Origin of the sequence: Paenibacillus polygoni, assembly GCF_030263935.1 — a bacterium.
GTDB lineage: Bacteria > Bacillota > Bacilli > Paenibacillales > Paenibacillaceae > Paenibacillus > Paenibacillus polygoni.
The window spans coordinates 4891372-4939088 of the sequence record NZ_CP127162.1; the positions used below are offsets into that span (position 1 = coordinate 4891372).

A 47717-nucleotide genomic window follows, 5' to 3' on the forward strand; every position below is an offset into this window, starting at 1 on the left:
CATAATAGGTCTGCCCGCCTTCGAGCACAAATCTCCACGCAGGGGCTGCCACTTGGCTGTCCGAGTTAAACTCCTCACCATAATATCCAAGCGTGATATCCTGTACGACCGCTTCATTTGGTAAAAAAAGCTCGACCAGCGTACCAAGCGCCTTGGAAGCCGGAAGCACTTGTTGTTCTTCTTCAAATGTTGACATCTCAATCGGTGATTGCCGGTAAGCTGTAATCTTTTGATTTGAATAATATAACTCTAAATTCACATGAAAAAGAGGCCATTTCTGCTCCGCAAGCGGATGTAAAATAAATCGGTCTGAAGCATCCAGATTCGCAAGCGGGTCCAGTTTATACTGATTAATATCTGGAATTGTCTTTTTCAGCGCAGCTGCCATTTCTTTTTCAGAAAACACAAGTTTACTATCAATAGGCTGATCAAGCTGTACGATCCCCGCTGCCTTGTCTCCATTAAGATATCGATAGGTCAGCTTTGGCATAACAGGCGTGTCGCTTGGAATGGGCGCAAGAATCTGAATCCCCTTCTCCTCCATCAGTCGCTGTGTACTGTCCCCAAGAGAAGTATAGTCAAGATTTGAGCCGGCCGATTCCCGTGCATCCACCCACAACTGATAACCCAGAACCAGGTTCAGCAGCAGAAAAGCATATATTAATACATTCTTGGCACGGCCAAAGTCCATCTTTTCACCTCATTTCATTATAGACCACCTGTACAGGCCAGTCCAAGGGGTAACCACTTTTTACTTCTCCTCGAGCGTCCTTACTTCCCCTGTACTCAGTTTAACAGTCCACACAGGGATGAGTTTCATTCCTGCCTCTGTCGGCAGTGGATGATAAGCGGGGTATACACTAACCACTTCTGTATCTCCAGCGACTTCTTCGATCTGCTGTTCCAGTTCTTCCCCGTAAGGAAGCTGTACCATCTGCTTATCGATTTCTTCTCCCTCTCTTAAATAGAGCAGGGAACGTTCGTAGGTAGCAACAGACTCTTTCTGCACATCAAGATACATATGTTCAAATCCATACTGCGGCAGATCGAGGATCTGATAGCTGTCATAATAGGGAAGTAAATTAATCTCCGTACTTTGATTCTCCGTATTCATGGTAAGCTGGTAGGTTCCGTTAAAACCGCCATACTGATTCACAAAATCAACCGCTGCAAGCACGTCCTTCGTCCGGTCGACTTCACTTGTCAGCACAGCTGCCGGGTCATTATAACTAATCCAGCGCTGGTTATATTTCACCTGCAAGCTTCGCTTGCTGTCTGTATAAATTTCTGATCCATCTTTCTCCTGAATATTTCGCGTCATACTCGGGTCAAAGAATAGACTGCGCTGCATTTGTTCTACCGTATACTGACCTGCCTTAATCTCTACTTGAAGTACTTCAAGCGGTTCTTCTGGAATATAGTATCCGTCATCAGTCAGCTGATAAGGAGTCCAGCCCGTCCCAAAATCCACATGCTGCAGCACATCCTGCACTGTTAAGTCCACATCTGAAGCCTCATAAACGACATCCCCCCGAGCGCTGAAGAACAGAGCGTGTACCTTGGGGTCTTTATCGGTAGTATAGATCCATATCTTATGAATCGTTTCTCCCTGAAAAAGAGGGTCTGGATCAAGCTGCATAACCCGCTGCAACAGCGATACAGGAATACCCCCGTCAAATGACAGCTCCATGCCCGGATGCTTCTTCTTCAGTTCCTCCCAATCCGCAGAATCTACACTCTGCCTTTCAAAATCACCGAAATTTCGGCCTTGAAGCCGTGAATAGATGAGCTGATAAAAGGTGGATTCCGGATAAAAAATCGTATGCTTATCCTTTCCCATATGAATGATCATCTGATCAGGAAATAATAGATTCTCTACTCGCTGTTCCTGCCCCATATTCTCGGTCTTGATGTAGTTAGATTCACTATTCACGATGGAGTAACTTCCGGGCAGACGGTAAATAAGAAAATAACTCTGAACAAGACTGGCTGTGATCAGCAGTACTAATACCGTGTTTTTCAGACCTTCCTTCATGAATAGCCCCTCTCTTCCTGTACAAGAGGCAGAATGAACGTAACTCTTGTTCCTTTTCCAAACTCAGACTCAAGTTCAATGTCGCCGCCATGTGCTTTGACGATTTCCCGGGCAATCGATAAACCAAGCCCCGTACCGCCCATACTGCGAGCTCTTCCTTTTTCCACACGATAGAATCGTTCGAAGATGCGTTCAATGTCCTTTTTAGGAATGCCGATCCCGGTATCTTCAACCGATATGGCTACCCCTTTTTCTACAAGGGAAGCAGCCAAGGTGACACTCCCCCCCTCATTCGAATACTTGAGCGCATTAGATACTAGATTATCGAGAAGCTGATCGATCTGATCCCGATCCATGGGTACTTCCGGAACTCCCCGCTCTACAATGACCGCAATACTCATGTGTTTCTGCTGCATCTGGAATGAGAAGCGATCAGCCACCTCTTCCAGCACATCAATGATCGGAGTAAGCTGCTTACGAAGCGGGGCTTCACTAGAGTCAAGCCGTGACAGATGAAGGAGATCGGTAACCAGTCTGATCATCCGCTCCGTTTCATTTTGGATCACCCCAACAAAACGTCCTCCTAGTTCAGGGTCTTCAATTGCTCCATCATCGAGTGCTTCTGCATAGCTTTTGATCGTTGTCAGCGGAGTTCTCAGCTCATGGGACACATTAGCCACAAACTCACGCCGTGATGCCTCAAGCTCCTCCTGTTCCGTCACATCCTGAAGCACGATAATAGTACCTGTTCCGCCATGCCCTCGCCGGTGGACAGGGGTAAATGTAACCCGAATCACGAGTGATCCATCCTGACCTTGGGGGTGAATTTGTAAAAGCGTAGAAGCAGTAATGCCGCTCAGCATCGTCTCCGCTTCCTCCACATCAAGTCCGAGCAGGACAGCAAAATGCCTTCCGGTCATTGCAGATTCGTCGGCACCCAGCATGAGACTGGCACGTTTATTCACGAGAATAATACGTCCAAGCTCGTCCGTAGCGACAACGCCGTCACTCATATTCGCAAGGATCGAGGACAGCTTTTCTTTTTCCTCTTCGTTCTCGGATAGTGCCGTTCGTAAACGGCTTGTCATATAATTAAAAGCTTTGCTGAGCTGCCCGATCTCATCGGTCCCATGCACTGGCATTTTAGTGCGAAAATCGCCTTCCGCAACAGCATTTGCCTTTCGTGTTAGTTCCTTGATCGGGGCTGTAATGGTATGGGATAGAATGACACCGAGCACAGCAGTCAGACCAAGCGCGATCATGACTCCGGATATAAAAATATTATTGATCCGCTCCATTGTTGTGTATAATTCGTTCATCGATGCCGCAATATAGACAGCACCGACGATTTTTCCTCCCGAGGAGACCGGCTTGGCTACTACTTTTTTACGTACATTATCTTCATCAATCACATTTTCTTCATTATCCCGAATTCCTTGCAGTGCCCGGCTGACCACGGTTTGTGTGTTTTTACGGCCTATGTAATTGTTGTGCGAGCTAAGGGTTGTTGTCAGCACACGACCGCTTGCATCAAGCACCTGAATCTCTGCACCGCTAATATTAAAAAGATTATTTACCAGTGTCCCTAGACTCTCGGTTCGATCTTCCCCAGCATCCCCGTCTCCGGTTACGAGGGTTTCTGCTACAAGTACAGACAGCATTTCAGCACGTGCGTGTAAGTCTTCTGTAAAGTTGCTGGTCAGCGACGTTTTCATCGCACTAACAAAGTAGACACCGATCAGCTGCATTGCTACCAGAATGAGAAGCACATATACAATAATCAGTTTGGCCTGGACAGTACGAAAAAAAGAAGTCCATTTCATCTACAAAACTCCGCTCTTGGAACCTCGAATCAAATAACCAAGTCCCCTGCGTGTCACAATCGTTTCCGGTTTACTTGGATTTTCTTCAATCTTCTCTCTCAGACGCCGAATCGTCACATCCACTGTTCTCACATCACCAAAATATTCAAACCCCCATACTGCCTGCAGCAAATGTTCTCTCGTCATCACTTTGCCTGCATTCTTGGCCATATAATAGAGCAGTTCATATTCGCGGTGGGTCAGATCAAGTGCTGCTCCGCCTTTATAAGCCGTATACATATCGGTATCAAAATAAAGGTCATGTAATTTCAGCCCCTGCTGTTCTTCTGCCGAAGAGGAAGTATCCACTTGAATCTGTGGTTTTTGTTGTCTTCGCATTTGTGCTTTTACCCGGGCCAGCAGCTCTCTTGTACTAAATGGTTTCGTGACATAATCGTCCGCTCCGAGTTCAAGTCCTAACACCTTATCAATCTCTGAATCTTTAGCCGTCAGCATAATAATGCGGGTCTCAAGCTGTGCTCTTACCTCCCGGCAGACATCCATTCCGTCCTTACCTGGGAGCATTAAATCCAGCAAAATTAGATCCGGTTGTTCAGACAATGCAAGTTCCACGGCCTGTATGCCGTCAAAGGCACAAGTAACCTGATATCCCTCTTTCTCCAGGTTAAATTTAAGGATATCTGCGATTGGTTGTTCATCATCTACTACGAGAATCTTTCCTTGCATACAATCGCTCCGCTCCAACGTTTATTTTGTGAAAAAGACCTCGGTCTTATTTATCTGCTTAATACGATCTATTTTAACACACCTAAACCGGCAGATTCACTAGGTGAAAAGGTCTCCTTTCTCACACAAAAAAGCATGATCTGTCTCTATACAGACCATGCTTCAGATTGTAGACAAAAGGCATTCGGAATGTATTCATTCTGAGTGCCTTTTGTCATTTCTACTTCTTTTCATGAATAAATCAGGTGGAAACCCGCCTGATTTACGCTGGAATTGGTCTGTTCCACGACCATCTGGCGATTTTCTTCAAATTCATGGCAGCAAACGTAAGCATCGCCTGCATGGACAATTTTTTTAGCCCTCGCAGGGTTGTCCATCGCATGCCATGCTTTTCTTTTGCATCTGCAAATACCCGTTCCACCGTTTCTTTTCGTTTTGCATAGATTTGTTTTACATGCTGGTGGTGTCTTAGATGCTCTACTTCTTCTAAGTGGTTTTGCCATACATGTCGCGTCACTACTTTTTGGTGGTTCTTGCTCCCTGTACACATGGATAAATAATGACACGATTTACAAATTTCTTTTGGAGATTTGTATTCTCGGTACCCCTCTTTATTGGTGGTCGAGTAAGGTAATACCACGTTAGCAGGACATAAATAGGCGTCAAAATATTCATCATACACGTAGTCATCTTTTCGAAAACCTTCTTTTTGAGAACGCGGACGTGTATAAGGCAGCGCCGGAGTAACCCCTTGCTCCAACAAATATTTGCTAATCCAAGGTGTTTTGTAGGCAGCATCGGCTGCCACTGCTACAGGTTTCCCAATCTTTTCTTTTACCATTTCTACGAGGGGTGCAAGCAAGTGGCTGTCATGTTCATTTCCGGGAGTGACGATGTTACCGAGTACAAATCCGTTTCGGTCTACTGCTGCGTGAAACGAATAAGCAAATTGTTTGGTCCGTTCATCTTTGACATAGTAGCCGCTATCGGGATCTGTAGTGCTTTGTTTAATTTCCTTTTCTTCTTCTTTTTTAAAAGAGTCCGGAGGAAACGGCTTTTTATCATGGTCGTCCCGATCTTGGTTAATTTCCTCTTCCAGTTTGCGTTGATATGCTCTTGTTTCTTTGCGTACAACCTTCTTTTCGAATTTCCGTTTATTCGCACTCGCTTTTACGTGTGTAGAATCGATGAAAACATGCTCCGCGCTGAGTAAATGTTTCTCAGCTGCAGTCCGCAAAATACGGTAGAAAATCTGTTCGAATAGATCTGTATCTTTAAAACGACGTTCGTAGTTCTTTCCAAAGGTAGAGAAATGCGGAACTTTATCATAAAATCCATAGCCCAGAAACCAACGATACGCCATGTTGGTTTGAACTTCTTCGATCGTTTTTCGCATGGAACGAATACCAAAGGTATATTGAATAAGAGGTAATTTAATTAAGATGACCGGATCGATGCTAGGTCGTCCAATTTCCGAATAATGATCCTGAACCAAGTCGTAGATGAAAGAAAAGTCGATCGCCGATTCGATTTTGCGAACCAAATGATCTTCTGGAACGAGTTGATCTAGAGCAACCATTTCAAGTTGGTCACGTTGAGTGGAGGATTGTTTCGTTAGCAAGATTGTCACCTCAAATAAAATAGTTGCTTCTATTGTAAAATAAAAAAGACTGCAGGCAAACTAGTTTAAGCTAGTTTGTCTACAGTCTGAAGCATGATCTGTCTCTATACAGACCATGCTTTCCTATTTTACGGCAGATATTTCATTGGATTCTGCGCAACGCTGTCTTTTTTAATCTCAAAATGAAGATGTGTCCCTGTCGAGCGACCGGTATTACCCATCACACCGATGGCTTCGCCTTTCTCAACAATCTGGCCTACCTTCACATCGATACTCTTTAAGTGTCCATACACCGTTTCGTAGCCATTACGGTGATTAATAATAATGACGTTTCCATACCCGCTTTGCTGCCCGGCAAAAGTAACGACTCCTTCGTCTGATGCTTTAATCGAACGTTCTCCGACAAGGTCAATTCCTTTGTGCTGTCTGCCCCATCGCTGTCCAAAGCTGCTGCTGATGACCGCATTCGATACGGGCCAGGTAAACACGCCGCTGCCCTCCCCGGTTACTTTCGTTCCCTGTATTACAATCTCACTTACCGAAGCTTCCAATACTTCTTGTCCAAGCCATTCTTCCTTAACGACTTCGCCATTCTCTTTGGTAATCCGGTAGCTCATTTGTTTTCGTCCTGTTTTCCCTTCACGAACTACTTTGGTTACTCCTGATTTAAGCTCGTCGCTTTTACGAACTTCTACCTGTGGTTCGGTAATGACTTCTTCAACCACATGTTCTACCGTTGTTACCGTAAGTGCTGGTTTCAGTGCAAGAACAGTAATCTGCTGTCCCACCTTAATGAAATCATTTTTGATGTCTGGATTTAGGGAACGAATTTCAGCGAGTTTCATTTGATGAGCCTTAGCTATAGAGGATAAGGTGTCCCCTTCTTTGACCTGATAAGAAAACTCTTCTTGAGTACCTTCGGTTAAAAGCTGAATTGCTTCCTCGTCTGTTAACACTTTATTCGGGTCAGCTGCCACTTCTCTTACTGCTACTTCTTCCTTAAGCTTTATAGAAGCGAGAGTAACCTGCTCTTCTTTAGCCTTAGATGTTTCCTCTTCTGACGAAGTAAAAGCAGCGACCGCTTTCACTTTTAGGCCAGCATCTGAAGACTCCGTCTTTGCCTCGGCCGGAATATACATATCTTTTACGCGCTCCAGAATCTGCTCTGCTGTTTCTTGATCTTTTACAATCGCGACCACTTTGTCTCCTACTTTAAGTTCAGCGCCTTCCGCATAAGCCGTAATCATTCCATCCAGCTTGGACAGCGTTTCTTCCGTAGTAATGCTTGCTGGCTTACTCGAACGGATCTTCTTGAGCGAGATCGCCTCTGTATTCAGCTTCATCGTAACATCCGGGTATTTCTTCTCATACTCCTGTTTCTTCTGATCGTATAGCGAGAGCAGCTCTTCCTTACTAGATAAGGTTCCAATCAGCTCATCCTTCACATATACGTTGTAATATGGAGTTGTAAGTAACTGATGACCTGCAAATCCTACAGATAACATCATAAAAAAACCTGCTGCAGTAAGCAAAAACCATTTGCGCGGTTTCATAAAAAGCTTTTTAGTTATGGAAACCGATGTATTCGTGTTGTCTTTCGAACTGCTCATGATTCTCTCCTTTATGGTTACACGCCTTAGGTATCATCGAAATTGTCACCAGTGTATTATTTGTTATTAATGACATACTTATGAGTCATTTCATTCAATTTCATAGCTAAACTTCATATTTGTGTAAAAGTGTCAAAATTTTAACCTTTTGTCCACTTGTATACTCTATCATAGGTTTTCCTTGTCTAGCAACACGGGAAAACATGCCAAAAAACCCGCGACAAGCGCGGGTTTCCTGAACTTTCCTCTATTGTTCTGGTGTCAATATAGCCATAAGCTGCTTATACTCATCTTCTGTAAGGTACTTCGCTATCACCTGCTCCATATCTTGCAGTTCTTGTTCTGTAATCCCATTTTCCATGTTGCTTGCTATGAGCTGCATCTCATCCGTTGGTATTTTATTCATCAATAGATCAAAAACTTCGGTCTTCTCTTCATTCGGAATGGTGTCCTTATATTTAGCCATATCATCTGGTGACATAACCACAGGATCCTTTGTTTCTTCTGGATTGTCAGTACCTTCATCAGGACTTTCCGATAAATCAGGGGCTGAATCCTTGCCAGCACTCGAACTTTCAGGTGAGTTACTACTCTGCTTATTCGCTGCACGGTCCGGCACTTTTTTCTGTTCCTCTGTACTTTTTTCACTCGTATTGCTAGAGCTAGAGTTCATTCCTAAAGCACCCTGAAAAATAGAAGTCAGGCCTGTCGGCTGTCCCTCCCATGCAATATTAAAACTAGATAACAGAGACTCTACATAAGATTGTACAATAAGACCTGTTGTCAACAATGTAAGTGTACTTACCAGCATAACCGTTATTACTATTTTTCCGCACCATTTCAGCCATCTCATGATTTTAAATGCCTCCTACTGATCAAATTACTCTCCGCCCTGCCCCTCTTAAAGAGAAGTAGGAATTATAGAAGTGTATAAAATCAGTATTGACGCATGTGGCTCTATTCTATCCTTATTTCTTACCTCAATTTTATGAAATTGATTCTTTTACTAGAGATGAAGAATAATTCTGCTTTTTAACGAAAAAAGCTCTCCACTTCAACTCCCTAATGACAGGTAGTTGAAAGTAGAGAGCTCCTATTTAAATAGGTTGCTCTGTCCTGCTGCAGACTAAGCTCGGTCTATTTTAGATTATTCGTAAATCGGCAGAATCTGATTCGTTTGCTCACGGTTACGACCTACAGAGAAAATAGCAATTGGAATTCCTGTAAGCTCAGACACACGTGTTACATAATTGCGTGTATTCTCAGGAAGGTCTTCTAATTTCTTAGCTGCTGTAATATCTTCACTCCAGCCTGGCATCTCTTCGTATACCGCTTCACATTCAGCCAGCATTTTCAGGCTAGCCGGATAATGGGTAATGAATTCACCGCGATATTTATACCCTACGCAGATTTTTACCGTATCAAGACCTGTAAGTACATCTAAAGAGTTCAAGGATAAGCCCGTAATTCCGCTGACACGGCGAGCATGACGTACAACAACACTATCAAACCAGCCCACACGGCGTGCGCGGCCTGTTACTGTGCCATACTCATGGCCTTTTTCACGAATATAGTCACCGACTTCATTATTAAGTTCGGTTGGGAAAGGTCCATCGCCAACACGCGTCGTATACGACTTAGCTACACCAATAACCTCTTTAATCTTAGAAGGTCCAACGCCTGAACCAATACATACACCGCCTGCAGACGGGTTAGAAGAGGTTACGTATGGATAGGTACCTTGGTCGATATCGAGCATTACTCCTTGTGCACCTTCAAACAATACTCGTTTATTCTCATCAATTGCATTGTTAAGAACAACGGATGTATCGGTCACATAAGGACGAATGAATTCAGCATACTCGAGGTATTGCTTCAGAATTTCTTCTACATCAAGCGGTTCTGCACCGTACACTTGCTGAATGACTTGGTTTTTCTCTTTGACCATATGACGGAGTTTTAGTTCAAATTCCTCTGCATCCAAGAGGTCTGCAATTCGGATCCCGTTACGAGCTGCTTTGTCCATATAAGCTGGGCCGATTCCTTTACGCGTCGTACCAATTTTATTTGGACCTTTACGCTCTTCTTCCAGTTCATCAAGAACCATATGATATGGCAAAATGACATGAGCGCGATCACTAATCACTAAGTTCTTTGTAGAGAATCCATTATCGTGTATATACGTAATTTCTTTAATAAGTGCCTCTGGATTTACAACCATACCATTCCCAATGACACATGTCTTATCTTCATAAAAAACACCGGATGGAATTAAGCTGAGCTTATATTTCTTATCGTCAATCAGGATCGTATGACCTGCATTATTACCTCCTTGGTAGCGAGCTACAACTTCCGCACTTTCTGCCAAATAATCGGTAATTTTGCCTTTGCCTTCGTCTCCCCATTGTGTCCCCACAACGACTACTGTTGACATATTCATTCCCCCGTAAATGTAAATTACAAACCTGTTTATATATTCACTTGGCATTGTTGTCTTCATTCATAGCTGTCTATGAATAATTCATAAAACGTCAGAACAGTAAAAACTACGTTACTTCATTTGTAACGTTATAGATCATCTTTATATCTGGTACGTTTGCTGCTAAAAGCAGCAATTCAAGTTTACCAGTCGCCCAAAGCAAAGTCAAACATAAAAACGAACGATTATACATAACTTAAATGTATTGTTCGGGATTAGAAGTGGTTGTCCAAAAAAAATCCACTGTCCCGTGTATAATAACACTAGTCAGTGGATCTCTTATCTATCTTATATTCCATATGGATTACCCAGCAAAGGCATCCGCATGAACTCGCTCATAGTTTACGAACTTATTAAAGTTTTTCAAGAATACAAGCTCAACGGTTCCTACCGGACCGTTACGCTGTTTAGCAATAATGATCTCGATAATATTTTTCTTCTCTGTATCCTGATTATAGTAATCATCACGATACAAAAAGGCAACAATATCAGCATCTTGCTCGATGGAACCTGATTCACGAAGGTCACTCATCATCGGACGTTTATCCTGCCGCTGTTCTACACCACGACTAAGCTGCGAGAGCGCAATAACAGGAACGTCTAGTTCACGGGCAATTTGCTTAAGGGTACGGGAGATTTCAGATACTTCCTGCTGACGGTTCTCGCCGCTCTTGCCGCGTCCCTGGATCAGCTGGAGATAATCGATCACAATCATACCGAGTCCCTTTTCCTTCTTAAGACGGCGACATTTAGCCCGAATATCCGCAACGGTGATTCCTGGTGTATCATCAATGTAAATCTCTGCTTCCGATAAAGCAGCAATCCCCATTGTCAGCTTGGACCAATCGTCGTCACCTTTAAACTCCCCGTTACGCATGACATTCGCATCGAGGTTAGCTTCTGCACAGATCATCCGCTGTACCAGCTGAGCGGCTGACATCTCGAGACTGAAGATAGCTACTGTCTCGTTTGCTCTTACCGCTACGTTCTGTGCAATGTTGAGGGCAAATGCCGTCTTCCCTACAGAAGGACGTGCCGCAACGATAATGAGGTCATTTCGCTGAAAACCACTCGTCATTTTGTCCAAATCCACAAAGCCGGAAGGAATCCCTGTTGTATTCCCCTTGTTCTGATAAAGGGTTTCTACTTTATCAAACACTTCCATGAGCACATCTCTAATGGCAATAAAGCCGCTGCTGGATCGGCGATTGGAAATCTCAAGGATTTTCCGCTCGGCATCACTAAGCATTCCTGACACATCTTCTCCGCCAGCATACCCTTCACTTACAATGGTAGTCGCTGTTCGAATAAGTCTACGGAGCATCGATTTTTCTTCAATAATCTGCGCATAATAATCCACATTAGCCGCTGTTGGAACAGCTTGAGCCAATTTTGCAAGGTAGCTTACCCCGCCGATATCCTCAAGCTGCCCTTTATCCTGCATAAGCGAGGTGAGCGTGATAAGGTCAATTGGCTGGTTATCTTCACTAAGCTGAATCATGGATTCATAGATTAACTGATGAGACTTGTCGTAGAAATCTTCAGTCGATACCCGCTCCATAGCGGTAATCAAAGCCTCTGCTTGTAAAAGAATAGCACCTAGAACGGCCTGCTCTGCTTCAAGGTTTTGCGGTGGAACCCGGTCGAAATAAATCTCGCCGCCCATCTTATTCCTCCGTCACTTGGACCTTGAGCGTGGCTTTGACATCCGGATGGAGTTTAACACTCATCTGTGTAACCCCAAGGGTACGAATCGGTTCATCCAGCTCGATTTTCCGTTTATCAATTTTATAACCTTGTTTACCCAGCGCTTCTGCGATCTGTTTGCTTGTAATAGCTCCAAACAATTTACCGCCTTCACCCGCTTTAGCTTTCAGTTCCACCGTTACAGTTTCCAACTTTTTACCGAGTGCTACAGCTTCTTCTTTTTCTTGCTGTTTACGTTTCTGCTCCGCAGCATTTTGGTTTTCCAGCACTTTTACGTTACCTTCTGTTGCCGGACGCGCAAGTCCTCTTGGCAGCAAGAAGTTTGATGCGTAACCTTCAGACACCTCTTTAACTTGACCTTTTTTCCCTTGACCTTTTACATCTTTTATAAAAATGACTTTCATTCGAACAACCCCTCTTCCTTCTCGATTTCAGAAAGTACATCTAACAAACGTGATTCTGCCTCTTTAATCGGCATGTCTAGCTGAACAGCCGCATTCGTTAAATGACCGCCGCCTCCAAGTCGTTCCATAACAACTTGAACATTCATTTTACCAAGAGAACGGGCACTGATGCCAATTAATCCATCCGGACGTTCACTAACAACGAAGGAAGCAACGACATCGGTCATATTAAGTAATGAGTCTGCCACCTGTGCAATGAGCAATTGCGAAATTATCTGTCCTTCTTCCGTAACAGCTACTGCAATATGCCCATGAATCATTTTAGCATGTTTTATGATTTCTGCTTTCGCAATATATTCCTGGAGATCCTCTTTGAGCAAACGTTGCACCAGAATGGAATCTGCACCAGATCGTCTTAAGTAACCTGCCGCTTCAAACGTTCTTGAACCGGTATGAATTGCAAAATGCTTCGTATCCACCGTAATCCCTGCCAGCAGTGCGGTGGCTTCCAGTGGTCTGAGCTGTAATTTATCATGAATATACTGTAATAGCTCTGTGACGAGTTCAGCAGCTGAGGAGGCATATGGCTCCAAATAGATCAGCACTGCGTCATTTATAAATTCTTCTCCTCGGCGGTGATGGTCGACCACCACTACACGAGAAGCCTCTTGTACAAGTCTAGGTTCAATCGTCATGGATGCTTTGTGTGTATCGACGACGACAAGTAGACTATGCTCTGTGATCATCTGCTGTGCTTCTTCCGGTGTAATAAACGAATGACCGATCTGCTCGTCTTTATACACCTGCTCCATCAATCGTTCAATCGATGGATTCGATTCATCGAGCACAATGTAGGCATCCACATGATATAGATTAGCAGCTTTCCATATCCCAATGGAAGCCCCGATCGCATCCATATCTGGGATTTTGTGCCCCATAATAAAGACCTGGTCGCTCTCTTGCATGAGATCACGCAGAGCATGCGCAATAACCCTTGCTCTTACCCGAGTTCTTTTTTCCACGGCATTGGTTTTACCGCCATAAAAAGAAAGTCGTTGACCCGCTTTTACTGCAGCCTGATCTCCGCCCCGCCCAAGCGCCATATCGAGACTGGACTGAGCAAGCTCTCCAAGCTCACGGATGCTGTCTGAACCGTAGGCAAGACCAATACTGAGCGTCATAGGAACCTTCAAATCGGCTGTCATCTCCCGAATATCATCGAGGATAATAAAGCGACTCATCTCAAGATCCTGCAAGGAATTATGATTAAGAATCATTAGATAACGTTCTGAAGACAAACGTCTTAGATAGATATTGAAGTCCTTAGCCCAGGAAGTAATCTCACTTGCTGCACGAGCAGTTAGGGCAGTGCGCTGCTGGTCATCCATGCCTTGGGATGCTTCATCCAGATTATCCAGCATGATAATACCAAGCGCTATTTTTTCTTTCTCATATTTATCCCGAAGTGTTGCAAGCTCAGTTGTTTCATAAATGTAGATCAGCCGCTCTTCTGGATAATGTCTTAGATCATATACTTGTTCATTCATCCGATATTCAAATTGGATATCATGAGGATGATCCTTATGATGATCTTTTTTGTCTTTGTCTTTTACCTTAAAGGGCAATTGTGGAAAAAGGGTCGCCAGATCACTGCCAATCAGTGTTTTCTCACCAAACATACGAGAGACAAAGCGGTTGTTCCACTCGATAGAGCGGTCCTCACTGTATAGTACAATCCCAAGCGGCAAGTTACTGACGACTTCTCCTTCTACCCTTTTAATACGTAGGTTTAGTCCGCCTATATACTGATTCAGCTCTCTTCGAAAATCAAGCTCAGCTTTGACCATTACGAAACCAAGAATCGCCACAAGGACAAGACAGACAAGACCAAGCGGCCAATTATAGGCAACGAGAAATGCATCCAGAATGAGTAATAAAGCAAACGCCCAGACGGTCTGGTATCCGTGCCAGCGTTTTAAAAGAAATTTAGGCATTAAAATTCATCCTATCGTTTTGGTCTGGAAATGGCTTCACGGAGTGGAAAAGCAAGATCAATAATCCCGATAATCCGCATGGGTCCAATCAGAACCGTCGCTGCTGCAAGCAAGAAAGGCAGAATAGGATGCCATTTTTTTGTATGAGCAACATAGAAGAAGAAGCCGACGGCTTGAATCATAAAACAGAAATTAATCAGCGGAACGAAATTAAGAGCAATCATCGTCATAAAGCTAGATCCCGAGCCATCTGCAACAAGTTGTAGAATAATACCTATAAAATAATACCAAATTAAAGCTTTTGGTAATCTCCACTCTCGTGCAGGTTTTAGTCTTGGTACATGAACGCCAAGTCGACTAAGCACCGGACGAGCAATAGAGTGTGTTATAGACGCCATAATAAAAGAAGTAACAATCAGAGCAAACGGAATCATCTGTACCGTTGTTGTTTTAATACGCTCTGCCATTTCTTCATCTATCACGAGTCCATTGGTGAGTGCATTGTTACCGCCGGCTTCGGTCACCGGAGTGAGGGTGAGAGTAACAACATCCTTCATATATCCTTGAAAATCAAACTGAAAAATAGTGGTGCTAATCAGCAGCAACAACAAAAATTCAGCAAGAATCGTACCCGTACCTGCCATAAGTGTATTCAGTGCCGGCTTTTTGTTTTTGTAGAAATGCCCCATCACAATAGCTGGTATCAAAAAGAAGATGGATAACAGCAAATAAAAAGGCTCTACAATAAAAGCAATCAGAGCCACAGGGATAATATGCAGGCAGAAGGCTTTCAGGCTTAGTGAGCCGTACAGAATCACCCCAGGCAGAATAATCAAAAATACACTAATAGCTGTCAGCGGCGGAGTCAGCAGTGATAACAAAAGCACTAGATAAACGATACTCCATATAGCTGTTGACCAGCGAAATTTCAAATGTTTTCACCTCTTACGCATATGATCTTCGAGAGCAGAAATATCTTTATACCAGTCTTCAAGCTGGTGACCTTCCTGTTTGTGTTTTTTCAGCTTCTCGATGAGCAGATCATCCATATCTTTAAAAGAAATCCCAAGCCTTCTCCCCAGGATGTAACTGCTCATGATGAGACTTGCAAGACTATCGCTGATTCGCGCTGTGCTTCCTTCCCAAAGCGCTTTAAACAAACGTGACACTTGATCCAGCATTTCCGTTTTAAGCCATTCAATCACTTTCGCGCGTTTCGCTACATCCAGTTCTTTTGGCATGCTTATGATCGTCACACTCCCGTGAAAAGCTTTATTCTCCATTATAGCATAAAAGGGAATATCCATAAAAAGGACTGCTCGGAATCTCTTGTATTAAAAATAAGACCTTTTCCTCTATTTTAACCTGAATTCGTATTAAGCGATTCTTTCTCCACCATATTTTCGCAATATTCAATAATTTGGCTGCGACGTACAATCCCGATAAACCGATCCATATCATCCACAACCGGTACGAAGTTTTGTGCTTTTGCGAGATTAATTAAATCCCCCATGTTCGCATTAATGGAAACCGGTTTGATATTTACTCGGAGAGGCACATCCTTGAGGTAAAATTTCGAAGCGTTTTCAAATGTAATCTCTCCCTTAGAATTCTTCATATGCCATAGAAGGTCTCCCTCTGTTACTGTACCTTTGTATTTTCCGTCTTTCGTCAAAATAGGAACTGCAGTAAAGCGGTGATATTCCATCCGTTCAAGGGTCTGTCTCAGCGTTGCATCTGAGGTAACTGTTGCTACCTCCTGTTTGGGCAGCAAGAAAAAAGCAATATTCATAACTAAACACTTCCTCCTTATGTTAAGGCAATAGTAAAGTATTTGTATCTCTTACATATTGCGGGGTTACTTCTTACTTACTACCATTATATTCTCATAACACAACAAAATCAGCACCAGACTTAAAGAAATAATCGTCCAGTGCTGATCTTCTGTCCACCTATTCTGTATCCTTACTCTTTATATCGTCCGTGTTCGGTTTCATTAATGTCTCTGCAGTCGTATTTGGATCAAGCCAGTTACTAATCAGCTCTTTCGCATACGCCAGATAATCTTCATCTACATCATCATAGAAGATTCCATTCTTTCTTACCCCTTCACCCATAATAGTGAAACTAGAAATTTCAGGGCTGCTCTGAGTAAGAACTTGTTTAGCTAGGTCGATAATAAAAGAAGGCTGCATATTGGTTTGGAAATTATCGCCCATAATATCGAACAGTTCAGGAATGTTTGAAATTTGACTAAGATTCAGCATTTTTTTAGCAACTGCATTTAAAAAGATCTGCTGACGCTTTGTCCGGTTGAAGTCACTGTCTTCGCGATAACGAACATAATAGAGTGCTTCCTCTCCGCTATACAGCGGCTTACCGCCTTCAATGGTAAACTGAACATGATTTGGGTTCTTGTTAACAATATCTTCTTCGATCGGCAGTTCAATACCGCCAATTGCGTCGACAACTTCCTGAATGGCAGTAAAGTTTACCGTTGCATAGTAATCAATTTCCTTCTCCAGGAAATTTTCAACGGTGTTAATTGACATCTCCTCTTCACCAAAAGCAAAAGCATGAGTGAGTTTATCATAATCATCTTCACCGTCTTTATTTGCATCATGCCCTATAATTTGTACATACGTATCACGGGGAATCGAGACAAGCAGGACTTTTGATTCTTTAGGACGAACCACCGAATAAATAACGGTATCGGAGCGACCACGCGTTTTCTCATACGGTCTTGCATCCGTTCCTAGTAACAGAACAGAAAATGGTTTTTCTTGATATACGATAGGCTCGGCATTAGCTTCACCTCTATATGATTTCTCAAGCTGATTTTTTACAGTATCGGATAAGAACAAATCAAATGCTGCAAGAGCAATTTTTTGTCTAAAAGGATAGGCTACCGCGACTAATACAACAAGGGTTACAAGCGTGATCAGTAAACCCTTTTTTTTATTGCGTTGCTTTCTTCTTGATCTAGATCTCATTGGTTCATTCCTTCTCTTAGTATGGGGGCTACAATCCTATTTTCTATTTTAGTAGGCACTAGAGGTCACAGGAGACAAATTACTCGTAATCATTCTTTCTATACGGACTGCCTCACTCTATAATGTCCTATTATTTTTTATCGTGCAACTTGTACATTTTGCTATATTACCATATTAATCTGTAAGACCGCACCATGCAAATTGTCATATTTCTCCGTATTTTGTAACCTTTTCGGTTTATTTCTAGGAAATAGAGAAGGGATTCCCTAACATTTTGAATTAAATAGAGGGTCTTTGAATAACTTGAAGCCACGTCGAAGCCCAGTTTTGGGTCCACTCTTTTGCACTATAGGCGTGAGCAAATCCATAGTCAAACAATTGCTTGGCTTCTTCAAAACGCTGTTCTTTGGTTTCTGCTCCCATGATAATAGCAATCAATCGTTGCCCGTTCTTTTTCACCGTACTTGATAAGCAATAACCTGCATCTTCTGTATAGCCCGTTTTAAGGCCATCTGCCCCGCTGTAAGCATATGGACCCTTTACATTGTCCAGCATCCAGTTGGTATTACTCATATATAATCCTTTGTTTCGTAATTCAACTTGAGTCTGGCTTGAAAGTTTTAAAATTTCAGGATGTTGTTTAATAAGGTGAGCGGAGAGTTTAGCAACATCTTTTGCCGTCATATAGTTCTCAGAGGGTCCACCAGATAAAGACGAAGACCCTGTCGCATTATTATATTTTGTATGTACAGACAGTCCAATAGACCTCGCTCTTCTATTCATTTCTTCTACAAAACGTTCTTCAGAGCCAAATGCATGCTCTGCTAGAGCAATCGTTGCATCATTTGCAGAATAAACAGAGATGACCTTGAGTAGTTCGTTGACTGTAAATTGATCATTTTCATTTAGAGATACATTAATACCAGCAGATGTCGCAGCATGTTTGCTGATCGTTACAATGTCACTTCTAGAAATATGTCCGGCATTCAATTCGTCCAGGATAATAAGCTGTGTCATTAATTTGGATAAGCTTGCTGCAGGCAAAGGGTGATCCCCATTAGAACTAACGATAACTTCACCTGAAGAAGCGTCCATGAGCAGGGCAGCACTAGATTGAATAGATGGTTTTCCTACTAAGCTTTCTGGCCTTATACCTATAAATATGACAGCGATGAGAACAACCAGTATACTGCTTCGCAGGATCCATTTCTTCATCTCTACTCCCCCATTCATTTATTTTTCAAAAAAAAAATTAGATTTTACTAGCAGAATATCCTTATCTATGTAACCAATCTATTGCTCTAATTTTTATTAAACCAATCTATATAAGTATAGACGTAGAAAATAAGGTTTTTGTCTGCATTTTTCTATATTTTTTCAAAAAAATATTGTATGGGATTATAATTTTCATTTCTTTGTAACCAAAACACAGCTTTTCTACACTTTTATCGTGTAAAAAAGCTGTGTTTGTGGTACGGGCCTGCTCACTATCAATATATCAGTGCAGTATATGATTTCTATTTTGGAATTCTATATATTTATGCATAGTGACATGCCACATAGTGATCTGAACCTACATTACGGTACTCCGGAACCTCTTGCTTACAACGATCCGAAGCAATAGGACAACGAGTATGAAATTTACAACCTGAAGGTGGATTTGCTGGACTTGGGATATCACCCTTAAGCACAATGCGTTCTCTTTTCAGTGTTGGATCGGGAATTGGCACCGCGGATAGTAAAGCTTTTGTATAGGGATGAAGCGGATTACGGAACAATTCATCCTTACTAGCCATCTCTACCATGGAACCAAGGTACATAACTCCAATTCTTGTGCAAAGATGCTCGACTACACTAAGATCATGAGATATAAACAGATATGTCAGCTGTTTCTCTGCTTGCAAATCACTAAGCAAGTTGATGATCTGAGCCTGAATGGATACATCCAGTGCAGAAACCGGTTCATCTGCCACAATAAAGTCTGGGTTTAGAATGAGTGCACGCGCGATTCCAATCCGCTGACGCTGCCCGCCTGAGAATTCATGCGGAAAGCGATCATAATGATATGCAGAGAGACCGCAGATACGCAAAGTTTCTTCTACAGTAGCTCGTATCATCTTTCTAGGAATTAATTTATGGTCCAGCAGTGCTTCGCCAATTGCATCGCCTACCTTGATCCGGGGATTCAGTGAACTGAAAGGATCCTGGAATACGATCTGCATTTCCGGCCGAATAGAGCGCAGTTTCTCCTTAGATAAGGTATGAAGATCCTGTCCTTTAAAAATAACCTTACCTGACGTTTTGTCATTCAGTCTAAGAATGGTTCGGCCAATGGTACTCTTACCACAGCCAGACTCTCCTACGAGTCCGAATGACTCTCCTTTATAGATAGTAAACGATACATCGTCTACTGCTTTTACATCACCCACACGACGCTGAAACACGCCGCCCGTAATCGGAAAGTATTTCTTTAGATTCTGTACTTCAATCAGCGCTTCTGTCATCGTACCATTGCCTCCTCCTCATAGAGCCAACATGCGACTTTATGTCCTTCTTCATCTTTACGCAGTGGAGGCTCTTTCTCGCGGCATATATTCATGCAAGACTCACAGCGATCATGGAAATGACAATTCTGCCCGAGTTCAACGGGGTTTGGTACTTGGCCTGGAATAGAATATAGGCGTTCCTGTCTTTGATTAATAATCGGTTTAGCCTTAAGGAGTCCTTTGGTATATGGATGTTTTGGTGCCTTAAATAGTTCAAATACCGAAGCTTCCTCAATAACTTTGCCTGCATACATAACGACCACATAATCAGCCATTTCCGCAACAACACCCAGATCATGAGTGATGAGCATGATGGAGGTATTGAATTTCTCTTTGATATCACGCATCAGATCAAGAATTTGTGCTTGAATGGTTACATCAAGTGCCGTTGTCGGTTCATCAGCAATGAGCAGCTTCGGATTACAGCTTAGTGCAATGGCAATCATGATCCGCTGACGCATACCGCCGCTCAGTTCATGTGGAAAAGAGTCTACAATTTTCTCAGGTCGTGAAATCCCAACTAGACTAATTAGTTCAATCGCTCTCTTGCGAGCTTTCTTCTTATCCAGCAGCAAATGAATCATTAGCGGTTCACTGATCTGCTCTCCGATGGTAAGTACAGGGTTTAATGAAGACATCGGTTCTTGAAAAATTATCGAGATATCATTACCGCGAATTCGGCTCATTTCGTTTTTATTTAGCTTAAGTATATCTTTGCCTTTAAACAAAATTTCTCCCCCGGCGGGAGGCACTTCTAATAAACGCATCAGTGACATTGCCGTTACGCTTTTTCCGCATCCGGATTCACCGACGATGCATACGGTCTCGCCTTCACGAATCGTAAAGCTTACGTCATCAACTGCTTTAACGATCCCTGCGGATGTATGAAAATGCGTTTTTAAGTTACGGAATTCTACTAAGTCTTTTGCCATCTTCGCATCTCCTACTTTTTCATTTTAGGATCGAGCGCATCTCGTAGCCCGTCACCAATCAAGTTAATCGATACAACGGTAATCAGAATACACATGCCTGGCGGAATCCAGAGCCACGGTCTCTTTCGAAACTCAATGAGTCCATTTGCCTCTGAGATCAAATTTCCCCATGACGGAGTAGGCGGAACAACCCCAAGACCTAACCAACTAAGTGCGGATTCTGACAAAATAGCGCCTGCAACACCAAGGGTTGCAGATACGATAATAATAGGAATGGTATTCGGAAGCAGATGTTTGAAAATTTTACGATGGTCACGCAGACCTAAAGCTTCTGTGGCCTGCATAAATTCTTGTTCTCTCAGCGTCAGTATTTGTCCGCGAACAAGTCTTGCTAAGCTTGGCCATGATAAGACACCGAGAATAAGCATCAGAAAATAGATTCGTTTTTCCGGAGGAATCTTCAAATCTGACATAATCGCACCCAAGATGATGAGCAAAGGTAGCGAAGGCAGTGACATAAATATTTCAGCAATACGCATAATAAATGAATCCAGGAACTTCTTGTAGAAGCCGGCAAGTGCGCCGAGTACCGAACCAATTATGACTGATATTGCTGTTGCAATCACCCCGACCAGTATGGATACACGTCCTGCCAGCATGACACGAAGCAGAACATCCCTGCCAAGTTTATCGGTGCCAAGCCAATGTGCACTGCTAGGCGGATTATTTTTATCAGCCACATTATAATCATAAAGATTGTAAGGTGATATTTTAGGGCCTAAAAAACAAATTAGGACCATCAACACTAAAATGAAAAGTCCAGCTATAGCAAGACGGTTTTGGGAGAACCTGCGCAGAACAACTCTCCAAGGTGAATCCGGCCGCTTCGCTGGGACTTGAGCTTTCGACTTTAAAGGTGCAGCCTCAATTGACATGACATCTCCTCCTACTTCAACCTTATTCTAGGGTCTGCAACACCGTAGAGCACATCAGATATTAACGTTCCAATCAACGTCAGTGCAGCCAAGAAAATCGTGAACCCAAGCATAAACGGATAATCTCGCATCGTGATGGATTCTAGATAAACTTGCCCTACGCCTGGCCATACAAAGATTTTCTCCAGGATGATTGCCCCCGAGAACAATGCAGGAAGTTCAAATCCCATGAGTGTGATTGCAGGAAGCATTGCATTGCGAAGTGCGTGCTTAAAAATTACCGTTCTTTCTTTAAGACCTTTTGCCCTGGCCGTCCGAATATAATCCTGTCGAATGACCTCAAGCATGCTTGTTCTGAAATAACGAGTGAGGCTTCCTGTACTTAACATGGTTAGTACAAGAACCGGTAAGAACATGTGATCAGCTACATCAACGATATAGTCCCAAGTAGATCCTGCTTGTCCTGCTGTAGTCATTCCGCCTACAGGGAAGAGCGCCCAATCTACTGCCATAAACTTAATGAGTATTAAACCTATAAAAAACGATGGCAAAGACATACATAAAAATACGAATAAAGTCATTAACTTATCAAAAAGAGAGTACTGAAATTTAGCAGAGAATACACCCGCAACAATGGCGATGATCCAACTGAACATCATACTGAAGAAAGCAATAAGAAAAGAGTTCCATACATAATCTCCAATGACATCGGTGACAGGACGTTTATGCTGCAAGGAATCGCCCATATTAGCGGTGAGCATGTTTCCGACCCATATGAAATATCGCTGCACAGGATCTTTATCAAGTCCATATATTTTCTCCAACTGCTGAGCTTTTTCTGCTGTCATATTGGGATTTTGCTGAGAAGTAATGTAGTCCCCTGGAACAAGAGCTGTAATTGCAAATACAAGAATAGTAATTCCGATCATTGTCGGAATCATTTGCAGCAGCCTCCGGATAATATACTGCTTCATAATATTCCTCCCGGGATATAAGTGGATAAGCTCAGCTCTTGCGAGAGCTGAGCTTATCATTTTCATGCTGGGCTATATGTCTTATTCTCCGATTTCTGCTTTGTAAAGACTATAAGTAAATCTTTTATAAGGGGTAATTTCCAGACCATTAATTCGTCCGTTAATTGCCCATCCATCTCTTCTTTGGTACATCAAGATATCTGCAATATCTTGATTGAGCACTTGATAAGCCTTAGCGTAAATTTCTTTACGTTTCTCTATATCAAGTGCTTTTTTACCTTGCTTCATCAAATCGTCGTACTCTTTATTAGAGTAATGCACACGATTCTGTGCTCCATTTGTAGTGTATACAGTGCTATCAGGATCTGGAGTAAGTCCCCAAGCCATGAAGTACATATCGTATTCGCTCTTATCTAATTTATCTAGAATTGCGTTGAAATCGAGCGTTTCTGCATTCACTTTAATTCCAAGTTCTTGATAATTAGCAATCATGATTGGCAGAAGCGCATCCACTACTGGATTATCTGCCGTACCAGAGAAATCAATTGTGAATTGCTCACCATCTTTTTCACGAATACCATCCTTGCCAACAGTCCAGCCAGCTTCATCTAACAATGATTTTGCTTTTTCAATATCAAAGTCATAAGCTTCAATACCTTCACTTGTGTATGCCCAAGATTCTTTGGACTGAGGAATATTGATAACATCAGCAAACTTACCGTATACTGCCTCTACAATCTCTGCACGATTCAGACCGAATACAAGTGCTTGACGTACTTTTGGATCTTGGAATTTTGCTCTTTCATGGTTCATACCAACATAACCGTAACCGTTTGTAGGGAAGATATTTAAATCAAGGAATCCAAGAGTTTGAATTTCTTCTACATTATCTTCATCTACAGTGACCATATCCATATCAATCTCACCGGATGTAAGCATTGCGAGTTTTGTCTCGTCAGTAGTAGATTTGTAAATTACATTTTTGATTTTTGGTGCACCTAGGAAGTAATTTTCATTTGCTTCAAAAACAACTTGTTGTCCTGGCTGGAAGGATTTCATAACATACTGTCCAGAACCAACCGGCTTGTCATTTAATGCTTTTACAGAATCAAGATTACCTTGTTTGTAATCTTTTCCATAGTAAGCTTCAGGCATAAAAGGAATACCACCTAAAAAGTCTTTGGTAAGAGCCGTAACTTCAGTAACTTCTACTTCTACTGTGTTGTCATTAACAATCGTTACGCCGGAGATTTCATTAGCTTTACCATCGTAATATTCTTGTCCGCCTTTAATGTAGTAAGACAATGCATCCGAAGGACCGTCGTAGCTCTTATCATGAAGAACTTTTAAAGAGAAATAGAAATCTTTAACACTTAGCGGTGTGCCGTCAGTGTAAGTTACACCTGGTTTCAGTTTGAAAGTATACTTCAAACCATCTTCACTAACATCAATGCTCTCTGCAAGATGATCAGAATATGTGCCATCGCCATTAATTGTTTGGAAACCGTCAAAAAGGATGTCATTAACCATATAATCATAAGCAGAATCTTGGAAAAGCGGGTTAAATACGCCTTTAGGAGAAGTAACCCCTACAATCAAAGTATCAGTACGACTTGTTGCCGGACCTGGGTTAGCAGACATATCCGCTGCTTCAAACAATCCATCGTTCTTTGTAGCATCTTCAGCAGGTGCTTCTGGCGTCTCTGGTGCTGGTGTTTCTGTGTTTGGTGTTTCCCCCGGAGTTGGTTCTGCCGTTTGTCCGCCAGCGCATGCTGCAAGTACCGTTACCAGCATAAGCATGATCACTAGCATTAGCGAAAATCTCTTTCTCATGAAAATCCTCCTCTTAAATTTCTATAAATGCTTATAAATTATCAGGATAAAATATATGAAAATTATCCATGAATAATTACAGAGTTACTAAATTTGTGAAGTATTATCATGATGCTAGGAAAACGAAGTAAGGCAGGAATGATGAATAAATAAGTGGTGAATACGAACTAATAAATGGATTGCATTTATACGAATCTAAATATGTAGAGTATCCTTGGTGTGAGGTTATAATGAATAATAAAAAAAGCGGAAATCTAGTGCTAGAGATGCATACTTTTAGACCATCGGTCAATAAATGTAATATCATCCTATTAATTGGTATTAAATAATTTATTTAATGATACGTGTAAATTTTACTAACGTCAATGTTTTTTTACATCCCATTGATATTTAACGTTTATTTCTGTTTATAAGGGGTAAAGGTTTAATTAATTCCATGATGTACGGATTATTAGATGACAGTATATTGTTATATCTAATAAAAGGATTGTCTATATATAACATCTACATTACACATAAAATGGAAATTGAATATTAGTGTGAGTAAACATAACGCCTATTAAATCAAGATGAAGATGGTACTAGCGTTATTGTCAGCAGAGGGCGGATTAGAGATCTTTTAATGAATTGTGGTTATATGATTACTTTTATTAGAACTTTTTCCCTATTATACAATTCTACTTATTTATTTCAACTACCCTATACGCTGAATTGTAAACATCCTGTGAAAACTTTCATGAAAATAAAAAAAGATCCTACATAAGCAGGACCATATAATATCAATTTAAATCCAGTTCATAACTCCATTAAAACGTAAACGTCTGTAACTATATAGACAAAAGAACCATTTCGATCTATATATATTCTGATTAAAGAAAATAAAGGGATCAAAAAATTGGTTCGTTTATAAACCTTTCTTACGTTAACTACTTCTATTATTTCTATTTCTACTATTTCTACTTCTACTACTTTAACTACCTCTATTACTTCAACTACTTCAACTGCTTCTTCAACTTCCTCTTCAACTTCTGCTACTTCTTCTCATTCATTCTTCGCTTGCTTCTAAATCTTCAGAGTCTAGTTTATATCCGGGTGGTCTTTTACCGCGCTGCAACTCAGCTATACTGTAACCAAAATCATACTGAAGATGAGGGTAGTCTGGAAAACTGGCCCAATCTCCTCCCCATTCAAATCCGAGTTCTTTCGCGATTGCTACAATCTCCATCCAATCTGACTTCCCATTTCTATTCCCATCATGGTCCATATCCCATATCACTTTATCTGCCGAGACCCTAATCGCAAAATCAATGGCGAGTCCATAATTATGATACGATTCTCCGCCTCTAGCAGAAGTTACAATCTGCCCTGCGGTGGATCGTCCTTGTTCAAAGAGTTCATCTTGCCTCTCTTCACTCCGGTATCCTTCTGTAATGATGATCTTTATTCCGCTCTTTCTTGCTCGCTCTACTAACTGGTTTTGCTTTTCAGCAACAACGGGGTGTAATCCCGTTACTTCAAACTGTTCTTCTGTAACCTCTCTAAAAAAAGGAAGGCTCCAATGAATACGGAAAGTGTCCGACTGCGAAATATAATATACAAGTCCCAAGAGCAACAGCATTAACAGTAAACGTCCTGAAGTCCCCCGTCTTTGATGTGTTTGCCTTCTCATAACCACTCCTATATTCTATCTATTCTATCGTTAAATTTTGTCTAAATAGATAAATCACAATGTTGTTTCAACATCTCCATAGTTAATAGCCACTTTATATCAATAGATTAAAGAATCAAATCAATTTCATAACTCATTAAAACAATAAATTTGTAACTATATATAGATAAATAGAACCATTTTGATTTATATATACTCCTGATTAAAGCAACTAAAGGTATTATGAAATTTATTCAAACGTATGTAATTATTAAAACAAAAAAAACAACCTGCTGTAAACAGCAGGTTGTTTTCGATCACTGAACCTGAAACTATTCAGTTGTGTACGGAAGCAATGCGATTTGACGGGAGCGTTTGATTGCAATCGTCAGCATGCGTTGGTATTTTGCACTCGTGCCAGTAACACGACGTGGCAAAATTTTTCCGCGTTCACTGATAAATTTACGAAGCAGGTCCGTATCTTTATAGTCAATGTGAGTAATTTTGTTTACAGTGAAGAAACAAACTTTACGACGTTTATTACGGCCACCACGGCGTGCTGGTCTTTTATCGTCTCCGCCTTCTCTTTGTTTGAAGCCCATGCTATTCAGTCCTTCCTAATTAAAATGGCAAATCATCATCCGAAATATCAATCGGTTTACCGTCATCCGAAAAAGGATCCTGATTGTTCCGTGAGAAATTGTTGTTCCCTCGGTTACCGTTGCCGCTGCCTCCGAATGAAGGCTCTTCACGCACAGTTCCACCGCTATTTGTGTTGCCACCATCACGGCTAGATTCCAAGAAACGAACGTTATCAGCGATAACTTCAGTAACGTATACACGTTTACCTTCGTTATTCTCATAATTACGTACTTGAATGCGTCCCTCGACGGCTGTTAGACGGCCTTTACGCAAATAATTTGCACAAGTTTCCGCTAGCTGTCTCCAGGTAACGACCGGTATAAAATCAGCTTCCCGTTCTCCACCTTGACTTGTAAACGGACGGTCTACAGCAAGTGTGAATTGAGTCACGGCTACTCCAGCAGGAGTATAACGTAATTCAGGATCACGGGTTAACCGGCCAATCAGAATGACTCGGTTCAACAATCTAATCCCCTCCTTCTGAGCGTAATTATTACAAAAATCATGTTTTACGGATTAAGCAACATCGTTTGTGATGAGATAACGAATTACTTCGTCAGAAATTTTCATGAGACGTTCCAACTCGGAAACGACAGCTGGTTCAGCGTTGAAGTTAACCAACACATAGTGACCATCACGGAATTTCTTAATCTCATACGCAAGACGGCGTTTACCCAAAACGTCATGTTTTGTAATTTCCCCGCCATTGGAGATGATGCCTTGGAATTTTTCGACTGCAGCTTGAACAGCTTCTTGTTCAATATCAGGACGAATAATGTACATCACTTCATATTTGCGCATAACTATACACCTCCTTATGGACATAAGGCCCTCTAGCTTAGCTGAGAGCAAGGAACGAGAATAAACTCGCACCACTCCAATATAACATTTTCATGGTATGAGTGCAAGCACATGTTCTCTTTTACCATTAGATAATCCAACATGATTGTAATCGGATCTGCGCACAATAAGGAAGCAATACAATATAAGGAGGGATACGAATGGGTGAAAGAACAGAATTCGAACCAGGAGATAAAGCACCAAACGACGGCGAATATACTGAGGTTGGGGAGGCCAGTTTTCACACAGAAATCAACAATCCCAAACGAGTGAAGCTGAAAAAAGGCGATCCGTTCCCAGAAACAACGAATAAAGATCGTAAATGGAAGAAGCTTACCAAAGCCCGGGTTCATTAATCATTAACGGATAAGTAAAATAAAATTATTTGTAACTCACGTTTATTTTTCTCATTACCGGACATAATACAGTTAAGGCAGTGCTCAAGGAGAGGTGTGGTTCCGTTGGATGTATTGAAGACCGAGCCGGACATTCGCTTAGAGGAGGGTCTTGATCGTGGCAAATAGAAGCGGAAGGTAATGTGCGGAAGATGAAATAAATGGATTCAGATGCACGAGTATTGCTTGGCAGTACACCGAGTTTCTTACGAATTGTTACGTAATAGATGTTTTCTTTACCATAACGCACTGCCTTCCGAGAAGGACCCTACTAGGGTCCTTTTTTGGTATTTTTAAAAAGTAAGTATCTTTAAACAAACACCTGGAACGTACAACAGCAAAAGTCTCCATATACGAAAAAACCTCTTACGTTGTAAACGTAAGAGGTGCGTCCGTATTTTAGGTTAGGTTCAATCATTTAGTTAAATGGCGGAAAGAGAGGGATTCGAACCCTCGCACGCCGCAAGGCGCCTAACTGATTTCGAGTCAGTCCCCTTATAACCTCTTGGGTACCTTTCCGCAGCAAAATTCATTATATCAAAAAAGTCTTCTAATAGCAAGAAGGGATTGCTGCAGTCTGCTTCTTATTCTGACTGAGGCTCTTCAGATGAGCGAAGTACTTTTTTGAAGTTTTTTTCAAATTTTGCTCTAGGAACTAGCACACTATGCTTACATCCAACACACTTAATCCGGATATCCATTCCCATACGTATGATCTCCATCTCATTGCTTCCGCAAGGGTGTGGTTTCTTCATTTGTACGATGTCTCCAAGATCATAAATTTTACGCTCCACCTGATCCATCTCCTGTCTCATCATCTTCCCTTGATGCGGCACTCTCTAACTCAGCCATACGAACTGTTTCTTGATATTCGAGCGCTTGCCTTACATCCATCTGGATGTCACGCTGCACTGCATTATTCATATTCGGCAGACACTCGGCTACCACACGGATCACATACTCCGATGTTGTCATAGACTGAACCCCCATAACCTCAGGAACAGTCAGTACATTGGTGTTACGTTCTGGCAGGTCGCGTACAGCTTCTTTTACAAGCCGCATTGCTTCACCCAGTCGTTCTTCACCTTTCATCGGAATATCTACAACGGCTCTTGAGTTAGCCATTGAGTAGTTAGTAACTGTGGTGATTCCCCCGTTAGGAATAATATGAACTTCTCCAGTAAAACTAATAATCTTCGTTGTTCTTAAACCGATCATTTCCACTGTGCCTTTTAAGGTGCCCGTTTGGATAACATCCCCAACAGCGAATTGGTCTTCAAATATGATGAAAAAACCGGTTATCACGTCTTTAACTAAACTTTGTGCACCAAATCCAATGGCGAGTCCAAGTACACCAGCACTAGCTAACACGGGTGCTAGATCTACACCTAGTTGACTAAGAATAAGGAGCACCAGAATGAAGTTACATGCCATGGAGACTACATTTTTCAGAAGTTCCCCAACCGTATTCACTCTTCGCGTATTGAGTCGTATTCTTCTCTCCGAATCATTATTCAGTAAAGATTTATCAATAATTCCATGCAGTAATTTAATAACAATCCGTGTTAAAACAAATACAATAAGAATCTGTAATAGTGTACCTGCGTAGCCGATCCACATGTCGGCATCTGTGAACCAGTTCCATATACCATCTGTAATTTTTTGAACCCAGCTCACAGCTTCCTCAACTGTTTCTTCGACTTTTCCTGGTTCTTCTGTTGCATTGGTTGTGCCAGTCAATAACATTAGCGGCCAATCCACTCTTTACTCACCTCTTTAGTAAACGATCTCTATATGATTTCTATATACCCGGTCCCTTCTTTTCGAAAAATACCGCGCACTTCAACTTTCTCTGTCATGATAACATACTTTACTTTGTCCAGAAATTCCGCAGGGAACTGAATTGATAAAGCACAGCCTGCAGTTATCTCTTTCGGGGTAGGACAGGTATCAATCTCAACCTCCGCGTACTCTAGCAGCATTTCTGCATAAATCGCTTGCTGTGTTGAGTCAAAAGCTATCGTAAGCCACGTATCCACTTGAATACTCCTATCTATGATGGTCTAGTGAATTGAAGTATAAAAACCAGCATTCTTCCATATACTAATACTACTATTCCAAGCACGAAAGGAAGATAGTGCGTCTATGAATCGTAATCCTAAAGCTTTATCTTCACAGGACATGCCTGGCCTGAAAATACCTCATACAGATCCAGGTATTGCTTCAGCCATTGTCCATCGTTTACTATTCCATCTATTTCAGGCACCTGCCCATAAAGAAATTGTCATTGTTTGTATTGGAACCGATCGCTCAACAGGCGATTGTCTTGGTCCTCTTGTGGGTACTTCTCTATCCAAGCTAAAGAGCAGTCCCATTTACCATCTATACGGTACACTAGAAGAACCCGTTCATGCAATGAATTTACAAGATACACTTGATGTAATTTATTCCACACATGCTGACCCTTATGTTATTGGTATCGATGCTTGTCTTGGACAATCTTCTAGTGTAGGTTGCATTCAAGTATCCGCCGGACCGCTTCGCCCAGGAGCAGGTGTAAATAAAGAATTACCGCCGGTTGGCGATATCCATTTGACAGGTATCGTTAACGTCGGCGGCTTTATGGAGTATTTCGTGCTTCAGAATACTCGGCTTAGTCTGGTCGTTCGCATGGCAGAAGTAATCTCCCACAGTTTATATGATGCACTTACCGAATGGCATAAGCGTGTTACGCTTCTTGCTGTGCAAGAACAATAGCTTCTTTTTCTTCGTTTGATAGAGAATACGTTGACTCTCCCCCTTTTAGGGGCTTTGCATATACATAAGAACCATCCCGATTATATAACCCTGTTAGCACGAGTCCATCGCTCTGTTCGTTCAGCATGGCAACAGAAAAACTCAGATCTGTCCCCCGCTCTCCATATGCATTATAACGTTTTACTCCTATTTTCCCTTGGACTTGCTTCAACTTCGTAAGTGCCTTATTGATATCATCTTTATTCTCAGCCTGCATATCCTCGATAGCATCCATTTGAACTTTAAGCTGAAAAAGTAAGGACTCTAAATCTTCTACGCCTGTACTAGACATTAAGTTGTCATAGTTTTTACGAAGTTTACGCATCTTTACAGCTTGGACAATCATCATGATTAAAAGAACAAGAACAATTAACAGAGTTCCAAAAGTTATAATAGGCAATTGTTCCAGGATCAGTTCATTTATATCTGTCATTTATTGTTCCTACTCCTCTATTAATTAAGATCTACTGGCAAGATCGTGGACAGCTGCAAGCAGCGCCGACACTTCCGCCTCTGTTGAGTTTACACCAAAACTAGCTCTCACTGCTCCTCGATCTAAAGTTCCTGCACTTTCATGTGCTAGTGGGGTACAGTGAAATCCCGAGCGCACTGCAATACCATATTCTCGGTCAAGCCGGAAAGCTAAATCGGCAGAATCTACGTTTTCTATATTAAAAGATACAAGTCCACTTCTTGGGCATCCTTTTCTCGGGCCCAGAATATGTGCTCCTGGCACCTTTTCTAATCCCTCTATTAAATACTGAGATAACGACCACTCATGTTCATAGATATGATCGATCGATAAGGATAATACTTGCTCTATTCCTGCCGTTAAACCAGCATACCCCACCACGTTGGGTGTACCTGATTCATAACGGTCAGGTCTAACCGTCGGTTGCCCTATTGCTTCTGATTGGCTGCCTGTGCCTCCGTAAATTAGCGGCTTCACATCAAGATCGGGATGAATGTAAAGGCCTCCTGTTCCCTGCGGCCCAAGCAAACCTTTATGCCCGGGAAAAGCCAACAGATCAATCCCCATCTTTTCTACATCAATATGCAGGACTCCCGCACTCTGAGCAGCATCGACGAGCAAAGGGATTCCGTGTTTTCGAGTAACAGCACTAATCTCTTTCAATGGAAGAATACTTCCGAGCAGATTAGAACTATGTGTTACTGCAACTAATTTGGTGTGAGGACGAATTCGGTTCTCGAGCATATTCATAGATATTTGGCCTTCATCCGTAAGCGGAAGATAATCCACTTCAATCTGCCCAAGTGATTTTAAATATTCTAAAGGTCTTCTTACTGAATTATGTTCCATCATTGTTGTAATTACATGATCGCCGGGTTCCAAAATTCCTGTTATCGCTAAATTTAAGCTCATTGTAGTGTTAGAAGTAAGTACGATATCATTTGGATTATGAATCCTAAACAGCTTTGCAATAACACGGCGAGTATGAAATAATACCCGACTTGCGTTGACAGACATTTGATGACTTCCTCTGCCTGGGTTTGCACCTGCTGTTTCCATTGCTTGAAGCATCGCTTCTTTTACTGTTTCCGGCTTCGGCCACGAAGTAGCAGCATGATCCAAATATATGATTTTATCCATTCCCCTACTCCTCTACAAAAGAAAATGACATATCCTTTCTTCCTACCTGAGGTAAGAGGACGATATGTCATTACACTAAAGACTTACTTACCCATTACCCTCATATTCATGTGTATTGATGATAGGTTAGACATGTTGATCATTCAAGAAGTCCATTTATCTGAAGTAGTTCTAAAAGTCTCTCTAAATCCTGTTTGCTGTAGTAATTTAGTTCGATCTTTCCCTTTTCCTTATGATCCTTAATCTTTACCGTTGTCTTAAAATGATTCCGCAGACTTTCCTCAACTGTTTCAATGTAAGGGTCTCTTCTCTTCTGCTTAGACTTAGATTTACTTTCCTTCCCTTTACGATCCATCTGTTGAACAGCTTCTTCAAGTTCTCTAACGCTCCATTGCTTCTGGATACATTCCTCTGCTAGTTCTTTTATTACCTTTTGGTCCTTAAGGCCAACAATAGCTCTTGCATGCCCCATAGATAATGTTCCACGTGAAACATGATCTTTTACTTCCTCAGGTAAAGTTAACAACCGCAGAAAGTTAGCAATATGAGATCTTGATTTACCAACTTTCATAGACAGTTCTTCTTGAGTTAGAGAAAACTGATCCATAAGACCTTGATATGCTACAGCGACTTCCATTGCATTTAGGTTTTCACGTTGCAGGTTTTCAATAAGTGCAATTTCCATAACTTGCTGTTCGGAAAAGTTGCGAACTACAGCCGGTACCGTAGATTTACCGCAATACTCAGATGCACGAAAACGCCTCTCACCCGCTATAATTTCATACCCTTTAAGCACACTGCGAACAATAATCGGTTGAATAACTCCGTGCTGGCGAATAGATTCTGCCAGTTCTTTAATAGACTCTTCATCAAACGTTTTTCTAGGCTGATAAGGATTTGCGCGAAGCTGGCTGAGTGGTATTTCCACGATTTTGTCATCATCGTTGATCGAAAGCGCAGGTAGAATTGCGTCTAATCCTTTACCTAAACGCTTACTCATATGAAATCACTTCCTTTGCCAACTCTAGATAAACCTCAGCTCCTCTTGAGCGAGGATCATACGTAATAATAGATTGTCCATGTGATGGTGCTTCACTAAGTCTAATATTGCGTGGAATAATCGTTCTATAAACTTTTTGTTGAAAATACTTTTTGACTTCTTCTATAACTTGAATCCCAAGATTCGTGCGAGCATCAAACATAGTAAGCAATACACCTTCAATTTGAAGAGAAGTATTCAGATGTTTTTGTACAAGCCTAACTGTATTTAGGAGCTGACTTAAACCTTCGAGGGCGTAATATTCACACTGAATTGGAATAATAACAGAATCGGATGCAGTCAGTGAGTTAATGGTAAGCATCCCAAGTGAAGGAGGACAATCAATCAAAATATAGTCATACTCATGTTTGATCATCTGCAGAGATTTCTTCAGACGAACTTCACGAGAAATGGTAGATACAAGTTCAATTTCTGCTCCAGCAAGCTGAATTGTTGCGGGAATCAAATGGAGTCCCGGGATATTCGTTTCCACAATGGCTTCTTTAGGATGGATCTCTTCAATGAGCACATCGTAGATACAATAAGCAACATCTGCTTTATTAACACCCACACCGCTAGTTGTGTTGCCTTGGGGATCTATATCTACAAGAAGCACACGCTTGCCAAGTGAAGCTAGTCCTGCACCCAAATTAACAGAGGACGTGGTTTTACCTACTCCGCCCTTCTGGTTTGCTACGGCAATAATCTTTGACACTTTTTTCACCTCAGTATAGGAGTCATTCCTTAGGGGTACGAGATAATAGATATCGGCGCAATAGCTAGAATGAAGTAGATAGAAAAAGCGGCACCTGAGCCGCTGTATGTTCATTATTTACGTTTCGGAATTTGTATTACTATTTCATAATGATCTTCATGATCAGATTCTTTTGTTTTGATGTCGAGGCCCGAGTCTGACACCATATCAATGGATTGTCTAATTGTGTTCAAAGCGAGTCTAACATCTTTTGTAAAAGAAATCCGTTTAGACTTCTTAATCTTGGAAGACTCTTTGTAGAAAGCAACCCTTGCTTCCGTTTGTTTTACATTGAGTTCTTTAGTGATGATTTCCTCGAGAATTTTTAATTGGATCTCCAAACGATCTAGGGAAAGTAGTGCTCTCGCATGTCGCTCAGATATTTTCCGTTCCATAAGAGCCATCTTCACTTCTTCAGGTAGATGCAGCAAGCGAATTTTGTTTGCTATTGTGGATTGGCTTTTTCCAAGGCGCTGTGCCAGACTTTCTTGTGTTAACTGGTGCAAGTCGATCAACTTTTGATAGGCCACAGCCTCTTCAATCGCCGTCAGACCTTCACGCTGTAAGTTTTCGATAAGTGCTATGGAAGCTGCTTGGGAATCATTAAATTCACGTACAATAGCAGGGATATGTTCCATGCCAAGTTTCCTTACGGCACGCCAGCGTCTCTCCCCAGCAATGATTTCATATTGCCCGTTCCGAACGCGAACCACAATGGGCTGAATAACACCATGGGTTTTAATCGTTTGGCATAATTCTTCAATCTTCTCGTCATCAAAAATCGTACGGGGCTGATACGGGCTGCTCACAATTTCATCGATCGGAATTTGTTTTACTTCTTCCCCGTTACTGCGTTCCGTCAAACCAAACAACTTCGAAAATTGTTCTTTCATTCCGTAGATTACCACCTAAATTCAAAATAGTGCCGCTTAAGGCACTTTATTGACTGTTCTCTCTTCGATTCCGTGTTGCAACTAGGCTAAGCCGTCTTCTTTATGTATAGGATTATGTTCTATGACGTTTAGACTCAATCTGTACGAAGAAACTACTCCCTCTATTCTATCACTTTTTCTTCCATAATCCTATTGTTTGGCAGTGAATTTTATCTCATTTTAAGGAAAATTGACTTCTAGTATTTTCATCGCGTTTGTTGATTATGAGCCTTGTTTTTATACCGTTTTTAATACCTGTTTTTATGCAGATATAATGTTGTATTATTTCTTATTTTAAGGAAGATAGATTGCTTAAAATAAACAAAAAAAGGGAATGTTTCACGTGAAACATTCCCTTTTTATTATTTAACAAGTGGTGTCTTAAGTGGTGTTCCTGGTTTTCTAGGATACATCTTTGGTGTGTTAGCTATCTTACGGATTAAAATCATATGCCTTGCTGACTCTTCCACGGGTAATTGGAAAGCATGTGTTTCAATGAGTTTACCCTTTAACTCTTTTAAACTGTATGCCGCTTCTGTCAATTCTGCAGCAGGATCGCTACCCTTCATTGCTGCAAACATTCCGTCTTTACGAACAAAAGGTAGGCAGAATTCATTAAGTACTGCAAGCCTAGCAACAGCACGAGCTGTAACAAGATCATAATGATCCCGGTAACCTGCTTTTCTTCCGACCTCTTCTGCCCGGCCATGAATAAGTTCCACGTCTTGAAGTCCAAGAGCATCACAAAGATGTTGTAAGAACGTAATCCGTTTATTCAGAGAATCAATAATCGTCAGCTTTAAATGAGGAAAACAAATCTTAAGCGGAATACCCGGGAAACCTGCCCCAGACCCTATATCCGCGATGGTATTCACTTCGTCCATTCCTACATAGAAAGCAAGTGACACAGAATCATAAAAGTGTTTTGTATATACTTGCTCTCTCTCAGTGATACCCGTTAGATTCATTTTCTCATTCCAAGATACGAGCTCTTTATAATAAATCTCAAATTGATCTAACTGCTTCTCGCTAAGCTCAATCTGATGTTCTGCTAAGCGTTCTTGCAATTCCTTCTGTATATGATCCATTGTTACCCCCTAGATGCAGTAACCCGATTATAATGTTCTAGATAAACGAGCAATATTGAAATATCTGCCGGTGTTACACCCGAAATCCGGGAAGCTTGACCGATAGAGATGGGACGGATTTTTTCAAGCTTCTGTTTCGCTTCTATTGCCAAACCATGAATCTCATTGTAATTGATGGTATCTGGAATTTTCTTTTTCTCCATTTTCATCAGACGTTCTACATGAGTGAGTTGCTTCTCAATATAACCTGCATATTTAATTTGGATTTCGACTTGTTCCTTCATCTCTTCATTTAGATCATAAGGAGAAGGTGAGATTCTCTCGATAAAAGAATAATTCACTTCCGGACGTCTCATTAAGGTAAGAAGGGAAATTCCATCTTGCAAAGGCGTTGACTCTATACTTGCTAGAAGTTCATTCACTTCTGATGGGCGAGTACGAGTAGTACGCAAGCGTTCGATCTCCTGCTCTACTTTTTCCTTTTTATTAAGGAATTTAGCATAACGTTCATCTGTCACAAGTCCAATCTCGTGTCCAAGTGGAGTAAGTCTCATGTCTGCATTGTCATGACGCAAAAGCAGTCGATACTCAGCCCGCGAAGTAAGCAGACGGTAGGGCTCATTCGTACCTTTCGTCACCAGATCATCAATAAGAACACCGATGTATCCTTGCGAACGATCTAGAACAACTGGTTCTTTTCCTTGTGCTTTACGAGCTGCATTGATTCCAGCCATAATCCCTTGACCAGCTGCCTCTTCATAACCAGAAGTTCCGTTAATTTGTCCTGCAGTAAACAACCCTGGAAGACGCTTCGTCTCAAGCGAAGGAAGAAGCTGCGTCGGCACCATAGCGTCATATTCGATGGCATAGCCATTACGCATCATCTGAACATTCTCAAGTCCTGGAACGGAGCGCAATACTTCTAATTGCACATCTTCAGGTAAGCTGGTAGACAAACCTTGAACATAATATTCTTTGGTGTTTTTGCCTTCGGGTTCTAGGAAAATTTGGTGTTTTGGTTTATCACTAAAACGAACAATCTTGTCTTCAATGGAAGGACAATAACGTGGTCCCGTACCTTCAATTACACCTGAGAACATGGGAGCACGATGCAGATTATCTGTTATAATCTGATGTGTTTCAGCTGAAGTGTACGTTAACCAGCATGGCAATTGTTCATTGTCTGAGCTTTCCGTCTCATAGGAGAAAAACTTAGGAATATCGTCTCCTGGTTGAATTTCTGTTTTACTGAAATCGATGGTATCCTTATGCACCCGAGGTGGAGTCCCTGTCTTGAAACGTACAAGTTCGAAACCAAGCTCTTTAAGATGATCAGATAACTTAATCGAAGGCTGCTGATTGTTTGGCCCGCTCTCATACATCAGTTCACCCATAATTACTTTACCGCGTAAGTACGTTCCTGTTGTAAGTACAACTGATTTAGCACGGTATTCTGATCCTGTCTGTGTAACGACACCGACACACTCTCCATTTTCCACGATCAAACGCTCTACCATGCCTTGGCGCATCGTAAGATTTGGTTCCATTTCTAACGTTTCTTTCATGGTGTGCTGGTAAGAAAATTTATCTGCCTGCGCTCGAAGCGCATGTACTGCTGGACCTTTACCTGTATTGAGCATTCTCATTTGAATAAATGTTCGGTCTGTATTTCGGCCCATTTCTCCACCTAGGGCGTCAATTTCACGGACTACATGGCCTTTTGCTGGTCCCCCAATCGATGGATTACATGGCATAAATGCGACCATATCCAGATTAATAGTGACCATCAGCGTTTTACAGCCCATACGAGCTGCAGCAAGAGCTGATTCGACACCAGCATGACCTGCACCAACGACAATTACATCGAATGTACCGCCATCAAATCCCATCGTGCCTTCCTCCTTGTTTCAGGGATCTCTCCCTGTAATTTATACTGCTGTATTGAAACGAAATCAGAACCTCACTGTTCTGGATTTCTTATCAAGTTCATTTCTGGGCGCTTATACAAAGCACTAAATTCCATTATATCAAAAAACACGGGGATTCCATAAGACTTGATTCCATTGATTCAAATCATTTCAAATGATAAATCTATAATGAATCCCGTGGATCTCATCAATATATCTCTTTATTTCCCTAAACAAAACTGGGAGAAAATCTGATCAATTAGAGCATCATGCGCAGTGTCTCCAACAATCTCACCGAGCTGCTCCCAGGCTAATCTCACATCAATTTGGATCATATCAATTGGGATGAACTGTTCTGCAGCGTCATAAGCATCCTGTAAAGATTGCTTCGCTTTTTTCAGAAGAGAGATATGCCGTACATTACTTACATAAGTGAGATCTGCTGATTCTAATTGCCCGCTAAAGAATAATTTCGATATTGCTTCTTCAAGCAGGTCAATACCTTCTTCTGCTTTTACAGACATCGGTACGATTAATTCGGGATCAATATACCGTTCTAATATGTCCCGGTCAATCTTGGTTGGTAGATCCATTTTATTCAGAATAACAATAGCCTGTCTGCCTTTAATTTGCTCCAAAAGTTCGAGCTCATCCTCATGCAGCGGTTCTCCCGCATTTACTACCATAAGAATCAGGTCTGCTTCTGTAAAAGCGGTGCGAGATCGCTCCACACCAATCTTCTCAACAACATCCATTGTTTCCCGAATACCCGCTGTATCGAGCAATTTTAAAGGAATATTATTAATAGTCACAAACTCTTCTATGACATCGCGAGTTGTCCCTGGAATATCTGTGACGATCGCACGGTTATCTTGAGCCAGTGTATTAAGGAGAGAAGATTTTCCTACATTAGGTCTTCCAACGATAGCAGTGGTAATTCCTTCTCTTAATATTTTCCCTTGTTCTGCTGTTTTTAACAGCTTATCAATTTCGTTCATCACATGAGACGATTTTTCTTTGATAAATTCAGAAGTGAGTGATTCTACGTCATGCTCTGGATAATCAATATTCACTTCAATATGTGCCATTGTTTCCACAAGGGTATAACGAAGGTCACGTATTTTTGCAGAGAGAGATCCCCCTACTTGTTTTAAAGCAACAGAAAAAGCGCGATCTGACTTAGAACGAATGAGATCCATAACACCTTCGGCTTGAGACAAGTCAATTCTTCCATTCAAAAAGGCCCTTTTGGTAAACTCGCCTGGTTCTGCTACTCGGATATCCAGCATAAGCAGTAGATCCATAATTCGTTTAACGGAGATCACACCACCGTGGGAACTAATCTCTACCACATCTTCTGTGGTGAAGGAACGTGGGGCTCTCATCACTGTGACAAGTACCTCTTCCACTTTTTCTTGTGTCTGTGGGTTGATAATATGTCCATAATGAACGGTATGAGATTCCGCTTGTTCGAGTGGTGTTTTACTTTTTACAATCTTACCTACTTCTTTGATTGCATCTGGACCACTGACCCGAATGACAGCAATCCCCGCTTCACCTACAGCTGTAGAAATAGCTGCTATTGTATCACTAATCATCTGTATTCACCTTCCCGTATCCTTGCTTATGATCTATATTCAAGTTATCAAGACTGTTATTTTCATTATTAACTGAATCAATTTCATAATACCTTCGTTGGTTTAATCAGATCTATATATAGATCAAAATGGTTTTATTGTATATATATAGATACTAATTTCCTGTTTTAGTGAGTTATGAAAAGAATTCAACTAGATTCAGGCTGCGTACCCTGATTACGAAAAAAGCAATGGCTTCTGCACGGGGCAGGAAGCCATTGCGTAATCGCATGAAATCACATTATGCTTATTTAAGTGTAATAACCACTCTGCGGTTAGGCTCTTCGCCCTTGCTGATTGTATTCACCTGACGATGATTCTGAAGTTTAGCATGTATCACCTTGCGCTCCTGGGAAGGCATGGGTTCAAGGACCACTTCTTTTCCCGTGCGAACCACCTGTGAAGCCAATCGGTCAGCAAGTTCTTCGAGTGTCTTGCGGCGTCTTAATCGAAAGTTCTCCGCATCAAGAATAATCCGTACGAAACTGCTTGAGTGTTTGTTTGCCACAATATTCGTTAAATATTGCAAAGCATCTAAAGTTTGGCCTCTACGTCCAATAATAAGACCAAGGTCTTCTCCGGTAATGTTGAATATCTTACCATCCCTGCTTTTTTTGATCTCAATCTCAACATCAAGACCCATACCCGCAGCTGCTTCTTTCACAAAATTGCTCGCTTCAACATATGGATCTACATCATTAGATATATTCGTATCTAATTCCGTTGAGCTTGAAGATGTAAGCTCAGAAGTACGGATCAGAGCAGAATCGGGCTCGTTTTGAAAAGATTCTTCTGCCTGTTTTGGCTTAAGTGTCAATTCTACTTTGGCTGGCTTAACACCAATGAGACCTAAAAAACCCCTGGATGGCTGTTCTAAGACGTTTAACGTAACCAGATCTCGACTGACACCAAGCTTAGCCAGTCCTTGATCTACAGCATCTTCTATCGTTTTACCTGTCACAATGACGGTGGTCATATGGAACGCCGTGCCTCCTTTGCCACTTCCTGATCTGATAAACCGGACAATCAATGATTTATATTATTTTTTCTTCTTTTTCTTTTTCTTCTTCGCTTGAGAACCTGCACCGTTCGTAGTTGCCATTCCAGCTTGTCTCTTTTTAGAGGAGCTCTTTGTTCCTTCCACATTGGCAGCAGCTACATGCTTGTCGTTGTTGCGATAGAGGAAGAAGTTTTGAATAATGGTATAGATGTTCGAGTAGAACCAGTAGAGCGGCAATGCCGAAGCAAACTGGTAGGACATAATGAACATCAAGATTGGATATACCCAAAGCATAAACTGCATAGGTCCTTGCTGCTGTGATGGATTTTGTTTCATCATGTACCATGTTTGGAAGAACATAGATGCAGCTACGAGCACAGGAAGTATAAACAATTTATCTGGGGAACCAAGTTCCATCCATAAGAAAGTGTGCTGATTAATATTTGAGTTATAGAGAATCGAGTTATAAAGAGCGATATAGATAGGCATCTGGATAATCAGAGGCAAACAACCCGCCATTGGATTGACTTTATGCTCTTGGAATAGCTTCATCGTTTCCGCTTGAATTTTTTCAGGGGTATCCTTGTATTTCGTTTGGATTTCCTTGATAAGCGGTTGAATCTTTTGCATGTTTCTTGAACTTTTAACTTGTTTAATAGTAAGTGGAAGAATTAACGTACGAACAATAATAACCAGTACGAGGATTGCCAATCCATATTCTCCACCAAACAGCTTAGCTAATGAATCTAAAGATAATGAGAACCAATAAACAACATTACTTTTCCAAAAAGAATCACTGTTTCTGAGGTCTTCTGTGGTAACATGAGCTGTATTCGCAGATGTACAACCCGATAGTACAGCAACTAAAGCAATTACAGCGATCAGGAGAATCCACTTTTTCCCCTTCATTGACTTGAGTCGTGACACTTGATAACCCCTCTCTTAACCTATCCATTCCACCGTAAATAATACCATAAGTAGAAGAACAAAGAAAACGCTATTTCGAGCGCTTTTCTGCCTTGAGCAGCGAAGCTTTACGCAAGACATGAAGTAGACTTTTCTCCATCTCTTTGTAGCTCATTGAAACTGCTCCCTTTCTTACGATAAATATGAGATCCATATTCTCAACAATTTCGGCTTCATGATGTCGAATAATTTCTTTAATCATTCTTCGCATGCGATTGCGGACAACCGCATTTCCTATTTTTTTGCTGCAAGATACGCCGACACGAAACTGCTCGACATCCTTGCGACGCAATCCATATACCACAAACTGATAGTTTGCTTGAGACTTACCATAACGGTATACGCGACTAAAGTCGGCACGGTTTCGTAAACGTAATCTTTTATGCAATGATCTCTTCTCCTTGCTAAGACGCGTCTCTATAATAATGAACGCATTGTTTCATCCTAAAAATAAGTATGGACGATCGTAGGAAGCTATAAACACTCCCCTATTTAAAATAGAATTTCTTGTTTAAGAAAAAAAGACCACCGTAGTGGTCTTCATGCACGCATTACGCACTGAGTACTTTTCTGCCTTTAAGACGGCGGGCTGCCAGAACTTTACGGCCGTTTTTCGTGCTCATTCTTTTCCGGAAACCATGGTTCTTCTTACGTTTGCTAACATTCGGTCTAAATGTTGGTCTCATGTATTGCACCCCCTTAAAAGGAATCCTGTACAGATTGAACTACCTAGTAGTACATATAAACTGTTTATTTGCATAGCGCAATCTATAACGATATCTTAATTTAATCATTTTCATCAACACAGAAAATGCCTTTATATATTTAACCACGTACAAGTCAAAAAGTCAACTGAACTACATTATATCCCAATTCTATATCTTTAGATCCTGTTGTCCACATTTTTTATCAGTTATTGCATCTTCTCGCGAGTTATACACATGTGGATAGATGAAGTGAGCTTATTCTACCATTTTTCTTCTACTATATGGCTGCCATATAACTTGATTTGAACACCCCGTAATCACACCGAGCAAATCTGCATACGGAGTATTTCGATTTTAACCGTGATTCAATTTACTCCTAATGTTTATATGTATAAAATATATCCCTTCTATATAAGGTCATCTATAGCCAACTCTCTAACTAACCGTTTACAAAATGTTCACAGTTGAGTTAGGATAGTGGTATCAATAACTTGTATACAAGTATACATGGATGAAGTTTTCTCATTTATTGCCGACTAACACTATGATTCGTTATCATGAAGTTAAAAGAAGTTTAGTGTAATGAATAGGAGAGTTATATGATGCGTTATCCTTCTGCTTGGCTACAAGGCAATTCTTTAGGAGAGTTAATTGTAAGCGATTTACGTTTGCAAATTATTGATGGTACGATCGCCAGGGGAGAAATATTATCCGAGAATAAAATTGCTGCTCAGTTTAAAAGCAGTCGTTCCCCTGTAAGAGAAGCATTTAAAACGCTTTCAAACGAGGGGTTGATTAGCTTAGAGCGGATGGGTGCCGTCGTTCTTGGACTAAGCTCAAAAGATAAGGACGAGCTATATGATGTAAGGTACCTGATTGAAAGTTTTGTTCAAGCGAATTTAGCAAAGCAACTGCCTTGTGATCTGTTAACTAAACTACAGCAAATCATCGATAAAATGGAACTTGCCATGAGACATTCCGATTTTATTGAATTTGCTTATCTTGATTTCCAGTTTCATGAGACGATTATTATCGAAGCAAATCATACGCGAATTCTCCATCTTTGGAAAAGTATTCGGCAGATTATTATGACGTTGCTTTTACTTACAACTGAAGAGATTTTCTCCCATGGCGAAGAACGGATCAAAGCTGTCATTCAAAAACACCATCAATTAATGAAAGGTCTTGCATCCAAAGACCCTGAGATTGTAGCAAATGAAGTCAGGATCTACTTTACTGATTCACGACAAACACTCCATAAAACTTTTTAGAGATGTTTTTAGTTGCAATCCGTTTCATAATACCTTTTGTTGCTTCGGCAAGACGATATATTGGTAAAAGTGGTTCCTAATTTTTAGAGCTGCAATTTATCGTCTTTATAAGTTATGAAATCGATTACTCATACTGCTTATATTCAAGAGACTGGTGCAAAATATGTGCTTTCTCTCTCCTAAAAGTTGTCGACAAGTATACAAATTGGCGATATGCCAAATAACAGAGATTTTTGTAAGCGCACTTATTTCTAAATAGAGGATCCCTCCTCTACTATAATTCCCATCAAAAAGGAGAACATTCATCATGGAAAGTATCTTTGGCCTTAGTCATACAGCAACAATGCTGGTTTGGACTCTTCTCACTATCGTATTTTTAGTTATACTTATTTCCAAGTACAAATGGAATCCGTTTGTATCACTTTTGATCGCCGCATTGATTTTGGGCCTTCTCACCGGCATGAATACACAAGATGTTGTAACATCAATAACAAGCGGAGTTGGCGGAACCCTCGGTACGATTGCCATTGTGATCGGGCTGGGTACAATGCTAGGTAAAATGATGGCAGAGTCCGGCGGGGCAGAACGAATCGCCACTACTCTCGTTGATCGTTTTGGATTAAAACGGGTCCACTGGGCCATGATGATTGTTGGTTTTATTGTGGGTATTCCTGTATTTTTTGAAGTGGGTCTAATTCTTCTTATTCCGATTGTATTCACAGTAGCAAGAAAAACAGGTTTATCTATTCTGAAGATCGGGATCCCAATTTTGGCGGGACTTTCTACTGTACATGGACTTGTCCCTCCTCACCCTGCGCCTATGATTGCTATTGAGGCATTTGGTGCTAACTTAGGACAAACCATTATGTATTCTCTTATAGTGGGACTGCCGACAGCAGCAATTGCTGGTCCTGTATTTGCTAGCTTTATTAGCAAAAGAGTCCATGTAGCTCCGGCAACCGAACTTGCAGAACAATTTTCATTAAAAAGCGAACGTGAACTTCCCGGTTTTGGTATTACGTTGTTTACGATTTTACTGCCAGTTATCCTGATGCTGGCTGGATCCATCGCACTGATTGTAGATCCGGAAGGTGTTCATGGTTTCTCTCATTTTCTTGAGTTTATTGGTAATGAGGTTATTGCCCTTCTTATTTCAGTGGTCTTTGCTCTCTTTTCTCTTGGGTTTGCCCGGGGATTCAACAAAAACGAAATTTCTAAGTTTACCAGTGAATGTCTTGCACCAACAGCAAGTATAATTCTAATCATCGGTGCAGGTGGTGCTTTTAAACAAGTACTTATTAATAGTGGTGTCGGTGCAGCTATTGCAGAACTCGCTACGAGTATGCATATCAATATCATATTATTCGCTTGGCTTGTTGCCGCTCTCATTCGTGTAGCAACAGGATCAGCTACTGTCGCGATGACAACTGCTGCTGGTATTGTTGCTCCTGTTCTCGCACTTTCCCCAGGGGCTAGTGTAGAACTTGTGGTTCTTGCAACAGGAGCAGGATCCGTTTTCCTATCCCATGTAAATGATGCGGGATTCTGGATGATTAAAGAATTTTTCAATATGACGGTACCTCAAACCCTTAAAACATGGTCTGTCATGGAAAGTTTACTTTCTGTTGTTGCACTTGTCCTGATTTTATTGCTAAATCTAGTTATTTAACTGCCACTCCTACCTCTATTAATGGTTGGAATAGCTTATAGAAAGAAGGCCTCTAAATATGAACTCATATATGATCGGCATTGATATTGGAACAACAAGTACAAAAGCAGTGCTTTTTGAGAAAAATGGAATGGTTATAGCAAAGGCGAGTGAGGAGTACCCTCTTCTCACGCCTGTTCCAGACTCAGCTGTACAGAATCCAGATGAAATCATGTCTGCTGTAATCCATACAGTCAAATCGATAATGGTAGAAAGCGGGATCTTACCAGAGCAGGTTTTATTCGCCTCTTTTAGCTCTGCTATGCACAGCCTTATCGCTATGGATGCAAGCGGACTTCCCCTCACACCATGTATCACTTGGGCGGATAATCGAAGCAATGTATGGGCACGGAAATTAAAAGAAGAGATGAACGGGCATGAAATATATCGTAGAACAGGAACACCGATTCATCCTATGTCCCCTTTATCTAAGCTGATCTGGCTAAGAAATGACCAAAAAAGTATTTTTGATCAAGCAGCGAAGTTCATATCTATTCGGGAATATGTTACCTTAAGACTGTTCAATCAATATGTGGTAGACCATTCGATTGCTTCCGCTACCGGACTGTTTAATTTGCAGCAGCTGGATTGGGACCAAGAAGCACTTGAAATAGCAGGTATCACTCCTGAACATTTATCTCAGCTGGTTCCTACTACACATGTGCTGACAGGCCTTGATCCTTTTTATGCAAAAGAAATGGGATTAAGCCCTTCTACCCCATTTGTTGTAGGAGCAAGTGATGGAGTACTCTCCAATCTTGGGGTAGGAGCCATCCACCCAGGAGAGGTTGCTGCTACGATCGGTACAAGCGGTGCAATCCGTACCGTTGTAGATAAGCCGGTCACGGATGTAAAGGGCCGTACTTTCTGCTATGCCCTAACTGAGAACCACTGGGTGGTCGGAGGACCTGTGAATAACGGAGGCATGATCTTCCGTTGGGTACGTGATGAAATGGCTGCGTCAGAAATAGAAACGGCAAAAAGACTTGGAATCAGCTCCTATGATGTACTCACCCGGATTGCTGAGCGAGTAGCTCCTGGAGCAGACGGTCTACTATTCCACCCCTATTTATCAGGTGAAAGAGCTCCACTGTGGAATCCAGATGCAAAGGGATCATTCTTCGGTCTTACGCTGCAACATAAAAAAGAACACATGATCCGCGCTGTATTAGAAGGTGTTATTTTCAATCTCTATACCGTTCTGCTTGCCATGAAAGAACAAATGGGACAACCAAGCCGAATTTTAGCTACTGGCGGATTTGCTCGTTCTCCGCTATGGCGGCAGATGATGGCCGATATTTTTGATCAGGAAGTTGTTGTGCCAGAGAGCTTCGAAAGCTCTTGTCTGGGAGCGGTAGTCCTTGGACTATACGCAACAGGCCATGCAGATTCCCTAGAAGTCGTTACAAACATGGTTGGAACAACGCATGCACACTCTCCTAATCAAGATCAGGTCGATATCTATCAAGAGCTGCTTCCGATTTTTATCCGTATCTCTCGTAAGCTTACAGAAGAGTATGAGGACCTGGCCAAGTTTCAACGTAAGTATATCTCTGCTACGAGCTAAGTTCTCCTTTATTTATAGCAAAATCAAAGAGCCGGTCATTCTGACCGGCTCTTTTTGGTCTGTTCGTAATTAAAATGTCGCCACGTGTAGTATTGCTAATTAAGATCAACTTTCCCCCCGATTTACAATTCCTTTTATTACGTTTTTCAGTTATCCACAGAGAAAAGAAGCCTCAAGTGACTCTTCATCTTCCCCCTTATCCAACATCAACTGATAATTTATAAGCACAACCTGTGAATAAATGATTTCAGATTTTTAATGATCCTGTCAAAAACTAAACAATTTATAAACAATATGTAGTGTTGTGATTAAAAATTATACACAAGTTATTGAATTTGTGGATAAAATCCTGAGATACGTTGAAATATAAGACTTCTTTTGCTATGATTATATTGCTTTTGGATGTGAATAGATGTTTCAATCCATAATATTATCAACAGCCTGTGGATAAAGTTGTGAACAATTTTCCGTTGTTCCTTCTTTTTTTGTTTAGCGTCCTATGGACATTGGGGATAAATTCTACAATATAAATTTTTTTTCGACATTCCACTCATGGCACTGGGCCACATTTGGAAGATTAAAAGGAGTGACAGTCT

45 protein-coding genes and 1 tRNA gene (1 of these 46 running past the window's edge) are annotated in these 47717 nt (G+C 41.4%); 5 read left to right on the forward strand and 41 right to left on the reverse strand.

Features of this window, described 5'->3' with window-relative positions:
* The 25 genes from yycI to rpsF form a co-directional block, all read right to left on the reverse strand.
* A protein-coding gene (yycI, locus tag QPK24_RS23300) for a two-component system regulatory protein YycI (RefSeq protein WP_285745169.1) crosses the window boundary here: on the reverse strand, window positions 1–691 show its 5' portion. Its footprint begins 56 nt before the window's first position; only the first 691 of its 747 coding nucleotides appear in the window; the start codon lies at window positions 689–691; its stop codon lies beyond the left edge, outside the window.
* 60 nt (window positions 692–751) lie between these two features.
* Window positions 752–2035 (reverse strand): YycH family regulatory protein, encoded by a 1284-nt coding sequence (locus tag QPK24_RS23305; RefSeq protein ID WP_285745171.1) that lies wholly within the window; start codon window positions 2033–2035, stop codon window positions 752–754.
* The gene (gene walK, locus QPK24_RS23310; RefSeq protein ID WP_285745173.1) at window positions 2032–3858 is read right to left on the reverse strand and encodes a cell wall metabolism sensor histidine kinase WalK; all 1827 of its coding nucleotides are present in this window, start codon (window positions 3856–3858) and stop codon (window positions 2032–2034) included. Before walK ends, QPK24_RS23305 begins: the two co-directional genes overlap by 4 nt.
* Window positions 3859–4584, reverse strand: coding sequence for a response regulator YycF (gene yycF, locus QPK24_RS23315; protein ID WP_285745175.1), 726 nt, complete (start codon window positions 4582–4584; stop codon window positions 3859–3861).
* 262 nt (window positions 4585–4846) lie between these two features.
* Complete coding sequence (locus QPK24_RS23320) at window positions 4847–6205, reverse strand: IS1182 family transposase (protein ID WP_285744158.1); 1359 nt, start codon at window positions 6203–6205, stop codon at window positions 4847–4849.
* A gap of 128 nt (window positions 6206–6333) precedes the next feature.
* Window positions 6334–7815: a peptidoglycan DD-metalloendopeptidase family protein gene (locus QPK24_RS23325; protein WP_285745177.1), complete on the reverse strand. Its 1482-nt coding sequence runs from the start codon at window positions 7813–7815 to the stop codon at window positions 6334–6336.
* Window positions 7816–8062: 247 nt separating this feature from the next.
* A complete protein-coding gene (locus QPK24_RS23330; protein ID WP_285745179.1) occupies window positions 8063–8668 on the reverse strand; it encodes a hypothetical protein in 606 nt (201 codons plus the stop codon).
* 294 nt (window positions 8669–8962) lie between these two features.
* A complete protein-coding gene (locus QPK24_RS23335; RefSeq protein WP_285745181.1) occupies window positions 8963–10249 on the reverse strand; it encodes an adenylosuccinate synthase in 1287 nt (428 codons plus the stop codon).
* A gap of 349 nt (window positions 10250–10598) precedes the next feature.
* A complete protein-coding gene (gene dnaB / locus QPK24_RS23340; protein WP_160035559.1) occupies window positions 10599–11960 on the reverse strand; it encodes a replicative DNA helicase in 1362 nt (453 codons plus the stop codon).
* Between the two features lies 1 nt (window position 11961).
* Window positions 11962–12405 carry a 50S ribosomal protein L9 gene (gene rplI, locus QPK24_RS23345; RefSeq protein WP_285745183.1) on the reverse strand — a complete coding sequence of 148 codons (444 nt, stop codon included), beginning with the start codon at window positions 12403–12405 and terminating at the stop codon, window positions 11962–11964.
* Window positions 12402–14399 (reverse strand): DHH family phosphoesterase, encoded by a 1998-nt coding sequence (locus tag QPK24_RS23350; protein WP_285745185.1) that lies wholly within the window; start codon window positions 14397–14399, stop codon window positions 12402–12404. Before QPK24_RS23350 ends, rplI begins: the two co-directional genes overlap by 4 nt.
* Window positions 14400–14410: 11 nt before the next feature.
* The gene (locus tag QPK24_RS23355; RefSeq protein ID WP_285745186.1) at window positions 14411–15331 is read right to left on the reverse strand and encodes a DUF2232 domain-containing protein; all 921 of its coding nucleotides are present in this window, start codon (window positions 15329–15331) and stop codon (window positions 14411–14413) included.
* Window positions 15332–15337: 6 nt separating this feature from the next.
* Window positions 15338–15640 (reverse strand): MazG-like family protein, encoded by a 303-nt coding sequence (locus QPK24_RS23360; protein ID WP_213531077.1) that lies wholly within the window; start codon window positions 15638–15640, stop codon window positions 15338–15340.
* Between the two features lie 119 nt (window positions 15641–15759).
* Window positions 15760–16191 (reverse strand): CBS domain-containing protein, encoded by a 432-nt coding sequence (locus QPK24_RS23365; protein ID WP_160035551.1) that lies wholly within the window; start codon window positions 16189–16191, stop codon window positions 15760–15762.
* Window positions 16192–16351: 160 nt separating this feature from the next.
* Entirely contained in the window at window positions 16352–17392 is a 1041-nt protein-coding gene (locus tag QPK24_RS23370) for an LCP family protein (protein ID WP_285745188.1), read from the reverse strand.
* A gap of 279 nt (window positions 17393–17671) precedes the next feature.
* On the reverse strand, window positions 17672–18607 hold the full coding sequence (locus QPK24_RS23375) for a D-alanyl-D-alanine carboxypeptidase family protein (protein ID WP_285745190.1): 936 nt from the start codon (window positions 18605–18607) through the stop codon (window positions 17672–17674).
* A 323-nt stretch (window positions 18608–18930) separates the two neighbouring features.
* Complete coding sequence (locus QPK24_RS23380; protein ID WP_285745192.1) at window positions 18931–19896, reverse strand: ABC transporter ATP-binding protein; 966 nt, start codon at window positions 19894–19896, stop codon at window positions 18931–18933.
* Window positions 19893–20870, reverse strand: a complete 978-nt coding sequence (locus tag QPK24_RS23385; RefSeq protein ID WP_285745194.1) for an ABC transporter ATP-binding protein — start codon at window positions 20868–20870, stop codon at window positions 19893–19895. Before QPK24_RS23385 ends, QPK24_RS23380 begins: the two co-directional genes overlap by 4 nt.
* A gap of 11 nt (window positions 20871–20881) precedes the next feature.
* Complete coding sequence (opp4C, locus tag QPK24_RS23390) at window positions 20882–21805, reverse strand: oligopeptide ABC transporter permease (protein ID WP_285745196.1); 924 nt, start codon at window positions 21803–21805, stop codon at window positions 20882–20884.
* 11 nt (window positions 21806–21816) lie between these two features.
* A complete protein-coding gene (locus QPK24_RS23395; protein WP_285745198.1) occupies window positions 21817–22779 on the reverse strand; it encodes an ABC transporter permease in 963 nt (320 codons plus the stop codon).
* Between the two features lie 81 nt (window positions 22780–22860).
* Window positions 22861–24612 carry an ABC transporter substrate-binding protein gene (locus QPK24_RS23400; protein WP_285745200.1) on the reverse strand — a complete coding sequence of 584 codons (1752 nt, stop codon included), beginning with the start codon at window positions 24610–24612 and terminating at the stop codon, window positions 22861–22863.
* A 1045-nt stretch (window positions 24613–25657) separates the two neighbouring features.
* Complete coding sequence (locus QPK24_RS23405) at window positions 25658–26281, reverse strand: M15 family metallopeptidase (protein ID WP_285745202.1); 624 nt, start codon at window positions 26279–26281, stop codon at window positions 25658–25660.
* A 311-nt stretch (window positions 26282–26592) separates the two neighbouring features.
* A complete protein-coding gene (gene rpsR / locus QPK24_RS23410) occupies window positions 26593–26862 on the reverse strand; it encodes a 30S ribosomal protein S18 (RefSeq protein WP_160035535.1) in 270 nt (89 codons plus the stop codon).
* A gap of 19 nt (window positions 26863–26881) precedes the next feature.
* Window positions 26882–27367: a single-stranded DNA-binding protein gene (gene ssb / locus QPK24_RS23415; RefSeq protein WP_213530957.1), complete on the reverse strand. Its 486-nt coding sequence runs from the start codon at window positions 27365–27367 to the stop codon at window positions 26882–26884.
* Between the two features lie 51 nt (window positions 27368–27418).
* Entirely contained in the window at window positions 27419–27703 is a 285-nt protein-coding gene (gene rpsF / locus QPK24_RS23420; protein ID WP_160035531.1) for a 30S ribosomal protein S6, read from the reverse strand.
* Between the two features lie 200 nt (window positions 27704–27903).
* Here rpsF and QPK24_RS23425 point away from each other — a divergent pair, with 200 nt between their 5' ends.
* Entirely contained in the window at window positions 27904–28098 is a 195-nt protein-coding gene (locus tag QPK24_RS23425) for a YjzC family protein (RefSeq protein ID WP_160035529.1), read from the forward strand.
* A 466-nt stretch (window positions 28099–28564) separates the two neighbouring features.
* Here QPK24_RS23425 and QPK24_RS23430 read toward each other — a convergent pair.
* From QPK24_RS23430 to QPK24_RS23445, 4 genes are all read right to left on the reverse strand, one after another.
* Window positions 28565–28656 (reverse strand) — tRNA-Ser (locus QPK24_RS23430).
* A gap of 65 nt (window positions 28657–28721) precedes the next feature.
* Window positions 28722–28931, reverse strand: coding sequence for a DUF951 domain-containing protein (locus tag QPK24_RS23435; protein ID WP_285745207.1), 210 nt, complete (start codon window positions 28929–28931; stop codon window positions 28722–28724).
* Complete coding sequence (locus tag QPK24_RS23440) at window positions 28921–29883, reverse strand: mechanosensitive ion channel family protein (RefSeq protein WP_407083041.1); 963 nt, start codon at window positions 29881–29883, stop codon at window positions 28921–28923. Before QPK24_RS23440 ends, QPK24_RS23435 begins: the two co-directional genes overlap by 11 nt.
* A 44-nt stretch (window positions 29884–29927) precedes the next feature.
* A complete protein-coding gene (locus tag QPK24_RS23445; RefSeq protein ID WP_285745211.1) occupies window positions 29928–30176 on the reverse strand; it encodes a putative Se/S carrier protein in 249 nt (82 codons plus the stop codon).
* A 106-nt stretch (window positions 30177–30282) separates the two neighbouring features.
* Here QPK24_RS23445 and yyaC point away from each other — a divergent pair, with 106 nt between their 5' ends.
* Window positions 30283–30894 carry a spore protease YyaC gene (yyaC, locus tag QPK24_RS23450; RefSeq protein WP_285745213.1) on the forward strand — a complete coding sequence of 204 codons (612 nt, stop codon included), beginning with the start codon at window positions 30283–30285 and terminating at the stop codon, window positions 30892–30894.
* Here yyaC and QPK24_RS23455 read toward each other — a convergent pair.
* The 12 genes from QPK24_RS23455 to rpmH all read right to left on the reverse strand — a co-directional run bounded on the left by QPK24_RS23455 (window position 30866) and on the right by rpmH (window position 42554).
* The gene (locus QPK24_RS23455) at window positions 30866–31366 is read right to left on the reverse strand and encodes a DUF4446 family protein (protein ID WP_285745215.1); all 501 of its coding nucleotides are present in this window, start codon (window positions 31364–31366) and stop codon (window positions 30866–30868) included. The two genes, yyaC and QPK24_RS23455, sit on opposite strands and share 29 nt — an antisense overlap.
* A 24-nt stretch (window positions 31367–31390) precedes the next feature.
* The gene (locus tag QPK24_RS23460; protein ID WP_285745217.1) at window positions 31391–32545 is read right to left on the reverse strand and encodes an aminotransferase class V-fold PLP-dependent enzyme; all 1155 of its coding nucleotides are present in this window, start codon (window positions 32543–32545) and stop codon (window positions 31391–31393) included.
* A 139-nt stretch (window positions 32546–32684) separates the two neighbouring features.
* Entirely contained in the window at window positions 32685–33545 is an 861-nt protein-coding gene (locus QPK24_RS23465) for a ParB/RepB/Spo0J family partition protein (RefSeq protein WP_285745219.1), read from the reverse strand.
* Entirely contained in the window at window positions 33538–34299 is a 762-nt protein-coding gene (locus QPK24_RS23470) for a ParA family protein (protein ID WP_160035515.1), read from the reverse strand. Before QPK24_RS23470 ends, QPK24_RS23465 begins: the two co-directional genes overlap by 8 nt.
* Window positions 34300–34412: 113 nt before the next feature.
* Window positions 34413–35231 carry a nucleoid occlusion protein gene (gene noc / locus QPK24_RS23475; protein WP_285745222.1) on the reverse strand — a complete coding sequence of 273 codons (819 nt, stop codon included), beginning with the start codon at window positions 35229–35231 and terminating at the stop codon, window positions 34413–34415.
* Between the two features lie 401 nt (window positions 35232–35632).
* Entirely contained in the window at window positions 35633–36358 is a 726-nt protein-coding gene (gene rsmG, locus QPK24_RS23480) for a 16S rRNA (guanine(527)-N(7))-methyltransferase RsmG (protein ID WP_285745224.1), read from the reverse strand.
* A gap of 2 nt (window positions 36359–36360) precedes the next feature.
* Entirely contained in the window at window positions 36361–38247 is a 1887-nt protein-coding gene (mnmG, locus tag QPK24_RS23485; RefSeq protein WP_285745226.1) for a tRNA uridine-5-carboxymethylaminomethyl(34) synthesis enzyme MnmG, read from the reverse strand.
* A gap of 239 nt (window positions 38248–38486) precedes the next feature.
* Window positions 38487–39863 carry a tRNA uridine-5-carboxymethylaminomethyl(34) synthesis GTPase MnmE gene (gene mnmE, locus QPK24_RS23490; protein WP_285745228.1) on the reverse strand — a complete coding sequence of 459 codons (1377 nt, stop codon included), beginning with the start codon at window positions 39861–39863 and terminating at the stop codon, window positions 38487–38489.
* Between the two features lie 286 nt (window positions 39864–40149).
* Window positions 40150–40878: an RNA-binding cell elongation regulator Jag/EloR gene (jag, locus tag QPK24_RS23495; RefSeq protein ID WP_285745230.1), complete on the reverse strand. Its 729-nt coding sequence runs from the start codon at window positions 40876–40878 to the stop codon at window positions 40150–40152.
* A gap of 63 nt (window positions 40879–40941) precedes the next feature.
* The gene (locus tag QPK24_RS23500; protein ID WP_285745232.1) at window positions 40942–41829 is read right to left on the reverse strand and encodes a YidC/Oxa1 family membrane protein insertase; all 888 of its coding nucleotides are present in this window, start codon (window positions 41827–41829) and stop codon (window positions 40942–40944) included.
* Window positions 41830–41899: 70 nt separating this feature from the next.
* Window positions 41900–42256: a ribonuclease P protein component gene (rnpA, locus tag QPK24_RS23505; protein WP_285745234.1), complete on the reverse strand. Its 357-nt coding sequence runs from the start codon at window positions 42254–42256 to the stop codon at window positions 41900–41902.
* Window positions 42257–42419: 163 nt separating this feature from the next.
* Window positions 42420–42554 carry a 50S ribosomal protein L34 gene (rpmH, locus tag QPK24_RS23510; RefSeq protein WP_091159838.1) on the reverse strand — a complete coding sequence of 45 codons (135 nt, stop codon included), beginning with the start codon at window positions 42552–42554 and terminating at the stop codon, window positions 42420–42422.
* Window positions 42555–43177: 623 nt separating this feature from the next.
* On the opposite strand from rpmH, the gene QPK24_RS23515 reads away from it, so the two are divergent.
* From QPK24_RS23515 to gntK, 3 genes are all read left to right on the forward strand, one after another.
* Window positions 43178–43846: a GntR family transcriptional regulator gene (locus QPK24_RS23515; protein WP_285749534.1), complete on the forward strand. Its 669-nt coding sequence runs from the start codon at window positions 43178–43180 to the stop codon at window positions 43844–43846.
* Window positions 43847–44153: 307 nt separating this feature from the next.
* On the forward strand, window positions 44154–45515 hold the full coding sequence (locus QPK24_RS23520; protein ID WP_285745240.1) for a GntP family permease: 1362 nt from the start codon (window positions 44154–44156) through the stop codon (window positions 45513–45515).
* A gap of 58 nt (window positions 45516–45573) precedes the next feature.
* Window positions 45574–47121, forward strand: coding sequence for a gluconokinase (gene gntK / locus QPK24_RS23525; RefSeq protein WP_285745242.1), 1548 nt, complete (start codon window positions 45574–45576; stop codon window positions 47119–47121).
* The last annotated feature ends 596 nt before the right edge of the window (window positions 47122–47717 follow it).

What these genes read in the sequence shown, in the direction of transcription:
- rpsR (WP_160035535.1), bottom strand. Translation starts at nt 26,862, where the DNA reads ATGGGCTTCAAACAAAGAGAAGGCGGAGACGATAAAAGACCAGCACGC.
- QPK24_RS23520 (WP_285745240.1), top strand. Translation starts at nt 44,154, where the DNA reads ATGGAAAGTATCTTTGGCCTTAGTCATACAGCAACAATGCTGGTTTGG.
- QPK24_RS23385 (WP_285745194.1), bottom strand. Translation starts at nt 20,870, where the DNA reads ATGGCAAAAGACTTAGTAGAATTCCGTAACTTAAAAACGCATTTTCAT.
- gntK (WP_285745242.1), top strand. Translation starts at nt 45,574, where the DNA reads ATGAACTCATATATGATCGGCATTGATATTGGAACAACAAGTACAAAA.
- QPK24_RS23330 (WP_285745179.1), bottom strand. Translation starts at nt 8,668, where the DNA reads ATGAGATGGCTGAAATGGTGCGGAAAAATAGTAATAACGGTTATGCTG.
- rsmG (WP_285745224.1), bottom strand. Translation starts at nt 36,358, where the DNA reads ATGGATCATATACAGAAGGAATTGCAAGAACGCTTAGCAGAACATCAG.
- dnaB (WP_160035559.1), bottom strand. Translation starts at nt 11,960, where the DNA reads ATGGGCGGCGAGATTTATTTCGACCGGGTTCCACCGCAAAACCTTGAA.
- QPK24_RS23380 (WP_285745192.1), bottom strand. Translation starts at nt 19,896, where the DNA reads ATGACAGAAGCGCTGATTGAAGTACAGAATCTAAAGAAATACTTTCCG.
- QPK24_RS23335 (WP_285745181.1), bottom strand. Translation starts at nt 10,249, where the DNA reads ATGTCAACAGTAGTCGTTGTGGGGACACAATGGGGAGACGAAGGCAAA.
- walK (WP_285745173.1), bottom strand. Translation starts at nt 3,858, where the DNA reads ATGAAATGGACTTCTTTTTTTCGTACTGTCCAGGCCAAACTGATTATT.
- QPK24_RS23325 (WP_285745177.1), bottom strand. Translation starts at nt 7,815, where the DNA reads ATGAGCAGTTCGAAAGACAACACGAATACATCGGTTTCCATAACTAAA.
- mnmE (WP_285745228.1), bottom strand. Translation starts at nt 39,863, where the DNA reads ATGATTAGTGATACAATAGCAGCTATTTCTACAGCTGTAGGTGAAGCG.
- QPK24_RS23440 (WP_407083041.1), bottom strand. Translation starts at nt 29,883, where the DNA reads ATGTTATTGACTGGCACAACCAATGCAACAGAAGAACCAGGAAAAGTC.
- mnmG (WP_285745226.1), bottom strand. Translation starts at nt 38,247, where the DNA reads ATGGGATTTGATGGCGGTACATTCGATGTAATTGTCGTTGGTGCAGGT.
- QPK24_RS23405 (WP_285745202.1), bottom strand. Translation starts at nt 26,281, where the DNA reads ATGAGAAGGCAAACACATCAAAGACGGGGGACTTCAGGACGTTTACTG.
- QPK24_RS23425 (WP_160035529.1), top strand. Translation starts at nt 27,904, where the DNA reads ATGGGTGAAAGAACAGAATTCGAACCAGGAGATAAAGCACCAAACGAC.
- QPK24_RS23395 (WP_285745198.1), bottom strand. Translation starts at nt 22,779, where the DNA reads ATGAAGCAGTATATTATCCGGAGGCTGCTGCAAATGATTCCGACAATG.
- QPK24_RS23365 (WP_160035551.1), bottom strand. Translation starts at nt 16,191, where the DNA reads ATGAATATTGCTTTTTTCTTGCTGCCCAAACAGGAGGTAGCAACAGTT.
- rpsF (WP_160035531.1), bottom strand. Translation starts at nt 27,703, where the DNA reads ATGCGCAAATATGAAGTGATGTACATTATTCGTCCTGATATTGAACAA.
- QPK24_RS23465 (WP_285745219.1), bottom strand. Translation starts at nt 33,545, where the DNA reads ATGAGTAAGCGTTTAGGTAAAGGATTAGACGCAATTCTACCTGCGCTT.
- rpmH (WP_091159838.1), bottom strand. Translation starts at nt 42,554, where the DNA reads ATGAGACCAACATTTAGACCGAATGTTAGCAAACGTAAGAAGAACCAT.
- QPK24_RS23305 (WP_285745171.1), bottom strand. Translation starts at nt 2,035, where the DNA reads ATGAAGGAAGGTCTGAAAAACACGGTATTAGTACTGCTGATCACAGCC.
- QPK24_RS23375 (WP_285745190.1), bottom strand. Translation starts at nt 18,607, where the DNA reads ATGAAGAAATGGATCCTGCGAAGCAGTATACTGGTTGTTCTCATCGCT.
- noc (WP_285745222.1), bottom strand. Translation starts at nt 35,231, where the DNA reads ATGAAAGAACAATTTTCGAAGTTGTTTGGTTTGACGGAACGCAGTAAC.
- QPK24_RS23370 (WP_285745188.1), bottom strand. Translation starts at nt 17,392, where the DNA reads ATGAGATCTAGATCAAGAAGAAAGCAACGCAATAAAAAAAAGGGTTTA.
- QPK24_RS23455 (WP_285745215.1), bottom strand. Translation starts at nt 31,366, where the DNA reads ATGACAGATATAAATGAACTGATCCTGGAACAATTGCCTATTATAACT.
- rplI (WP_285745183.1), bottom strand. Translation starts at nt 12,405, where the DNA reads ATGAAAGTCATTTTTATAAAAGATGTAAAAGGTCAAGGGAAAAAAGGT.
- QPK24_RS23400 (WP_285745200.1), bottom strand. Translation starts at nt 24,612, where the DNA reads ATGAGAAAGAGATTTTCGCTAATGCTAGTGATCATGCTTATGCTGGTA.
- yyaC (WP_285745213.1), top strand. Translation starts at nt 30,283, where the DNA reads ATGAATCGTAATCCTAAAGCTTTATCTTCACAGGACATGCCTGGCCTG.
- QPK24_RS23350 (WP_285745185.1), bottom strand. Translation starts at nt 14,399, where the DNA reads ATGCCTAAATTTCTTTTAAAACGCTGGCACGGATACCAGACCGTCTGG.
- jag (WP_285745230.1), bottom strand. Translation starts at nt 40,878, where the DNA reads ATGACCACCGTCATTGTGACAGGTAAAACGATAGAAGATGCTGTAGAT.
- opp4C (WP_285745196.1), bottom strand. Translation starts at nt 21,805, where the DNA reads ATGTCAATTGAGGCTGCACCTTTAAAGTCGAAAGCTCAAGTCCCAGCG.
- QPK24_RS23460 (WP_285745217.1), bottom strand. Translation starts at nt 32,545, where the DNA reads ATGGATAAAATCATATATTTGGATCATGCTGCTACTTCGTGGCCGAAG.
- QPK24_RS23360 (WP_213531077.1), bottom strand. Translation starts at nt 15,640, where the DNA reads ATGCCAAAAGAACTGGATGTAGCGAAACGCGCGAAAGTGATTGAATGG.
- yycF (WP_285745175.1), bottom strand. Translation starts at nt 4,584, where the DNA reads ATGCAAGGAAAGATTCTCGTAGTAGATGATGAACAACCAATCGCAGAT.
- QPK24_RS23515 (WP_285749534.1), top strand. Translation starts at nt 43,178, where the DNA reads ATGCGTTATCCTTCTGCTTGGCTACAAGGCAATTCTTTAGGAGAGTTA.